This window comes from Actinoplanes rectilineatus (genome assembly GCF_000962825.1).
Lineage (GTDB): Bacteria > Actinomycetota > Actinomycetes > Mycobacteriales > Micromonosporaceae > Actinoplanes > Actinoplanes rectilineatus.
This window is the reverse complement of sequence record NZ_JZKF01000012.1, coordinates 56,833-113,227: the sequence shown is the minus strand read 5'-3', so window position 1 is coordinate 113,227 and position 56,395 is coordinate 56,833. Positions and strand designations below refer to the sequence as shown.

Here is a 56,395-nt window from a genome sequence, read left to right as displayed (position 1 = left end):
TCGATCATGACCTCCGCATTCGACCCGTACGTGCTGGGCGGCAAGCGCCTGGCCAACCGCATCGCGATGGCACCCATGACCCGCAGCCGCGCGGCCGTCCCCGGAGCGATCCCGACGGAGATGACGGCCACGTACTACGCGCAGCGGGCCGGCGCGGGCCTGATCATCACCGAGGGCATCCAGCCCTCGGTGGTGGGGCAGGGCTACACCAACACCCCGGGCCTGCACTCTGCCGAGCAGGTCGCGGCCTGGCGCACGGTGACCGATGCCGTTCACGCCGAGGGGGGAGTGATCTTCGCGCAGCTCATGCACGTCGGGCGTATCGGGCACGCCGGCGTGCTGCCGGAGGGTCTCGTTCCCGTCGCTCCGTCGGCCGTCGCCGCCGCCGGGCAGATCTTCACGTACGAGGGCATGCAGGACTTCACCCCGCCGAAGGAACTCACCGAGGACGAGATCACCGCGACGATCGGCGATTTCGCCGACGCGGCGCGCAACGCGATCGCCGCCGGGTTCGACGGTGTCGAGATCCATGGTGCCAACGGCTACCTGATCCAGCAGTTCCTCTCCACGAGCGCCAACCGGCGTACCGATGGCTGGGGCGGCTCGATCGAGGGCCGCATCCGCTTCGGTGTCGAGGTCGCGACCGCCGTCGCCGGCGCGATCGGGGGCGAGCGGGTCGGTTTCCGGATCTCCCCGCACAACACCCACAACGACATCGCCGAGGACGACGTCGAGCAGATGTACGGCGCGCTGATCGCCCGCCTGGCGCCGCTGGGCCTCGTGTACCTGCACGTGATGGAGAGCGATCACCGCGACCTGACCGGCCGGCTTCGCAAGGAGTGGCCCACCACGCTCATCCTCAACCCGTTCACCGGTGGCACGCCGACCGGGCCGCAGGAACTCGCGCTGATCGAGGACGGCACCGCCGACATCATCGCCTTCGGTGCGATGTTCCTGGCCAACCCTGATCTGCCCGCCCGCCTCGCGGCCGGTGGGCCGTTCAACGCTCCGGACTTCAGCGCGGCGTTCGGCGGCGACCACCGCGGCTACATCGACTATCCGGCCCTGTCCTGACGGTCGCGCCGAACACGGTCCTCGGGGCGGCCGGACGCGGTCCGGCGTCGGTGCGCCGACGCCGTGGGCCCGCCTCCTGCCGGTGGTCCCGGCCCGCCCTCGGTGGTCGCGGAGGAGTCCGTCTTGCATAGCTTCGCGTCGCGAAGTAAATTGCTTCGCGACGCGAAGCTTCTAGGTAGGGAAACCATGAACAACAAAGTCATCGCCCTGGTCGGCGGCAGTGGACAACTCGGTCGACTCGTCGCCGACGAGATCCTCGCCCTGCCGGACACCCGGCTACGCCTGCTCGTGCGCCCCGGCAGCCGCGACAAGGTCGCCGACCTCGAGGCCCGGGGTGTCCAGATCGTCGAAGGCGCACTCAGCGCCGGCGCCGAACAGTCACTCGCCGCGTTCTGCGCCGGCGCCACCACCGTGATCTCCGCCGTGCAGGGCGGGCCGGACGTCATCATCGACGCGCAGGTCGCGCTGCTGCGCGCCGCGCGCGATGCCGGTGTACGCCGTTTCATCCCCTCCGACTTCTCCCTCGACCTGTTCCGGGTCGCGAAGGGGCAGATCGTCAGCTCGGACGCGCGCCGCGCCTTCGCCGGCATCGCCGAGGCCGCGGCCGGTGACGTCGAGGTGGTCCACGTGCTCAACGGCCAGTTCCTCGACCGCAGGGTCCTGTTCGGCTTCATCCGTGTCATCGACCCCGCGACGCGGACCGCCTACGTCTGGGGCGACGGCGAGGTCCCGATGGACTTCACCACATACGCCGACACCGCCCGCTACACCGCGGCCGCCGCCGTCGACGACAACCCGATCGGCGGGGTCCTCGGTGTCGCCGGCGACACCCTCACCTTCCACGAACTCGTACGCGCCTACGAGAAGGCCTCCGGCAAGACCCTGCGCATCGAACGCCTCGGCTCGATGGAGGATCTGGACGCCCGCATCGCCGGCCTGTACGGCGCCGATCCCGCGAACCTCCACGCGTACCTGCCGCTGATGTACTACCGGGCCCAGCTCAACGGCACCGGCAGGATCGATCCGATCAGGAACGACCGTTACCCCGCCATCACACCGACGACCGTCGAGCAGTACGTGACCGGTGAAGGGCTCTGAGCGCATGACCACCACCACCCACGCCGTCCCTGACGCGGCACCGGGCCCGATCCGGATCGGCGCGGCTATCGGCGCGGCCGTCATCGTCGATCTTCTCGTGCTGTGGGCGGCGTCCGCAGCCGGGGCGACCCTGGAGATCGACGCACCCTACGACCTCGACGCCGGTGCGGTCATCGTCTCCACAGCGGTGCCGATGCTCGCCGGAACCGCACTCGTGCTGCTCCTGGCGCGCCGGTTCCCCGCCGCGCGTCGCCGGCTGACCTGGGGAGGGGCCGCCTTCGCGCTGGTCACCGCGGCGATGCCGTTCACCGCCGCGGACGACACCGCCACCGCGGTCGCCCTCGCCCTCATGCACGTCACCGTGGGGATCGCGTGGATCGCCGCGACCGCCCCGCGTCCCACCGGTGCCTGACCGCTCCGGAACCACAACGAAAGAAGCAAGACATGTCCTCACACACGACCGGCCGCCTGTCCGGTAAGCGCGTCCTGATCACCGGCACCGGCGGCGGCCAGGGCGAGGCCGCCCAGCGGCTGTTCGCCGCGGCGGGAGCCACCGTGGTCGGCTGCGACCTTCGGCACGGTGCCGCTGAGGCCACCGCGGAGAAGCTTCGCGCCGAGGGCCTCGACGTCACCGGCTTCACCGTCGACCTCGGCGACCCCGAGGCCGCCGGTGGGTGGGTGCGCGAGGGTGCTGCGCGGATGGGCGGACTCGACGTGCTCTACAACAACGCGTCCGGTTTCGGCTTCGCCCCGTTCGAGAACATGAGCTTCGCGCTCTGGCGGCACGTGATGAACGTCGAACTCGATCTCGTCTTCCACACCACGAGTGCGGCCTGGCCGTTGCTGCTCGACGGCGGCGGATCACTGATCAACGTCGGCTCGTACTCCGCCCTGCGCGGCATCGAGCCCCTCGCGCAGGTCGCCCACGCCACGGCCAAGGGCGGCGTCATCTCCATGACCCGTGCGCTGGCCGCTGAGGGTGCCTCCCGGGGTGTCCGTGCCAACTCCATCTCGCCCGGTTTCATCAGCACCCCGGCCACCGACAAGGCCGTCGACGCCGAAGGCAAGGCCTGGCAGATCGGCAACGCCCTCATCCAGCGGGCGGGCCGGCCCGAGGACATCGCCTACATGGCCCTCTATCTCGCCTCCGACGAGTCGAGCTGGGTCACCGGCCAGAACTTCACCATCGACGGCGGCGCCACCGCCGGCTGGCGTGACGACGCCGAGACGGCGCGCCTCGCCGCCACGATCACGGCGGCGTGAGCGTCGAACGTCGCGAAGTGCGTTGTCGCGCCGGCCGGGCCCGGTTTCCGGGTCCGGCCGGCGCGGTCAGGACGCCGGGGCGATGACCTCGCGGATCGCCGGGCCGGCCAGCCGTAACACGTCATCGAGGCCGGCGTCCGCGATGTACGGCATGCGCAGCAGGTAACGCTGCGCCGCGATGCCCATCAACATGGCCCCGGCCAGCGAAGCCCGCAGACGGGCCTCGGGGTCGTCGACCGTTGCCGCGATCACGTCGACTATCTCGGTGGTGATGTGGTGCCGCAGCAGACCGGCCGCTTCCTCACTGGTCATGCTCGTCCGCAGTAGCACCGCCATCGGGCTGTCCGGATCGGCGGCCCAGCTGCTCAACATGCCGTGCATGAGGTTCTGCACCGTCTGTGCGGGATCGTCGGTGGTCATCTCCGCGATCGGGGCATGCCAGTGCACGGCGGCCTGGAAGAGCTGCTGCTTGCTGCCGAAATATTGCAGGATCGAGGACTTGTCCACCTCCGCGGCCGCGGCGATCCCCCGGATGGTGGCGCGTTCGTATCCGAGTTCGGCGAACAGGCGCCGGGCGGTCTCCAGGATCCGCCGCCGGGTGCGTTCGCCCTTGCGCTCACTCTGCGGTGGTGAGTCGGCGGTGGTCGGCGCCGGAGTGGCTGCCTGGGTCATGTCCGCACCTCCGTACGTCGGCGTCCGATCGTACAAGCAGCGAGCGGTGGCGAGGCGCGACCCGGACGGCTCACCCACCTCCGAAAACTAGACACCCGTTGAGATACTGTCGCACGGCTCGAACTCAACGCTTGTCTAGTTTTGGAGATCCCCATGCCGACGCCCTCTCGGCCGGCGCACCTGCAACCCGCAGGTGACGCCGACGGCCCGAGCCACCCGGCGGGCCGTCCCGCGCTCGCGCTGATCGTCATCGCCGCCGCCCAGCTGATGGTGGTGCTGGACGGCACCATCACCAACATCGCCCTGCCGAGCATCCAGAAGGACCTCGAGGTGTCGGCCTCGGCTCTGTCCTGGGTCGTCAACTCCTACGTCCTGGCCTTCGGCGGTCTGCTGCTGCTCGGCGGCCGGGCCGGTGACCTGTTCGGTCGGCGGCGGATGTTCCGCCTCGGCCTCGCGGTGTTCTCTCTGGCCTCGCTGCTCGGCGGCCTGGCCCCCGACGCCGGCCTCCTCGTCGCCGCCCGGGTACTGCAAGGATTCGGCGCGGCGGTCGTCGCCCCGACCGCGCTGTCGCTCATCGCCACGACCTTCGCCGAGGGCGCGGCCCGTAACCGGGCCATGGGTGTCTACGCCGCGATGGCCGGTCTCGGCTCGACGGTCGGACTGCTTCTCGGCGGTGTGCTCACCGACTATCTGAGCTGGCGCTGGGTCATGTTCGTCAACGTTCCGATCGGCCTCGCCGTCCTGGCCGGCACCCGGCTGCTGGCCAGTGGTGAGAAGCTGCACGGCGAGCTGGACGTGCGCGGCGCGATCACGGGCACCGGCGGCCTGACCGCCCTGGTCTACGCCATCACCCAGGGCGGCGACCGGGGCTGGGGCGACGACGTCACCCTCGGCATGTTCGCCATCGCCGCGGTTCTGCTGATCACGTTCCTGCGCACCCAGGTCCGTACCCGGCATCCGCTGTTGCCGCTGCGGCTGTTGCGCAACCGCAGCCGGGCCGGCTCCTACGCCACGATGCTGTTCATCGGCGCGGCCATGTTCGCCACCTTCTACTTCCTGTCGCTCTACATGCAGCAGGTCAAGGGCTACAGTCCGGTCCGCGCCGGCTTCGCCTACCTGCCGTTCAGCCTCGGCATGGGCATCGCGGCCGGGCTCGGATCCCGTCTGGCCGGGCGCTTTCCCCCGCGTCTGATCGCCGGGCCCGGCCTCACGATCGCCGCCGTCGGCATGCTCTGGTTCAGCCGGCTCGAACCGTCCTCGTCCTACACCGGTCACCTGATGCCGGCCATGTTCGTCACCGCCCTCGGCCTCGGCGCCGGGTTCCTGCCGATGACGCTCGGTGTGATGGCGGGAGTCGATCATGAGGTCACGGGTATCGCCTCCGCCCTGCTCAACACCGCCCAGCAGATCGGCGGGGCCATCGGCCTGGCCGTTCTGGCCACCGTGTCCACCGCCGCCGCCGACACCCGGCTTCCGCACGCCGACGCCGCGCTGTTCCGGGGTATCGCCACCGGCGACGCCGCCCTGCTGCACCGTGCCGCGGATGCCCTCACGCACGGATACACCGTCGCCTTCGCCGCGGCGGCCGGCTTCCTGCTCGCCGGCCTGGCCGTCACCCTCGCGGCGATCAACGCCGGCCGCCAGGGGCCCGCCGCCGGCGCGGGCGCCGCACACCTCGGCTAGGTGTCCGTGGGCGCCCGGAACGTCTCCGCCGGGCGCCCACGGCACTCGACCGCGTGTCAGTAGGTCAGCGTGGGGGTGCGCCTGCTCCAGGACGAACCGTCCAGTTGGTCGAGCAGGAAACCGGCCAGGTCGGCGCGGCTCAGTCGCGAACCGCCGGACGGGTTCCTGCCGTCCTCGGCCCGGAACGTCCCGGTGGCCGGGCCGTCGGTGAGATAGCCCGCCCGGACCAGCGTCCAGTCGAGCCCGCTGGATCGCACGATGTCCTCCATCACGCCCATGTCCCGGTACAGCTCGCGCAGGAAGACCGGGATGGCGAGACGGAACCACCAGGGAAGCCCGGGATCGCGGGGCCGTACGCCACCGGAGGACACGACGATCAGCCGGGGCACCCCGGCGTCCTCCAGCGCGGTGACGACGGCCTGGCCGCCTCGCGAGTAGATGCCGCCGGGGTTGCGGGCGGTGCTGCCGATCGCGGAGATCGCCGCGTCATGTCCGAGGGCGGCCGCCTGCAGTGGCCGGCCTTCCCCGAGTACGTCGGCGGAGTGCAGGGTCAGTCCGGGGTGGGCGGGCAGGCCGTCGAGCCGGCGGGCCACCGCTGTCACCCGGTGTCCTCGATCGAGCGCGCCGGAGACGACGAGACGCCCGGTGCCGCCGCTGGCCCCGAAGACGATCAGCTTCATACACACTCCTCTCTACCTCAGCCGGGTCGTTCGATGAACCGACTGCCCCTAAAATGTAGACAGGCGTTGAGAATTGGTTCCGGGTGGGCCGGGCGTTCCGGCCATGAGACGAGCAGGGGCGTCCACCGGATACCCCTGCTCGTGGTGACGGTCACCGCCGATGGTGCAGCACGGCCGGGACGAGGGTCATGCGGACGCTGAACCCGTCGACGGCGACGCCGGGGACGTCGTTGTCGACCGCGGTCGTGCCGGTGACATATGCCGGCCGCCACGCCGCCGAGTGGATGACGACGATCGAACGCTGAGCGCGGGCCGCCGGTCCGCCTCGGTTACTATGCGCACCTCCCGACCACTAACTTGATCTTGGGGGTGACGCCGATGACCGGCCTGAAACCGACGGAACGACGCGCCGCGCGCCCGGTGACGCCGCTGATCATCGGGGTGCTCGCCGTGCTCGGCACGGCGGCGACCTACCGGGTGTTCGTCGGCACGATCACCGGGCAGTGGGTGGACACCGCCGCGATGCTCGGCGGCGACGTGCAGGATCCCCGGGTGGTGCGGGTGCTCAGCCAGGTGCTGTACGGCACCAGCCTGGGCGGTCTCGTGCTGGTCTGCGTGGTCGCGGCCGCGGTCGGCGTGCTGCGCCGGCAGTTCGGTCTGGCCGCGGCGGCCGCGGTGCTGGTGGTGGGCGCGAACGGGACCACCCAGGTGCTCAAGGGCTGGCTGCCCCGCCCCGAGCTGGACGGTCTGGCGTTCGCCAACTCGTTCCCCAGCGGGCACACCACGGCCGCCGCGTCGGTGGTGTTCGCGCTGGTCCTGGTGTTGCCCGAGGCGGTCCGCGGGGTGGTCGCGCTGATCGGCGCCGGTTACACCGGGGTGATCGCGACCGCCACCGTGTGGGCGCGATGGCACCGGCCCAGCGACACGATCGCGGCCGTGCTGGTCGTGCTGGGCTGGGGAGCGCTGGTGGTCCTGGTGGTCCGGGTGCTGCGGCGTGCGGAGCGGACCCCGGTGAACCGGCTCGGCCGGTTCACCGTGCTGCCACTGGTGGCGGCCGGCACGATCGCGGCGCCGGCCGGGCTGCTGGGCATGACCGTGCTGGCCATGTCCGAGCCGCAGGGCACCCCGACACCGGGGCGGTTCGCCTTCCTCGCCGGGGTGGCGGTCATCGTCGCGGCGGTGGCGGGGGTGTTCCTGCTGTGGCCGTGGCTGGCGTCCGACGTACTCCCGCCGTCACGGCCCGGACCCCGGCGGGGCGAAAGCGTTCCGCAGACCGCCGGGGTGTGACGGGCCGTCGTCAGGCGCGGGCGGCCCTCATCGCGTCGAGTAGGCGCCCGGTGTCGGCCCGCTGTTCGTCCCAGACCGCGCGGACGATGTCGATCCGGTCGTCGGCCTCCTGGAGTTCACCCAGGTAGGCGGCGATGCCGGCGAACCGCTCGGGTTCGGCCTCGTGCAGGGCGATCATCCGCAGCACCAGTTTGGTCTGGACGCCGTACACCGGGATCTGCGGTCCCCGGGGTCCGGTCAGGCCGATGTAGTACAGCTTCTCCAGGCCGTGCGGGACGATGCCGGCGCCGTAGCGCAGCGGGGTGCCGTTGCGGCGGGCGACCAGCGACTCGTCGAGGAAGGGCAGGCTGGACCGGAATCCGGTGGCCCACAGGATCGTCGGGTAGTCGCGCTCGATGCCGTCGGTGAACCGCACGGTCGTGCCCTCGATGCTCGCGATGCCCGGGACGACCCGGACCCGGCCGTGCTGGATCCAGTACAGCAGCAGGTCGTTGACGACGGTGCGGCCCTCGGCCAGGGTGCGGTGCGCGGGGGTGGGCAGGCCGGGGTAGTCGCCGTTGGTGCCGATGGAGACCCGGGCCAGCAGCCGGGCGATCAGGTCCTGCTCCTCCGGGGAGAACTGGCCCATCCAGGGGATCTGCTGCCGGGGTACGCCGAAATAGGTCTTCGGCTGGAAGTAGGTGCCCTCGCGGATGACGATGTCGGCCGCGATCCGGTGGGCGGCGGCATCGGCGGCCAGGTCGCATCCGGAGTTGCCGGCGCCGACCACCAGGACCCGGTCGCCGTCGATGTCGCCGGTGTTGCGGTAACTGCCGGAGTGCAGCTGCCTGCCGGTGTAGTGCTCGGCGATCCCGGGGGTCTTCTGGTCCCAGAGGTGGCCGTTGGCGATGAGCACCCCGTCGTAGTCGATCCGCTCCCCGGTGCCCAGGTGCACGGTCCAGCCGGCCGAGCCGACCGGGCCGTCGGTGGCGATCGGGACGACGGAGACGACCTCCGCGCCGAAGCGGATGAGGTCCTCCTGACCGTGGTGGGCGGCGTAGGAGTGCAGGTAGTCACGGACCTGGTCGCGGCTCGGGAAGTGCGGGTACGACGACGGCATCGGGAAGCCCTCGTAGCCGGTCGTGTCCCGGGAGGTGATCAGGTGCAGGGCGTCGTAGTCGGTGTTCCAGTGACCACCGACCCGGTCCGACTTCTCGTAGCAGTCGACCTGGTGGCCGGCCTCGCGCAACTGCTGGAGGGCGGAGATGCCGGCGGCTCCGGCACCGATGACGCAGTAGCGGGTCATGGGGGGTGTTCCCTTCTCAGGAGAGGTAGCCGCGGGACAGGCGGCGTTCGGCGTGGACGGAGAGCCAGGTCGCGGGGATCGCGATGACGGCGTAGAGCAGGCCGGTGATCGCGTACACCTCCAGGTAGCGGAAGGTGACCGCACCGGCCTGGTAGGCCTGGCCCATCAGCTCGTTCACTGAGATCGAGTAGGCCAGGGAGGTGGTCTGGAAGGACTGGACGGCCAGGCCCATCAGGGCGGGGATCGCCGAGCGCAGGCCCTGCGGCAGGATCACCCGGCCGAAGGCGGTGGCCCGGCCCAGGCCGAGCGCCTGGGCGGCCTCGCGCTGGCCGGCGGGCACCGAGCGGATCCCGGCCCGGATCGTCTCCGAGGAGTACGCCGCCGCGGTGACGGTGAGCCCGATCGCGGCCGCCGGGAAACTGTCGAAGAGCAGGCCGACCGCGGGTAGCCCGTAGTAGACGATGTAGAGCACGACCAGGGCCGGGATGCCGCGGCCGATCTCCACCAGGGTCACCGTCGGCCAGCGCACCCAGGGGTTCGCCGATGAGACGCCGAGGGCGAGGAGCAGTCCGAGCGCGTACCCGCAGACCACCGAGATGACGGTGAGTTGCAGACTGACCAGCAGGCCGTCACCGAGCCGGGGGAGATAGTCGCCCAGTTCCATCAGAGACTCCGGGACAGTCGGGCGTCGAGGACGCGGGCGGCGATCGCGAGCGGGACGCTGATGGCGATGTAGACGCCGGCGGCCACGAAGAACGGGGTGAGCCCGGCGGTGCCGACGTTCTGCCGGGAGAAGGCGGTGGCCTGGGCGGTCATCTCCAGCACGCCGACGGTCGACGCGAGGGACGAGTCCTTCAGCAGCATCAGCAGGTACGTGGTGACCGACGGCAGTGCGGTGCGCAGCGCCTGCGGGGCGAGCACGCGCAGGAAGGTGGTGGTGCGGCCCAGGCCGAGCGCCTGGGCGGCCTCGCGCTGGCCCTTCGGCACGACGGCGAAGCCGCCGCGGTACATCTCCGCGAGGTACGCGCTGGCCACCACGCCGAGGCCGAGGATCGCCGCGCCCAGCGAGTCGAGCCGGTAGTCCCCGACGGCCAGGCCGAAGTACAGCAGGAACAGCCACACGATGGTGGGGACGCCGCGGAGCAGGTCGACGGCGAACCGGAACACCAGGCGCACCGGGGTGTGCCGGGAACGCAGGCCGAGCACGAGCGGGATGCCGCCGACGGCGCCGATCGCGAAGGCGGCGGCGGTGACCAGCAGGGTCAGCGGCAGGCCGATCAGGACGGCGGACAGTGCCTCCGCCATGTCAGCGCTCCAGCACGGCGCTGAGGAAACGCCGGGTGCGTTCCTGGGCGGGCTCGGCCATGATCGCGGCGGGGTCGCCCTCCTCGATGATCTTCCCGTCGGCCATCACCACGAGGTGGTCGGAGACGTCCCGGGCGAACTGCATCTCGTGCGTCACCACGATCATCGTCATGCCGTCGTGGGCCAGTTCACGCATGACGGCGAGGACCTCGACGCCGACCTCCGGGTCCAGGGCGCTGGTCGGCTCGTCGAAGAGCATCGCCCGGGGCTCCAGCGCGAGGGCCCGGACGATCGCGATCCGCTGCTGCTGGCCGCCGGAGCAACGCTGCGGGTGCTGGTGCGCCTTGTCCTTGAGCCCGACCCGGTCGAGCAGGGCCAGGGCCCGCGCCTCGGCCTCCTCCCGGCCGCGGCCGAGGACCTTGCGCTGCGGCAGCACGACGTTCTGCAGCACGGACAGGTTCGGGAACAGGTTGAACGACTGGAAGACCATGCCGACCTGGCGGCGCAGGGCCAGCAGATCCCTCTCGGAGATCTTCTTTCCCGCGTGTACGGTCCGCGAGCCCACCGTGATCGTGCCGGCGTCCGGGGTCTCCAGCAGGTTGACGCAGCGCAGCAGGGTGCTCTTGCCCGAGCCGGACGGCCCGATCAGGGCGGTCACGCCGCCCGGCCGGACGGTGACGGAGATGTCGTCGAGCACCAGGTGGGAGCCGTAGCTCTTGGCCAGGTTCGCGATGGTGACGCCGGCGGTGGCGGCCTCGCCCGCCGGCGTGAACAGGGATTCGGTCATGGCGTGGTCCCTCGGGTCGGTCCGGCCGCCGGGTACGGGCGTACCCGGCGGCCGGGCTGGCTTCAGCGGAGCGACGTGGCCGCCGCGTCGGCGGGCACCACCAGGTCGGCGGCGAGGCCGTACTCGCCGGCGACGGTGACGAGCGTGCCGTCGGTGCGGTAGCCGTCGATGAGCGTGCTCAGCGCGTCGGAGAGGGCCTTGTTGTTCTTGTCGATCGGGAACGCCGAGATGGGCTTGTCGGTGGTGATCGCGATCCGGGTGTCGGCCTGCGACTGCTTGACCTGGAAGTCGGTGCCCCGGTACGCCTCGACGGCGACGCCGTACCCGTCGAGCGCGGCCTGGATGCGGCCGGCCTGCAGGTCCTGCTTCATCTCGGCGGTGCTCGGATAGGTCTTGAGCTTGTCGCCGAGGACCTTGGTCATGTCGTCCTGCCAGGAGAAGCCGGTGCCGGAGCCGACGGCGCCGATCGTCTCCAGCCCGGCGACCGTGTCGACCCCGGTCTTCGAGATGATCGCCATCTGGTCGTAGTAGGTGGGCGTGGTGAAGCCGACCTGCTGGGCGCGGGCCTCGGTCACGTACCAGCCGCCGGTGATGAGGTCGGTGCGCTTCTGGTTGTTGATCATCGCGATGCCGTTGGCGTAGGTGATCGGCACCCAGGCGACCGCCAGGCACTCGGCCGCGGCCAGCTTCTTCACGATGTCGATCTCCATGCCGGAGGCCTCGGCGCCGGTGAGCTTGGTGTACGGCGGGTTCTCCGGGACCCCGACGGTCAGGGTGCCCGCGGTGAAGGTGGTCAGCCCGGCGGTCTGCGGGGTGCAGTCCGCGGCCGGCGCGGCGGTGGTCGACGACGTCTTGGTGCAGCCGGTCAGGGCGAGGGCCGCGACACCGGTGAGGGCGGCGACGCGAACGGCGGTGCGGGAGAAATCAACCATGGTGGGAGTCGCTTCCTGGTTAGGGCGTGCTGGTCGGGGAGGTTCCGGTCAGCGCATCGCGGCGCCGCCGGAGAGCATGAGGGTCTCGCCGGTGATGAAGGCCGCGTGCTCGCCGACCGAGAGCAGCCACACCCACTCGGCGATCTCCTCGGGCTGGGCGACCCGGCCGAGCGGGATCGAGGCGGCGGCGGCGTCCATCCGGCCGGTGGCGGCGTTGCCCGGGGTGGCGACCCAGCCGGGTGCGATCCCGTTGACCCGGATCCGTGCCGGGGCCAGCTCCAGCGCGAGGGACTTGGTGAGCATGACGACCGCGGCCTTCGACGCGCCGTAGAGCAGCTGCCCGGGTGAGACGGTGAAGGCGTCGGTGGAGGCGAAGTTGACGACGGAGGAGCCCTCGCGGAGGCGGCCGCGGACGGCGGCGGTGACGTTCAGGACGCCGAGGACGTTGATGTCGAAGATCCGGCGGTACGTCGCCTCGTCGTAGGTGTCGAGGGTGGTGGGCGGGTAGACGCCGGCGATGTTGGCGACCACCTCGACCGCGCGGTCCGGCCCGAGTGCGGCGTCCAGGGCGGTGGTGAGGGCATCGCGGTCCCGGACGTCGGCGACGACCGGGATCAGCGTGCCGGGGGAGCCCGCCGGGGCGGTGGACGCGACGAGGTCGACGGCGACGACCGTCCAGCCCCGGCGCAGGAACGCCTCCACGGTGCTGCGGCCCATGCCGCTGGCCGCACCCGTGACGACGGCGGTACCTGCGGGTGAACTCATCGGCTTCCCCTGACGTTGCGGTGATGTCCTGGCTGCGCACAGCTCACCAAACCGCGCAGACCAAGGGCAAGCCTCAAGATCTTGTGGTAGGTATAGGCTCAGCCTTGAGGAAAGGGGTGCGTCGATGGCCTTGCCCACCGTGCGCCAACTGCAGTACTTCGTCACCGCGGTCCGTCTCGGCACGTTCGCCGCGGCCGCCGCCGACCAGCACGTGGCCCAGCCCAGCCTCTCGGAACAGATCCGTGAGCTGGAGAAGACCCTCGGACTGCCGCTGTTCACGCGCACCTCGCGCAGGCTGCTGCTGACGGACGCCGGAAAACAATTGTTGCCACTCGCGGAAAAGGTGCTGGCCGGAATCGCGGAAATGGCGGAGACGAGCAACCGGATTCAATCCATCGAGCAGGGCACGGTCACTTTCGGCACCTTCAACAGCGCCCATCTCTACCTGTTGACCGACCTGATCCGCGACTTCCGGGCCCAGCATCCCGGCGTCCGGATCCGGGTCATCGGCCTCAACTCCGCCGAGGTCGCCGACCTGGTCCGCGACGGTGAGATCGAGGCCGGCATCGTTCAGCTCCCGATCGACGACCGCGAACTGAACGTGTCTCCGGCGGTCTTCACCGACCAGGTCGTCTACGTCACCAAGACCAGGGAGAACGCCGAGCAGCCGGTCGACATCGCCACCCTCGTCCAGCGGCGGCTCATCCTCTCCGAGGCCCGCTGGTCGCAGGACGATCCGCTGCGGGTCTCGCTGCTGGCCAGGGCGCAGAGCGCCGGCGTCGTCCTGGAGCCCATCGTGGAGGTCGAATTCCAGACCCACGCCCTCGAACTCGCCGCCCAGGGCATCGGCGACTCGCTGGTCTCCTTCCACGTCGGCCATTCGATGATCGCCCGGCGGGGCCTGTTCTGGGTGCCACTCGACCCGCCGGTGGTGGAGACGTTCGCCTTCATCACCCGCCGTTCCGGCGCGATCTCACCGGCCACGGCGGAATTCATCCGGCACGCCCAGGGCATTCTGACCCGCATTCAGGGATCGGCGCCCAACTGGCGACGTGCCGGTGCACACGAGGGGTGATCGCCGGCGTGCGGTGAACGTCCCGGCGCCCGCCTGCCGCCGGGCCGCGCGAGGGTGACGGTCTGAACCCGTGATCGGTTTGTGCCGATCTCCGGGGTCGCTGTGATCATCGGCATTGACGGATGTCCACGATGGATCAATACTTCCCCATGAATTGATCATGAACAACGGGGAGAACCATCGTGCGGCATCGCCATGTCCTCCGGGCCGGAGCAGCTCTGCTCATGGCCGGGATCGCCCTCATCACACCGACCGCGGCGTCCGCTGACGACACCGTGTCGGCGCTCGCCACCGCCGGCACCGCGGCGACGATCGGTGGTTACCCGGTCTGGGCACACTTCAACAACCCGGGCATCGAGAAGGATGGCGTCGCCGACGACACCATCCACCTCGAACTCGAGCGCCTGATCGACGCGGCACCGGCCGGATCGACGATCCAGGGCAGCATCTACTCGCTCACCCTCAACTCGGTCGCGCAGGCACTGGTGGACGCGCAGACCCGGGGCGTCACGGTGCGCGTCGTCCTCGACGGCAAGAACGCGACCACCGGGGCCACGGCTGTCACCACCATCAAGAAGCTGACCAACCACCGGTTCTGTTCGTACGGCACCGGCAACGCCTGCATCAGCACCAGCGCCACCGGTGACATGCACACCAAGATGTTCACCTTCAGCGCCACCACCGACCCGAACGGCGTCGCCCGCACCCAGGTGGCCTGGTTCGGTTCGGCGAACCTGACGACGGCGACCGGCCCGAAGTCGTTCAACAACGCCATCACGGTGTACGGCGACGCGGCGCTGACCGCGGGACTGAACGCGAACTTCACCGACATGTGGAACCAGGCGCACTTCGACGGCAACGACTACTACGACGCCTTCGCACCACGCGGCTACTTCGTGGCGAGCGCGGCGAGCGGATACTCCTCGCCGGAGGCGGAGGGCCAGACGGATTCGATCGTGACCCGCCTCAACGACGTCACGCCGGACGAGAACTGCCGGCTGCGGATCAGCGTGGCCTTCGTGACCGCGGGCCGTCCCGAGCTGCTCGCCCAGATCCTGAAGATGCGTGCCGCCGGCTGCCAGATCTGGATGGTGGCCAGCACCACGGACACCGGCGACATCTGGGTCAACTCGACCGTCTACAACGAGCTGCTCACCGCCGGCGTCAAGATCCGCCGGCAGTACAACGTGCACGACAAGTACTTCGCGCTCTACGGCAAGTTCACCGACACGTACCGGTACCGCATCTACACCGGATCGCAGAACTGGACCGCGGACGCGCTGAGCGGCAACGACGAGCTGTTCGTGAAGATGGCGTGGGAGACGGGCACGACGCACCCGCTCTACACGGCGTACTACAACCACTTCATGGACACCTACAACGAGGGCACCACCTGCACGATCGCGAACTACCCCTGCCGGGAAGTGGTGTAACCGGTCAGCCGAGGCCCTCTTCGCCTCGCGGGCGGCGGGATCGCTGATCCCGCCGCCCCTCCGCATCATCGAATCTCGATGGTGCGGGCCCGCTGCGACGGACGGCCGTGCTGTTAGGGTCCACGCCTGTGGCGAGAATTCTTCTGACCGGGTCGACCGCCGGGATCGGGCGAGCGGCGGCCGTCGCGCTCGTCCAGCAGGGACACGAGGTGATCGTCCACGCGCGCGACGAGCGCCGCGCGGCCGCCTCCGCGGTGCCCGGCGCCGCCGGGGTGGTGACCGGTGACCTGGCCTCGCTGGAACAGACCCGGGCGCTGGCGGCGCAGGCGGCCGCGATCGGCCCGTTCGACACGGTGGTGCTGAACGCGGGCCTGGCCCGCATGACGGCGACCGAGCGGGACCTCACCGAGGACGGCATCGAGTCGACGTTCCAGGTGAACACCCTGTCGGCGTACGCGCTGGCCGCCCTGCTGCCACGCCCCCGCCGGATCGTCCTCACCTCGTCCGCGCTCGCCGGCGACGGCAGGCTCGATCTCGACGACCCGAGCTACGCCCACCGCGCCTTCCACGGGCGTGAGGCCTACGCCACGACGAAACTGCACCTGGTCCTGATCGCCCTCGGCCTCGGCCGGCACTGGCCCGGGACCGACGTGCTCGCCTTCGACCCGGGCTGGGTCGCCACCGCCATGACGGCCCGCAACGGCGACCGTGCCCCGCTCACCCCGGAACACGCCGGTGAGCGCCTCGCCCGTCTCGCCACCGGCGGCACCGTCCCGCCGGACTCCTACGACACCGAGCGTGCCTGGACCCCCGGCCCGTCCGAGCACGACGTCGCGACCCAGGACGCGCTGCTGCGCCTCTGCGCCGCACAGACCGGGATCAGCCTCCCCGCGTGATCGATGCGGGGACCCTGCGGGCGACGCTGCCGGGCGGCTACCGGTTCCGGCGGGGTACGCGGTAAGCACGGTCACCGATGCTCGCGGACCTTGCCCACCGGCCAGCCCACGAAGTCGGCGATCTCCTGATCGGGGGTGGCGGGTGCGAACAGCCACTCCTCGATCGCCGCGCTCAGCGACGGCGGCACGCCCGGTGTCCACGGGTCGGGCGCCGGGACGTCGTCGAACAGGCCGTCGGCGTGGTAGGCCCCGGCGAGCGCCGCGAGCAGCCCGGCCCGTCCGTCGTCGCCGCTCGCGGCCGGCGTGCCGGTGAGCCAGTCGTGCAGCTGCCAGCCGGTGGCCGAGACCATGCCGCCGGTGACGACGCGCCGCCCGCTCCGGATGAGTTCCTCGGCGTACGCCCGGCGGGCCGCGTCGGCGCGGAACGGCGCCTCCAGCAGCAGCCGGACATGCCGCTGGACGACTTCGGTCACGGGCGGAACCTCAACATGTCTAGGGAAACTAGCTACCAGCTCACCTAGTTGCAAGGTGTGATGAAATACAGTCATGCAGGATGACGAGGCGTTCGCCGGACTCGACCCCGTGACCCTGGCCGTCCGCGACATGATCGGCGGCTCGCGGGAACTGGTGGGCCGCATGGCCGTACGGATGAGAATGAACGCCACCGACATGTCAGCCATCGGCGCGCTGGTGCAACACGGGCCGATGGGCGCCACCGACCTGGCCCGCAACCTCGGCATCCGCACCGCCTCGGTGACCCTGCTGATCGACCGCCTCGAACGCGACGGCCACGTCGAACGCACCCGCGACACCACCGACCGCCGCCGGGTCACCGTCACCGAGACGGCGGCCGCCCGGCGCGCCTCGGTCGAGGCCTGGGCCCCGGTCATCCACCGCATCGACGAGGTCTGCGCGGCCCTGTCCACCGCCGACCGCGAGGTCGTCCTGGCCTTCCTCGGCCGCCTCACCGAAGCCGTCGCCGAGGGCGAGGGCCAGGGCACGGGCGAGAAGGGATGAACCACCCCTGCGCCCGGGTGGTGGTGCACGCGATCCCCGGGCGGCGGGTGTCCTTTACGCGGTGCTGCGGGAGCGGTGCAGCAGCCAGACGAAGTACGGGGCTCCGAGCAACGCCATCATCAGCCCCGCAGGGACCTGCGACGGCGCGATCACGGTGCGCCCGAGCGTGTCCGCCACCCCCACGAGCAGGGCACCGAGCAGCATCGCGACCGGGATGATGCGGGCGTGGCGGACGCCGACCAGCGCTCGTGCCAGGTGCGGGGCGACCAGGCCGACGAAGCCGACCACCCCGACGGCGATGACGCTGACGGCCGCCGCGGTGGCCGCGATCGCCAGGAGGACCAGCCGGGTGTGCTCACGGCGTACCCCGAAGATCTGTGGGGTGTCCTCGTCGATCGACAGGAGATCCAGCTGGCGGCGGAGGCCGAGAACCAGCGGGGTCGCCAGCAGGAGCACGACGGCGACCGGGAGCACGTCGGTGAACGTACGGCCGTAGGTGGTGCCGGACAGCCAGGTGAAGATCCGGGGCGTGTCGTACGGATCGGCGCGCAGCAGCAGGAACGTGCTGACGCTGCTGAGGGCGTAGCCGCAGCCGATGCCGATGAGCAGGAAACGGTCGGGGAGGAAGCCGCCGCGCCAGGCGAGCACGGTGATCAGGGCGAAGGTGGCGAGGCCGGTGAGTACGGCGGCCGCGATCAGGGTGGTGCGGCCGCCGGGCAGGCCGGAGGTCACCACGATGACGGCGCCGAGCCCGGCTCCGGCGGTGATGCCGAGGATGCCGGGTTCGGCCAGCGGGTTGCGGACGGTGCCCTGCACGACGGTTCCGGCGAGGGCGAGGGCCGCACCGGCGGTGACCGCGGCGGCGACCCGCGGGGCGCGGTCGTCGAGAGCCCGGGCGATCAGGTCCGGGGCGGTGCCCTGCAGCCAGAGGGTGAGGTCGCCGGTGCGCAGCCACAGGCTGCCGGCCAGCAGGCCGGCGAGCACGGTGGCGGCCAGCAGGACGACGGCGACGATCATGACGATCACGAAGCGGGGGTACGAGCGGACCGGCACGTGAGCGCGTGGCGCCGAACCCCGGTCGCGCAGCCGGAGCGCGAGGATCACGATGACCACGGCGCCCAGCAGCGACGTCGGGATGCCGGTCGGGATCGACGCGGCGGCCTGGGCACCCATGATCGCGCGCAGGGTCACGTCGGCGAGCAGCACCAGGAACGCTCCGGCGAGACCGCAGGCCGGGATCAGGAAACCGTGGCGGCTCAGGACGCCGATGCGGACGGCGGCCAGGCGTACCGCGACGGGCGCGGCCAGGCCGACGAAGGCCAGCGGCCCGGCCAGGGTCACCGAGATGCTGGTCAGCAGGACGGCGCAGAGCACCGCCACGATCCGGGTGGCGCGGACCGGGACGCCGAGGGAGGCGGCCGCGTCGTCGCCCAGCCCGAGGACGTCGAGGCGCCGGGCCAGCAGGACGGCGACGGCGAGGACGGCGACGACGACCGGGGCGGCCCGGGTGGCGGCGTCCAGGTTGAGTTGGGCCAGGGAGCCGCTGCCCCACGCGTACAGGCCGGTGGTGCCCTCCCGGAACAGGATCAGCAGCATCGCGGCGGCCGCGTCGAGGGCCATCGCGACCGCCGAACCGGCCAGGATCAGCCGGGTCGTGGCGGCGCCCGCGCCGGCGCCGGCCAGGCCGAGCACGAGGCCGGCGGCGAGCAGGCCACCGGTGAAGGCCACCGCTCCCGAGGCCACCAGCGGGATCGTGATCCCGAACGCGGCGACCGCGCACAACGCGAAGTAGGAACCGGCGGTGACGGCCAGGGTGTCCGGGGCGGCGAGAGGGTTCCGGGTGACCGACTGGAGCAGGGCCCCGGCGGTGCCGAGCGCCACGCCGACCGCGACACCGGCCAGCAGGCGGGGCAGGCGGGAGCCGGTGAACACGTCACCGACCGGTACGCCGCCGACGGTCTCCCGCGCGCCGAGGGCGTAGCGCAGCAGATCCCCGAAGCCGGCCCCCGAGGTGCCCTGCGTCAGGTGCCACAGTCCGACCGTGAGGACCAGGACGAGCAGGGCGACGATGACGGCCGCCCCGCTCGCGCCGCGGCCGAACCCGACTGCGGGTAGCGGCCGCGGCGCGGGGGTGTCGCTCACTTCGAGGTCAGGATGTCGACGTAGGCGTCGATCGCCTGCTCGTTCGACTTCGGGCCGCCGGCGCCCCAGACACTGTTCGGGAAGGTGTGCGCGCGGCCTTCCTTCACCGCGGGCAGGGCGTTCCAGATCGGGCTCTTGGCCAGCTCGGTGACGTAGTTCTCGGCGGTGCCGTCGTTGGCGTAGAACAGGGTCGCGTCGCCGACGGCGGTGAGGCCCTCGATGTCGGTCTGGGCGAGACCGTAGGAGGCGTCGACGCCGCCGCTGCCGTACGTCGAGTTGATCTCGTCGGTCCAGGCCGAGGTCATGCCGAGCTGCTCGCCGATCTCGGTGAACAGGGCACCCTTGCCGTAGGGCCGGATGACCACGTTGCCGCCCTCGATCCACCCGTCGAAGAACAGGAACTTCGTGGCGGGTACGTTCGCCGCGGCGAGCTTCTGCTTGGCCGCCGCGAAGTGCGCGTCGAAGTCCTTCAGGACCAGGTCCGCGCGTTCGGTGCGGCCGGTGGCCGTACCGATCATGGAGAAGACCTTCTTCATGTTGTCGATCTGCCCGCTCGCGTCGGCGCCGATGGTGGCCAGCACGGGGACGCCGCGCTTCTCCAGCTTGGCCAGCAGTTCGTCGTCGGCCTTGTAGACCTCCATGACGATCAGGTCGGGGTTCGTCGCGTACAGGGCGTCGAGGTCGGGCTCACCACGCTCGCCGGCGCTGGCGACGCCCTCGGGCAGCTTCTCCGCGGTGACGTACTGGGTGTAGCCGTCGGGGCTGGCGACCGCGACCGGGCTGACGCAGAGGGTGAGCAGGTCCTCGGTCTGCTGCCACTCCAGGACGGCGACCCGCTCGGCGGGCTTGGCGAGTTCGACCTTGCGGCCGACACCGTCGGTCATCGACACCGGGCCGGTCGCGGTGGTCGTGGTGTCGTCGGCGCAGGTCTGCGACGCGGGCGCGGACGGGGCGCTGGTGGCCTCGTCGACGTTCGTGGTGCCGCAGGCGGTGAGTGCCATGGCGAACACGGCGAGCGTCGTGGCGCCGGCCGTGCGGCGGTTGACGGAGATCATGCGATCGTCTCTTTCGGTGTGACGTGCGGGGTGCGGGCGGGATGCCGCCCGACGGGGTCGATGCGCAGGCGCCCGGTACGCGGGTCGGTGCCGACCTCGACGCGCAGGCCGTACACCTCGCTGAGGTTCTCGGCGGTGAGCACCTCGAAGGGGTCGCCGGCCGCGTGGATGCGCCCGGCGTGCAGGAGCAGGAGGGTGTCGGCGACCCGGGCGGCGTGGTCGAGGTCGTGCAGCACGATGCCGACCGCGACGCCGTGGTCGTCGGCGAGGTCGCGAACCAGGTCGAGGGTCTCGATCTGGTAGCGCATGTCCAGGTGGTTCGTCGGCTCGTCGAGCAGGACGACGCCGGTCTCCTGGGCCAGGCAGGCGGCGAGCCAGACGCGCTGCATCTCGCCGCCGGAGAGTTCGCCGACCGGCCGTGCGGCCTTGTCCGTCACGCCGGTGACCCGCATGGCCCGCTCGATCGCGGCCCTGTCCGCGGGGGACGTCCCGGCGAAACGGCGCCGGTGCGGGTGGCGCCCGAACGCGACGACCTCACTCACCGTCAGGCCGTGCGGGGCCTGGCGGGACTGGGTGAACAGGGTGACTTCCTTCGCGAACTGGCGCACGGTGAGTGCCGACGCCGGCCTGCCGTCCAGGAGCACGTCACCGCCGGCGACGTGGTGCAGCCGGGCGAAGGCGCGCAGCAGGGTGGACTTGCCGCTGCCGTTCGGGCCGACCAGGGCCGTCACGTGCCCGGGGGTGAGCCCTGCCGAGACGCCGTGGACCACGGTGGTCCGGCCGTAGCGGAGCACCAGCTGGTCGCCGGTCAGGACCGCGGGTGAGGGCATGGATCGGCTCCGTCAGGTAAGGGTTGCCTTGCCTAACGGAGAGTAGTTCAAGATCAAATTGTCGACAATCCCGCGCTCAGGACACCTGATACGGGATTCCGGACAGCGACGCCTTGGTCAGCAGTCCCGGCGTCACCTTCATCACCCGTCGGAACGCGGCGATGAACGTGCTCGGCTGCGAGTAACCGAGCAGCTCGGACACCTCCTGGACCTCGGCGCCCGCGGACAGCAGCGCCAGCGCCTCGTGGATGCGCAACGCCTGCCGCCACTGCGCGAACGACAGCCCGGTCGCCTCCCGGAACGCCCGGGTGATGGTGCGGTCGCTCACTTTCAGGTGTGCGGCCCACTCCGCCAGGCTGCGGTCGTCGGACGGGTCCCGCAGCAGCGCCTCGGCGATCGCGTCGATCCGGCGGTCGCCGGGCAGGTCCAGCGCGAACTGCCGGTCCGCGGCCTCCAGCACGTCGAACACGACCGCCTCGGTCCGGGCGTGTGCCCCCGCGTCGAGATCCTGGTGGGCCAGCCGGACCAGCAGCGACTCCAGCAGCGGGGTGACCGTGATCAGCGTGGGCCCGGCGAACGCGATCGGGGTGCGCTCCGGCACGAAGAAGGCGTCGTGCAGCCGGGCGCCGGCCGTCACCCGGCCCCCGTGGAGGACACCGGCGGGCAGCCAGATGCCGAACCCGGGCGGCACCGTGAAGATCTGATTGCCGATCCGCGAGGTCAGCGTCCCCTCCCGGACCCACACCAGCTCGTGCATCGGATGCCGGTGCGGCGAGAACTCCAGCGCCATCGCGGGCGGATGCGCCTCGGCCATGATCGTCAGTGCGGCCGGGTCGCGGTCCGGTGCCGCCTCGCCCGGCAGGACCACCGTGCCGGGGTCGCGCCGCCAGGTGCCCAGGCTGAGGCCGTCCGCCGCGTTCATCCCGCGAGGGTACGCCCCGCCGTCGCCGACCGCGCCGAGTGCGGTTCGGTCGACGACGACCGCGGATGACGGCCTCTACCGTCCGGTGCTGCCGTCGCGGGCGATGTCGGCGAACAGCCACAATCCGAGGGTGAGGACCGTCATGGCCGGTGGCGGAGCGGTGCCGCGTAGCCTAATTTCGTTATTAAGCGAAATGACGAAAGGCGGTGGGCCGGGGTGCTGGAGGAGTGCAAGGCGCTGTCGAACGAGACGCGCCTGGCGATTCTGGAGTGGCTGAAGGACCCGGCCGCGCACTTCCCCGGGATCGAGGCCGGGGAGGAAGCGGGCGTCTGCGTGGGGCTGATCCAGCAGCGGGTCGGCTGTTCCGCCTCGACCGTCTCGGCGCACCTGGCGATCCTGCAGCGGGCCGGTTTCCTGCAGGCCACCCGGCGCGGGCAGTGGAACTACTACCGCCGCGACGAGGACCGCATCCGCGCTTTCGTCGAACACCTGCAGCACGCTCTGTGAACCCGGAAGGCGGCACCCCGATGTCCCCCGTTCTCTCCCTGCTCGACCTGGCGCCGATCGCCGCCGGGCAGACCGCCCGTGAGAGCCTCGACGCCAGCGTCTCCCTCGCGCAGGCCGCCGAGCGCGCCGGTTACCAGCGGGTCTGGTACGCCGAGCACCACAACATGACCTCCATCGCGTCGTCGGCGACCAGCGTCGTGATCGGGTACGTGGCGGCGCACACCTCGTCGATCACGCTCGGCGCCGGCGGCATCATGCTGCCGAACCACTCGCCGCTGGTGATCGCCGAGCAGTTCGGCACGCTGGAGACGCTGTTCCCGGGCCGGATCGATCTCGGGCTGGGCCGGGCGCCGGGCAGCGACCAGGTGACGATGCGGGCGCTGCGCCGGGACCACTCGTCGGCGGAGTCGTTCCCGCAGGACGTCGTCGAGCTGCAGGGCTACCTGGCCGGCGAGTCGGTGATCCCGGGCGTGCAGGCGGTTCCGCGGGCGGGCCGTCCGGTGCCGCTCTACATCCTCGGGTCGTCGATGTTCGGCGCGCAGCTCGCCGCGAAGCTGGGCCTGCCGTACGCGTTCGCCTCGCACTTCGCGCCGGACCTGCTGCACCAGGCGGTCCAGGTGTACCGCCGCACGTTCCAGCCGTCGGCGCAGCTCGCCGAGCCGTACGTGATCGCCGGCGTGAACGTGGTCGCGGCCGACACCCACGAGGAGGCGGAGGCGCAGAAGACGGCGTCGTACCGGGCGCGGACCCGGGCGTTCATCTCCCGCGGCGCGAACGGGCCGGCCTACACCGACGCCGAGATCGACGCGTTCCTGGCCTCGCCGAACGGGCAGAGCCTGGCCGCGATGACCCGGTACACGGCGGTCGGCACGCCGGAGCAGGTCCGCGACTACCTGACCGATTTCGCCGAGTCGTGCGGTGCCGACGAACTGATCACGGCGCATCACGCGCAGTCGGTGCAGGACCGGATCCGGTCGATCGCGCTGACCGGCGCGGCGATGGAGGTGCCGGTCACCGCCTGACGTCCCGACTGGTCGATCTGTACACCGCCATGCGCGGATGAGCGGACGAGCTGCACAATCTGCCCGGTGAAAACTGGGCTTGTTGTGCAGCTCACTCCCGGTGCCGAATGCTGCGAGGTATCAGCGTCCACCGTTGAAGGGAGTGGCAGCGCCATGTCCGTGCACGACACCCTCACCGACACCGAGCGGCTCGCCGAGCTGGATCTCGCCACCCTCAAGCAACTCGTCGGCCTGGTCGAGTACGACTCGGACCGCGACCCGTTCCCGGTCACCGGCTGGGACGCGATCGTGTGGACGGTCGGCAACGCCACCCAGACGGCGCACTACTTCCAGTCCGCGTACGGCATGGAACTGATCGCCTACGCGGGCCCGGAGACCGGCAACCGGGACCACCTCTCGTACGTGCTGAAGAGCGGCGCGATCCGCTTCGTGATCAACGGCGGGGTGGCCCCGGACAGCCCGCTGATCGCGCACCACGCCCGGCACGGGGACGGCATCGCCGACATCGCCCTGGAGGTGCCGGACGTCGACCGGTGCGTCGCGCACGCCCGCGCGCAGGGTGCCACCGTGCTGGTGGAGCCGCACGACGAGACCGACGAGCACGGCACGGTCCGGATCGCGGCGCTGGCGGCGTACGGCGAGACCCGGCACACGCTGGTCAACCGGGACCGCTACACCGGGCCGTACCTGCCCGGATACGTCGTACGGACCTCGACGCTGCGCCGCCGCCCGGGCGCCCCGAAGCGGATCTTCCAGGCGCTGGACCACGTGGTCGGCAACGTGGAGCTGGGCCGGATGGACGAGTGGGTCGACTTCTACAACCGGGTGCTCGGGTTCACGAACATGGCCGAGTTCATCGGCGACGACATCGCCACCGACTACTCGGCGCTGATGTCCAAGGTCGTCGCGTCCGGCAACCACCGGGTGAAGTTCCCGCTCAACGAGCCGGCCCCGGGGCGTAAGAAGTCGCAGATCGACGAATACCTGGAGTTCTACGGCGGGCCGGGCGCCCAGCATCTGGCCCTGGCCACCAACGACATCCTGCGGTCGGTCGACGCGCTGCGCGACGAGGGCGTCGAGTTCCTGGCCACCCCGGACTCCTACTACGAGGACCCGGAGCTGCGGGCGCGGATCGGCAACGTGCGGGTGCCGATCGCCGAACTCCAGAAGCGCGGCATCCTGGTCGACCGGGACGAGGACGGCTACCTGCTGCAGATCTTCACCAAGCCGACCGGCGACCGGCCGACCGTCTTCTTCGAACTGATCGAACGGCACGGTTCGCTCGGCTTCGGCAAGGGAAACTTCAAGGCGCTGTTCGAGGCGATCGAGCGCGAGCAGGAGAAGCGGGGCAACTTCTAGCGGGGGAGGGAACCGGTGAACCCGCTGTTCCACCAGCTGTTCGACGACGCTGCGATCTTCCCGCCGGGTGACGTGCCGCTGCCGGCGGCGGTCGCGGCGCACCGCGAGCGGGCGGCGTCACCGCTCGCACCGTTGCTCGGCCCGTTCGTCTGCCCGGCCGCCCGCTGGGACGAGCTGGTCGCCGCGGCCGGTGCCGGACCGCCGCTGCGGGTCAGCCTCATCCTGCGGGAACCGGGGGAGCGGATCCCGTCGGCGGCCGGGATCGAGGTGGCCGCGGTAGAGGCCCCGGCCGGCGCCCTCATGCTGGGCCACCACGGGACGCCCTGTCACGCGTACCACGAAATGCCGGTGGGGGAGATCAGCGTGCCGCGCCTCGCGGCCCTGCGTGACGCGGGCGTGCGTCTGAAGATCAGAACCGGTGGGGTACGCGCGGAGGCGTTCCCGCCGGTGTCCTCGCTCGCGGCGGCGATCGTCGCGGCGGTCCGGGCGGACATCGGTTTCAAGTTGACCGCAGGCCTGCACGACCCGATCCGGCACCGCGACCCGATGACCGGTTTTGAACATCACGGCTTCCTCAATGTCATCCTGGCTGTGGCCCGCGCGCTGCAGGGCCACGACGCCGCACAGGCCCTCGCCGACGCCGACGGCGCCCGGGTGGCGACCGCGGTCTCCCGGATCGGCGCCGGCACCGCCGCGGCCGTGCGCCGGCACTTCACCGGCTTCGGCACGTGCAGCATCACCGAGCCGGTCGACGGCCTGATCCGATACGGACTTCTGGAGGACCCACGGTGACCTGGACCGACGTCCGCGCCGACCACCCGTTCGGCATCGCCACCCTGCCCTACGGGGTGTTCGGCACCCCGGACGACCCCCGTCCCCGGACCGGCGTCGCGATCGGCGACCGGATCCTGGACCTGACCGCGGCCACCCGGCAGCTGGCCCCCGATCTCGTCGCCGTGGTCGCCGGACCGTCCCTGGATGCGCTGCTGGCGGCCGGTCCGGCGCAGTGGGCGTCGCTGCGCGCCACGGTGACCGGCTGGCTCACCGACCCGGCCTGGCGCGGCGTCCTCGGCCCGCACCTGGTGCCGGCCGCGCAGGCCCGGATGCACCTGCCGTTCACGGTCGCCGACTACGTCGACTTCTACGCCTCCGAGCACCACGCGACCAACCTGGGCCGGATGTTGCGTCCCGGACAGGAGCCGCTCACCCCGAACTGGCGGCACCTGCCGATCGGGTACCACGGCCGGGCCGGCACGGTGGTGGTCTCCGGCACCGAGGTGACCCGGCCGCACGGTCAGCGGCGCTCCCCGGACGGCGTGATCAGCTTCGGGCCGGCGCAGCGCCTCGACATCGAGGCCGAGCTCGGGTTCGTCGTCGGCCCCGGCTCGCCCCTCGGCCAACCGGTGTCCATGGCCGAATTTGATCAGCACGTGCTGGGTGTGTGCCTGGTCAACGACTGGTCCGCCCGCGACATCCAGGCCTGGGAGTACGTGCCGCTCGGCCCGTTCCTCGGCAAGTCGTTCGCCACCTCGATCTCCCCGTGGGTCGTCCCGCTCGCCGCCCTCGGCGCCGCCCGGGTCCGCCCGCCGGAGCGTGCCGTGCCGCTGCTGCCGTACCTCGACGACACCGCGAGCCCGCCCTGGGGCTTCGACATCCACCTGGAGATCAGCCTCAACGGGCACCCGGTGTCGCACCCGGAGTTCGCCGGCATGTACTGGACCGGCGCGCAGATGCTCGCCCACCTGACCGCCAACGGCGCGTCGCTGCGCACCGGTGACCTCTTCGCCTCCGGCACCGTCAGCGGTGAGCGGCCCGAGCAGCGGGGTTCGCTGATCGAACTGTCCTGGGGCGGGCAGGAGCCGCTCAAGCTGCCGGACGGCTCCACCCGCACGTTCCTCGAGGACGGTGACGAGGTGGTGATCACCGCGACCGCTCCCGGTCCGGGCGGTGCCACCATCGGGTTCGGCGAGGTCCGCGGCCGGATCCGGGCGGCCGTGGACTGAGGCGTCCCGGCGGCTGATCTTGCAACATGGATACCGGGTATGCATACTCCGTATCCATGTCGATTCGCCATGGCCTGCTCGCGTTGCTGGAACGCGGGCCGATGCACGGCTACCAGTTGCGCGCCGCGTTCGAGACGAGCGTCGGCGGCACCTGGTCGCTCAACATCGGACAGGTCTACACCACGCTGTCCCGGCTGGAACGCGACGAACTCGTGGCGGCGCTGCCGGAGAACGAGGGCCAGCGGCCGTACGCGATCACCGACGGCGGCCGGGCCGAACTGAACCGGTGGTTCGCCACCCCGCTGGAGCGCAGCGACCGGCCCCGCGACGAGCTGGCGATCAAGCTGGCACTGGCGATGACCACGCCGGGGGTGGACGTGGCCGCGGTGGTGCAGGGGCAGCGGACCGCCGGGATGCGGGCGCTGCAGGAGTACACCCGGCTGAAGACCCGGACCGGTCCGGACGACCTGTCCTGGGCCCTGGTCCTGGAGTCGATGATCTTCCAGTGCGAGGCGGAGATCCGCTGGCTGGACCACTGCGAGACCGCCCTGCTGCGCCGCCGCCCGGCACCGGCACCGGCATCTGCCACCGCTCCCGCTCCGGACCGGGAGGAGGCGCACCGATGAGCGACGCCGTCCTCGAGTTCCGCGACGTGCACCGCACCCACGGCACCGGCCCGGCCGCCGTGCACGCCCTGCGCGGCGTGACCCTGCGGGTCCGCCCCGGCGAACTGGTCGCGGTGATGGGGCCCTCCGGGTCCGGCAAGTCCACCCTGCTCAACCTGGCCGGTGGCCTGGACCTGCCGGACGGTGGCGAGGCGCTGGTCGACGGCGTCGCCCTCGACAGCCTGTCGCACCGCCGTCTCGCCGCGGTGCGCCGCCGCACCGCCGGCTACGTCTTCCAGGACTTCAACCTGCTGCCCAGCCTCACCGCCGCGGAGAACGTGGCCCTGCCGCTGGAACTCGACGGCACCGGCGTCCGGGCCGCCCGCCGGGCCGCGTTCGCCGCCCTCGGCGACCTCGGCCTCGGCGAACTGGCCGGGCGCTTCCCCGACCAGATGTCCGGCGGCCAGCAGCAGCGCGTCGCCATCGCCCGCGCCCTGGTCGGCGACCGCCGGCTGGTGCTGGCCGACGAACCGACCGGCGCGCTGGACTCGGAGACCGGCGAGACCGTCCTGCGGGTGCTGCGCGACCGGGTGGACGCGGGCGCGGCCGGCCTGCTCGTCACCCACGAGGCCCGGCACGCCGGCTGGGCCGACCGGGTGATCTTCCTGCGGGACGGCCGGGTGGTGGACACCTCGGGACCGCTCGCCGCGGCCGAGGACCTGCTGGAGCACCACTCGTGAGGACGCCGTTCGCGGGTTCCTGGCGTACCGCCCTGCGGGTCGCCCGGCGCGAGATCGTCCGGGCCCGGGGACGGTCCGCCCTGGTCGTCGCGATGATCGCGGTGCCGGTCTGCGGACTCGGGTACGCGGCCGCCACCTACGACATGTTCACCCCGACTCCCGCCGAACGCGCCACCCGGATCCTCGGCGCGGCGGACGCCCGGATCCAGGCGCACCCGCCCGGCCCGATCCTGCAGGACGTCACCGGCGACCGGTGGCGGCCCGCGCAGGACGGCGTCCACGAGGGCGGGACCGCGCCGGGCGAGGACGAGATCCTGGCCCAGCTGCCGCCCGGCAGCCGCGTCGTGCCGTCCTCGGCGGCCACCCCGGACCTGCGGACCGCGACCGGGGGCCTCGCCGCGGCCGACGCCACCGCGATGGACCTGACCGACCCGATCCACGTCGGCCTGGTGACGCTGCTCGACGGCCGCGCCCCGGCGGCCCCCGACGAGGTGGCCATGTCACCGGCCGCGCGGGAACGGTTCGGCGACACGATCCAGGACGTCGACGGCGACCGGACGTGGACGGTCGTCGGCACCGTCGAGTTCCCCGGCGACCTGGGGGAGAAGCTGGTCTTCGCCCCCGGCGGGCTGCCCGGCGCCGCGGCACCGCAGGACTGGCTGGTGGACACCCCCGAGCCGGTCGTCTGGGCCGACGTCCGCGCCCTGAACCAGGCCGGCCTGGCGGTGACCTCGCGGGCCGTGCTCCTCGACCCGCCGGACGCCGCCGAGGTCCCCCTGGCGGCGGACGAGGAGGAGACGTTCTCCCTGGTCCCGGTGGTCGTCGGCCTGGCCATCCTGGAGATCGTGCTGCTCGCCGGGCCGGCGTTCGCCGTCGGCGCGCGACGGCGGCAACGGTCGCTGGCCCTGGTCGCCGCGAACGGCGGCACCCGGGCCCACCTGCGCCGGATGGTCCTCGCCGACGGTGTGCTGCTCGGCCTGGCCGGGGCCGCGACCGGTCTGATCCTGGCGGTGCTGCTGGCCGTGGTCACCCGCCCGTTCGCCGAACAGTTCGCCGGGGCCCGGGCCGGCGGCTACCGGTTCAACCCGCCGCTGCTCGCCGGCATCGTGGTGTTCGCCGTGGTCACCGGTCTGCTGGCGGCGGCCGTGCCGGCGGTCGCCGCGGCCCGCGCCGACGTGGTCCCGGCGCTGGCCGGGCGCCGGGGTGTGCTGCGGACCCGCCGCCGCTGGCCGGCCGCCGGCCTGCTGCTGGTCGCGGTGGGCGCCGCCGTCGCCACCGGGGGCGCGAACGTCGCGCAGCCGCCGGTGATCGCCGGTGGGCTGGCGGTCGCCCAGATCGGCCTGGTGCTGTGCACCCCCACCCTGCTCGGGGTGATCGCCCGGTTCGGCGCGGTCCTGCCGCCGGCGCCCCGGATCGCCCTGCGCGACACCGCCCGCAACCGGGCCGCGTCCGCCCCGGCGATCTCCGCGGTGATGGCCGCCGTCGCCGGAACCGTCGCGATCGGCGTCTACCTGGCCGGCACCGACGCCCGGGAGCGGGAGAACTACACGGCCTCGCTGCCCGCCGGGCACATCGGGGTGGCCTTCGGGCTCGGCTTCGACGTCTACCGCGACGACACCCCGGCGAAGGTACGCGCCGCCCTCACCGAGGCGGCGCCCGGCGCGACGGTGACCGAGATCCGAGAGCCGGTCTGCCCGCACGACCGCACCTCGACCAGTTGCCACCTCTACGCGGGCCGGCCGGACGCCAACGTCTGCCCCGGCGAGGAGCACCCGCCGGGCACCCGGGCCGAGGTCGACGCGCTCGCCGCCGACCCGCGCTGCGCCGACAGCCACCTGAGCCGGACGCACATCAACCCGCTGTTCATCCGGGCGGTCGGCGACCGGGACAGCGTGGTCGCCCTGACCGGGGCGTCCGGCGCCGAGCTGGAGGCGGCGATGGCCGTCCTGGACCGGGGCGGGGCGATCGTCGCCGACCCGTTCGCGATCGTCGACGGCCGGGTCACCCTGGGGGTGTTCGCCCCGCCGGACACGAACCGGGAGATCGTGGTGCCCGGTTACCTGATGCCGGGGGCGGGCACGGACATCATCTCCGAGGGTGCCGTCCGCCGGGCCGGGTTCGCGACCGCGGTGACCGGGATGGTGGCCGCCGGCGACGAGGCCCCGGACGTCGCGGTGATCGACCGGCTGGACGCCGCCCTGACCGACGCGGGCAGCCGCACCTCCTATGTGGAACGCGGCCCGGCCGACGACAGCGAACCGTTGCTGTACCTGCTGGCAGCGGCCTCCGCACTGATCACCCTGGGTGCCGCCGCGGTCGCCACCGGACTGGCCGCCGCCGACGGCCGCGCGGACCTGACCACCCTCGCGGCGGTGGGGGCCGCGCCGGGCGTACGCCGGATGCTGTCGTTGAGCCAGTCCGGGGTGATCGCCGGTCTCGGGTCGGCGCTCGGGGTGGTCGCCGGGATCGGCTCGGGGTTCGCGGTGCTGGCGGCCACGAACCTGAGCCGGGCGGCGCAGTGGCCGCAGCCGACGCCGTACCCGCTGACCGTGCCCTGGCTCAACCTGCTGATCGTGGCGGTCGTCCCGCTGGTGGCGATGGCCGGCGCGGGCCTGCTGACCCGGTCGCGGCTGCCGATCGAACGGTGGCGCCCGTCCTGAGCCGCCGATCCTATTCGCCGGTCCGGGCCCGCGTGATCCGCTGCTGCTCGTCGGCGGTCCCGGGCCGGGCCTCCGGGCGGAGTTCACCGGCCAGGGCTCGGCAGATGGGCTCGTCGAGCCGGAACTCCGCCCGGATGCTGCGCAGGGTGGGATGCGCGTCCGGCAGCCGCCCGGCGTTGGCCAGGTCCTCCAGGTCGGCGAGGAGCTCACTCAGCGCGGTGAACCCGACGTTGGACGCGGAGCCCTTGAGCGCGTGCGCGCGTTCCCGGACGGCGTCGGTGTCACCGGCGGTGAGCGAGTCGGCGAGGCGGTCCAGGGCGGGCGGTGTCTTGGCGGCGAACGAGTTCAGCAGCCGGGCGAGCAGTTCGCGTTCCTCGGGTTCCGGATCCGGGCCGCCGATGTCGTCGAGCCGGGCGCGGACGCCGTCCTCCCGCGAACTCGTGGCCGGGAGGACGGCGTCCGGGGCCGCGGCGTCCGGGGCGGGCGCCGGCGCGTCGGCGGACTGCAGCAGCGGGGCCAGGGCCGCGGTCAGGTCCGGCATGCGCACCGGCTTGGCGATGTAGTCGTTCATCCCGGCGTTCCGGCAGGCCGTCCGGTCCTCGATGAGCACGCTGGCGGTCATCGCGATGATGTGCGGCTGCTGCTCGGCGGGCAGGTCGGTGCGGATCCGCCGGGTGGCGGCCAGCCCGTCGAGGACCGGCATCTGGACGTCCATCAGCACCACGTCGTAACGGGCCTGCCGCAGGGCCTGCACGGCTTCGCGGCCGTTGGCGACGGTGTCGACACGGTGCCCGAGCTTGCCGAGCATCAGCTGGGCGACCTTCTGGTTGACGTGGTTGTCCTCGGCGAGCAGGACCCGCAGCGACCCGGGCCGCGCCTGGTCGACGGGGACGGCACGCAGCACGGCCGGCGGTGGCGCGACGGACGGCCCGCTGCCCGGCTCGGTGTCGGCCAGCACCCAGCCGATGGTGTCGTGCAGGGTGCTGGCCCGGGTCGGCTTGGTCAGGGTGGCGTCGAACAGCTCCCGTTCGCCGGGCTGCGGCCGCCAGGTGATGCTGCTGGCCAGCAGCAGCCGCATGGCCTGCCCGGCGGGCGTACGCCGCAGGCTCTGGGCCAGTTCGGCGCCGGTGACCTCCGGCATGTTCATGTCGATCACGGCCACGTCGAAGTTGGCCCCGGTGTCGACCATGTCCAGGGCCTCGGCCGCGGAACCCACGTCGACGCAGCGCAGACCCCACCCGGTGAGCTGCTGGCGCAGGACCGCCCGGTTGGTGGCGTTGTCGTCCACCACGAGCACCGACCGGCCGGTCATCGCCGGCTGTTCCGGGAGGTCCCCGCCGGCCGTGCGGCAGTGCCGCAGCAGCACGGTCGCGGTGAAGGTCGACCCGGCGCCCGGCTCGCTGGTGACGGTGATGTCGCCGCCCATCGCCTGGGCGAGCCGGCGGCTGATGGCCAGGCCCAGTCCGGTGCCGCCGTACACCCGGGTGGTCGACGAGTCGACCTGGCTGAACGACCGGAACAGCCGGCCGATCTTGTCCGCGGGGATGCCGATGCCGGTGTCGCGGACGGCGACGGTGACGGTGAGCAGGTCCCCGTCGCCGGGCTCCGCGTGCACGGTGGTGACGACCTCGCCGTGATCGGTGAACTTGACCGCGTTGGAGAGCAGATTCACCAGGACCTGCCGCAGCCGGGTCGCGTCGCCGCGCAGCATCGGCGGGCAGCCGGTGTCGATGCGTCCCACCACCTCGATGTTCTTGAGCCCGGCGGGCACCGCCATCAGGGCCAGGGCGCTGTCCAGGAACTCGCGGGCACTGAACGCGGTGTCCTCCAGCTCCAGCTCACCCGCCTCGATCTTCGACCAGTCCAGGATGTCGTTGATGATGACCAGCAGCGCCTCGCCGCTGTCCCGGACCGTCGTCAGGTACTCGCGCTGCTCCGTGGTCAGTTCGGTGTCCAGCACCAGGCCGGTCATCCCGATCACCGCGTTCATCGGGGTCCGGATCTCGTGGCTCATCGTGGCGAGGAAGGCGCTCTTGGCCGCGGTCGCCGCGACCGCCTCGTTCCGGGCGCTGACCAGCGCCTCGGTGGAGGCGTTGACCGCGACGGCCATCCGGGCCACCTCGGCCGGCCCGTCCACCGGGGCCCGTGCCCGCAGATCCCCGCCGGCGACCCGTCCCGCGGCGGCGGTCACGGCGAGGACCGGCCGGCTCACCCGCCGTTCCAGCCACCAGCCGCCCGCGACGACCAGCAGCAGCGCGCTCAGCGTCCCGGTCAGGACCAGGAACTGGGTGTGCTGCGCGCTGATCGACCCCTGGCGCCGGTACTCCTGCAGCAGAGCACGCTCCTCGGCGATCATCCGGCCCAGCAGCCCCTGGATCTGGTCCATGAAGATGGCGCCGCTGTCGTTGTTGACCACGTCCTGGGCCGCGGGGAAACCCCCGTCGCGTTGCAGCCGGATGGTCCGGGCGAGCTCGCGGATCTTCGCGTTGACCGGCGGCGCCAGATCGTCGATCAGCTTCTCCTGCGAGGGGTTGCCGACGGTCAGCGCCCGCAGGCGGTGCAGCGTGGCGGGCAGCTCACCGACCGCCTCGGTGTAGGGCGCCAGGTACCGTTCCTTGCCGGTGATCAGGAATCCGCGCTGGCCGCGTTCGGCGTCCTGCAACTGCTGGCGGACCTCGGCGATCGTCGCCAGCGCCTGGTGGGAGCGTTCCACCGGGGCGCGATCGGCGAGCAGGGTCTCGATCCGCGCGTACGAGCTGGCGCCGAGCACCACCAGGAGCACGGCGACCGCGGAGCATCCCAGCCACAGCAGCACCCGCAGGGACAGGCTCGACACCCGGGACGCGGCTACGGCGGCGGAGGTCACGACCCCCTATCGGCCGTCCGGACGCCTGCTTTACCGGTCGGCGCCGTGATTTCCGGCTCTGCCCGCCCGGCTGCCGACTAGGTATACCTAGGCCGCTCTGAGCTGCACGGATACGCAACGCCGTCCGATGTGCCGACGGCCGGCACGGACCACGATGGACACATCAGCGAACGAGGGAGACGCGAGATGATGTATCCGGAGATGGCCCTGGCACTGGCGAACGACCGCCACCGGGAACTCACCGCCGAGGCCGACCGTGGGCGCCTGCTCACCCTGGCCCGCCGGGCACGCCGGCGCCGGGCGGAACGGGATCGACCCACCACTATCCTGGCGTCGTGCGAACCCATCGTGGCGGTACCACACCGGTGATGGTCGGACGAGACGGTGAGCTGCGGCGGCTCACCGACCTCGCCGCGACCGGCGAGGCGGCGGTCGCGATCGTCGCGGGGGAACCGGGCATCGGCAAGACCCGCCTGGTCCGCGAGTTCCTGGCCACCGTGCCGGACTCGACCGTGGTCCTGGTCGGTCAGGCCGAGCCCGGCTCTCTCGCCCGGCCCTACGAGGTGCTGCTCGACGCCGTCGACGGCCACGCGGGGGTCGGCGAGGACCAGCTGGCGGCGCTCGCCGACCCCCGGCGGAGCGCGGTCGAACGGTTGCACACCGGTCTCGCCGTGCTGACCGCCCTGATCGGCGACGCGCCCGCCGTCGTGGTCTTCGACGATCTGCACTGGGCCGACTCGGAGAGCGCCGCCCTGTTCGAACGGATCGCCGACCAGCACGGCCCGCGCCTGCTCATCGGGACGTACCGGCCGGACGAGGTGACCCGCCGCCAGCCGGTCGCCGGCCTGCTGGCCCGGATGCAACGCCGGCATGCGGTCACCCACGTACACCTGAACCGCCTGACCCCCTCGCAGACCGCGGCCTTCCTCGCGGCCGCCACCGGGACGCCGGCGTCGCCGCGCGCCGCGGCGGCGCTCCACCAGCGCACCGGCGGCAATCCCTTCTTCCTGGAGGAGATGGTCCGGGCACTTCCCGGGTACGCGCCCGAGGAACTCGTCGAGCAGCCGCTGCCGTGGAGCCTCGCCGAGGTGCTGCGGCGCCAGGCCGACGACCTGGAACCGGCCGCTCTGCGGATCGTCGAGGCGGCCGGCGTACTCGGGCACCGGATCCCGTTCGACCTGCTCGCCGCGGTGACCGGCACCGGCGAGGACGAACTGATCGGGGTGTTGCGCGACCTCGTCGGCCGGGGTGTGCTGGTGGAGTCCGGGGAGGACGAGTTCACCTTCCGGCACGCGCTGGTACGGGAGGCGATCGGTGGGCCGATGCTCGGCCGGCAGCGCCGTCGCCTGCACGAGGCGGCCCTGGAGGTGCTGCTGCGCGCGGGCTCTCCGGACCCCGCCATGGTGGCGCACCACGCCCGCGGCGCCGGCCGGTACGACGACATGATCAGCGCCGCCCGCGGTGGCGCCGAGCTCTACCTCTCCATCGGCTCGGCCTACCAGGCGCTGCAACTGGCCGAGATGGGCCTGGAGGAGGCACCCGGCGACACCGGCCTGCTGGCGTCGGCGGCCCGCGCCGCGTGGCTGGCCGGCCTGCTCGACGACGCGGTCCGTCACGGCCGGCACTGGCGGGACCTGGCCGCCACCGCCACCGATCGCGCCGCATCGCTCTACCTTCTGGTACGCCTGGCGTGGGAGACCCGCGAGACCGACGACATGCGTGCCCTCACCCAGGAGATCGAGACCCTGATCGCGAAGCTGCCACCCGGCGCCGACCAGGCTCGGGCGATGACCGCGATCGCCCAGTCGGCCTACCTGCGCGACGACCACGAGTCCGCCCTGAGCTGGGCGGACCGCGCTCTGGACCGGGCCGCCGAGTTCGGCCTGCCGGCGGTGCGCCGGGCCGCCCTGATGGAGAAGGGCGGGACGTTGCTCGAACATGTGGCGACCGCCGCGCGGGGGCGTGCGATCCTGACCGCCCTGGTCGACGAGGCGGAGCAGGCGGGCGAGTGGGTGCTGGCCGCCCGCGCCCTCAACACGCTGGTGCAGGGCGGCCCGCCCGGAAAGCCGGACGAGCACGCCGCGATCCTGGAACGGATGCGGGTCGACGCCGAACGGGCCGGGTTCGAGTCGCTGGCGGTGGCCGCGTACTTCCAGGGCCGGGCCCGGCTCGCCGTGCACACCGGCGACCTGACCGCCGCGATCACGGCGCTGGAGGAGGGCCGCGATCAGGACCGCGGCTACCAGCGCCGGGGCCGGTGGGCCGACTATCACGGGTTCTTCCTCACCGGTCTCTACCTGGAGGCCGGTGAACTGGACCGGGCCGAGCGGATGGTGGCCGCCCTGGCGGCGCTGCCCGCCAATCCGCCGGGGGCGATTCCCGGCCTGACTCTGCACCTGGCCTGCCGGCGCGGCGATCCGTCCCGTGCCGAGGCGGCCCTGGACGCGTTGTTCGACGCCCTCACCGAGCAGACCTGGCGCAGCGGTGAACAGGCCCACGACCTGGTGTCGGCCGCGCTGGAGATCGGCCTGCCGGGTCACCGGACCGACCTGATGGCCGAGGCTCTGCTCGGGCCCGGCGACGGGGACGGCTACCGCGGTCTCGTCGAGGCACAGGTAGCCGAGTCCCACGGCAGGACCGCCGAGGCGCTGGCGGGCTACCGGTCCGCGGCGGGCGCCCCGGGCCTGACCCCGGCGGCCCGGGGCACGGCCCGTGTCGGCGCCGCCCGCTGCCTGCTCGCCGGCGCCCGGCCCGACCAGGCGGCCACGGAGCTGGAGGCGGCCACCGCGTTGCTGGCCGGGTGGGGCGGCTGGCGGGTCGCGCAGCTCACCCGGATGCGTGCCCGCCTGGGCATGGCCCCGGCCGGCGCCGGGGCCGCGGTCACCGGACCGGGCGCGCTGACACCGCGCGAGCGGGAGGTGGCGGTGCTGGTCAGCGAGGGACTGACCAATGTGGAGCTGGCCCGGCACCTGGTCATCTCCCCGAAGACGGCCGCCGTGCACGTGTCGAACATCCTGCGCAAGCTGGACGTCGCCTCGCGGACCCGGGTGGGCGAGGCGCTCGCCGCCGGCGGGCCGCAGCCCTGAGCCGGGTTCGCCGGTGCCGGGGCGGGCGCACCGGTCGCCGATGCCGCCCTGGTTCCCGTGCGGGCGTTGCCGACCAGCACGCCGGCGTCCCGGGACGCGGGCGCAGCGCTTGCGCAGGCGCCCGGACCCGTGTCCTGAGATCATCGGGGGATGACCGCAGCCGAGCGCATGGTGACCGCCGCGACGGCCTGGATCGCCGCTCTGGATCCCGCCCAGCGGGCCGACGCCGTCCTGCCGTGGCCCGCTGATCAGGAGCGGCGCCGCTGGTTCTACACGCCGACCGACCACGGCGGTCTGCCCCTGCAGCGGATGGGCCCGGAACAGCAGCAGGCCGCCCACCGGTTGGTCGCCACCGGGCTGTCCGGTCCCGGCTACGTGACCGCGGCGACGATCATGGGCTTGGAGAACGTCCTCGACGAGGCCGACGGCTGGAGCGCCTCCTGGGGGCGGCCCCGCGGCCGGGATCCGCAGCTCTACTACCTGACGGTCTTCGGCACGCCCTCGCTGTCCGGCCCGTGGTCGTGGCGTTTCGGCGGGCACCACGTCTCGGTGCACCACCTGGTGCTCGACGGCCGGGTGCAGGCCAGCTCGCCGTGTTTCCTCGGCGCTGACCCGGCGACGTCACCGTTGCTCGGCGGTCACCTGCTGCGGCCGCTCGGCGCGGCCGAGGACCTCGCCCGGGACCTGCTGGCCGTGCTGGACGACGGGCAGCTGGCCGGCGCCGTGATCTGCCCGGTGGCCCCGGTCGACATCGTCGGCGGCAACCGGTCGCAGCTCAGCGACGGAGACCGGGTGCTGCCGCTGCCGGAGGTGTGGCGTGGCCGGTTCACCGACCCCCGGCTGCGGGAGCTCACCGCCGCCATCCACGAGAAGGCCGAGGCCCGGGCCGGCGTCACCGAGCAGCACCGCGACGCCGTGGCACTGACCGGTGTCCCGAAGGGGCTGCCCGCCGCGGCCATGTCACCGGAGCAGCGCGAGGTGCTGCGGGCGCTGCTCGACGTCTACGTGGGCCGGATCCCGGAGGAGCTCGCCGAGCGGGAGGCCGCGAAGTTCGCCGGTGACCGCCTGGACGGCGTGCACTTCGCCTGGGCCGGCGACACCCGCCGGGGCCGTCCGCACTACTACCGCCTGCAGGGCCCGGGTCTGCTCGCCGAGTACGACAACACCCAGCGTGACGCCGATCACGTGCACACGGTGTGGCGCGACCCGGAGAACGACTTCGGCGACGACGTCCTCGGCCGGCACCGGGCCGCCTTCCACCGCTCTTAGCTACGAACAGGGCCGAACGGGGACATCTCGCCGGGGGTGGTGGCGGGCCGGGCCGTGAGGTCGGATACCAGGCCTACCGCGCCAGATCAACTTCTGCCAGGATGTCAGTCCTCAGAGTGCGATCTCCATCATTCGATCGACTCGGCAGTCAACGTTTCGGGGGCCGGCCGCGTCTATCTCTGTGCGGCCACCCTTCGATTGCGAGAGCCATGTTCAAACGACGCAAGGTCATCATCGGCGCACTGGGAGTGGCGGCGACCGCCACCGTCGCCGGATGTTCCACCAGCGGTAACGGTTCCGGCGGCGGCACCGCCGGTTCCGGGTCGACCAACTGGGTCGAGCCGGTCGCCGACAACATCGCGGCCCCGGTCACCCCGGTCACCGTCACCACCACGCCGGCGGACGCCGACAAGGACGTCTCGGTGCTCGACCCGATCACGGTCAAGGTCACCGACGGCACCCTGACCGCGGTCACCGTCACGGCCGGCAAGGAGAAGGTCAAGGGCACCCTCGCCGACGGCGTCTGGACCTCGACCGAGAACCTCGACTACGGCAAGACGTACAAGGTGGTCACCGAGGCCGCCGACAGCACGGGCACGCCGACCGAGCACACCGCGAGCTTCAGCACGGTGAAACCGGCGAAGACCGCGAAGGTGACCTTCCAGGCGAACGGTCTGGCGATCCTCAAGGAGGGCAAGGCGTACGGCGCCGGCCAGCCGGTGATCGTCGCGTTCAGCCGGGCCGTCAACAAGAAGGCCGCCGAGAAGGCCATCGAGATCACCACGTCGCCGTCCGTCGAGGGCAAGTTCTACTGGAAGGACGACCAGACCGTGCACTGGCGTCCGGCGAAGTACTGGGCGGCCGGCACCACGGTCAAGGTCAAGGTCAACGCCTTCGGCGTCAAGCTCGGCAAGACGGTGTACGGCGCGAAGAACGCCTCGACCAGCTTCAAGGTCAACCGTCAGCTGATCGCGGTCAGTGACAACCGGACCCACATGACGAAGGTCTACATCGACGGCAAGCTCGTGCGCACCATGAAGAGCAGCCTCGGCAAGGGCGGCGGCACCACCGGCTCCAACGGCGAGAAGATCAGCTACTGGACGGCCGGCGGCCCGCACGTCGTCCTCGAGAAGCTGCGCACCCACGTGATGAGCTCGGCGAGCTACGGCGTCACCGACCCCAACGACCCGAACTACTACGGTGGCGACGAGATCGAGTACTGCACCCGCATCTCGTACTCCGGGGAGTTCCTGCACGCCGCCCCGTGGAACGGCCAGCTGGGCCAGGCGAACCGCTCGCACGGCTGCATCAACCTGAGCACCGCCGACGCCAAGTGGGTCTACGAGAACTTCATCCACGGCGACATCGTCGACGTCAAGAACACCCCGCGTGAGCTGCCGATCTGGAACGGCCTGGGCGACTGGACCGTCTCCTACGACCGCTACGGCAACTGATCGCCGCCGGTTCCGGCGCGGACGGCCGTCGACCTGGTCCGGCCGTCCATCCCGGAATCGTGGACAGGTGATCGCGACGTCGGTCGTGGCCGCTCGTCGCGGGATGAGCCGGCGCTGCCGGCGGCGCCTCATTCTGGCCGTTCCGGCCGGGCCTCCTCTCGGGTACGCCCGGAGCACGCGCCCGTGATCACCCGTGGGGGAGTGCCGGACGCGGAGCCGTCCGTGCTCGCAAGGGTCACCGCGTGGCGTCGTCGGTCGCCGGTGTCCTCGTGGTGCCGGTCGTCGTGGTGCCGGTCCTCGTCGCCGTCCGCCGGAGGCCCGGGACGAGCACGGCCGCGAGTGCCACGTGGGTCAGTGCCAGGACGACCTTGCTGCCGGTCGTCGCCACCACGCTGGTGAACGGCAGGAACGACACCGCCAGGATCAGGGCCGCCGCGATGCTCCAGATGGTGAGGGCTCGGGCGGTGAGCCGCTCGAGGACAGCGAGCGCCGCCCATCCGAGCAGGCTCGCCAGCACCGCGACGAAGGTGATCTCGGCCGCTCCGAGATCCGTGGCCGGCTGACCCGGCGAGGTGACCACCAGGTCGTGGCCGAGCACCGGTTCCCCGATGGCCCAGACCAGGACGGTCGCGAGAACCGCTGCCACGACCACGAGCGCGCGTCTTCCAGCCTGCATCGTCACCACTCCTTGAGTGCGTCAATCATTGAGGTACTCAACTTTCTGGGAGCGTAGCAGATACTTGAGCAACTCAACTATTGATGGGACGTATCATCAGGGCATGAGTGACGCACCCGCCGACGGTCGGCTGGTCGCCGAGCTGTCCGACCTGGTCTTCCAGGCGGCGGGCCGGCTCCGCACGGGTTTCAACGCGATCGCGACCGAGTTGGGCCTCACCCCCGCCCAGGCCCTGGCCCTGGTCAACCTGCGCGGTCCGGCCCCGATGCGGGACCTCGCCGACGTGCTCGGCTGCGACGCCTCCAACGTGACCGGCATCGTCGACGGCCTGGAGCGGCGCGGCCTGGTCACCCGCCGGCCGGGCCCGTCCGACCGGCGCGTGAAACACCTGGTCCTGACCGAGGAGGGCACTCGTCGTCGTGACCAGTTGACCGCCGAGGCCGACGCCCGGGCCGCCGGCCTCTTCGGCGTGCTGGGCGCGGACCAGGCGCACCTGCGCGACCTGCTCGCGGCGATCATCGGCCCGGCTCGCCCCTGACCCGCCCGCCGGGAGGCGTGCCCCGGTGACGTGGGACGCGGGACGGGACCGGCCGGGCTCCTTCTCGGGTACGCCCGGAGCGCCCGCCCGCGGTCAGCCGGCGAGGAGGGTTCGCAGGGTGGCCAGGGCCTCGTCGGTGAACGTGGTGAGCGGCCGGTCGCCGTCCTGGTCGAGCCACTGCTGGATCGACACGTACAGCAGCGTCACGCTGGTCTCGGCGAGTAGGGCGGCGGTCATCGCCGGCATGCCCCGGTCCTGGAACCCGGTGCTGACCGCCTCGCTGATGGCGGCGCGTTTGCGCAGGTCGCGTTCGCCGAGGCCGGGGTCGGAGCGGACGATGTCGCGGCGGCGCAGCAGCTCGGCCCGGCGGCCCTCGAACCGGGTCTGCGCCACGGTGCGCAGCGCGCCGACGATCAGGGTGAGCGGGTCGGCGCCGGGTGGGGCGGCGGCGATCATCGCGCCGGCCATGGCGGGCATCTCGTTCTCGCCGGCGAACAGGACCTCGCGCTTGTCGGCGTAGTGCCGGAAGAAGGTGCGGGTGGTGAGCCCGGCCCGTTCGGTGATCTGCGGGACGGTCGTCGCGGCGAAGCCCTGTTCGGCGAAGAGTTCGAGGGCGGCCTGTCGGAGTCGGTCCGGTGCGTCCGGCTGCCATCTGCTCACCGGGACGATCCTACCGTGATGACATGCCATGTCATGACCGTGTACCGTGACGACATGGCGTGTCATCACGATGCGCCGCCGATGAGAGGTGACGGCGCGATGAGTGCAGAGGTCTGGATTCTCGGTGGCACCGGCCGCAGCGGCCGGGCGGTGGCGGCCGAACTGGCCCGGCGGGGCGTGCCCACGGTGCTGGTCGGCCGGGACGAGAGCCGCCTGGCCGCGGCGGCGGGACCGGGCGGTGCGCGTACCGTGGTCGCCGCTTCCCTCGACGACGCCGCCGCGCAGATCCGCAGGCAGCGGCCGGAGGTGGTCGTCAACACGATCGGGCCGTTCACCGCGACGGCCGGCGTCGTCGCGGACGCCTGCCCCGGCCACTACCTCGACCTGGCCAACGACGTCGCCGCGGTCGGCGCCACCCTCGCCCGGCACGACGCGGCCGTCGCCGCCGGGCGCACGCTGATCACCGGCGCCGGGTTCGGGGTGACCGCCACCGAGAGCGTCGTCGTCAAACTGTGCGAGGGCCGGCCCCGGCCTCTGCGGGTACGCGTGGACATGGTCCCGTCGATCGCGATGGAGGCCGGCGTGCTCGGTGACGCGCTGGCCGCGACCATCCTGGACGGTCTGCCCGGTGTCGAGGGCGGCGGCCGGTTCCAGGGCCGGCGGATCGTCGACGGGCGGCTGGCCCCGGCCCGGGTCGGCGGCGACCCGATGCGGCTCACCCTGCCGGACGGGACCGGGGTGACCACCGCGAGCATGCCCCTCGGTGAGCTCCTCGCCGCGCAGCGCGCCTCCGGGGCCCGCCACGTGGTCGCGGCCTCGAGCGAGGTGCCGTCCGGCGGGGTGGCCCGGGCGCTGATGCCGGTCGTGCTGCCGTTGCTGAACTGGCGGGCGCTGCGCGAGTTCGCCCGGCGCCGTCTCGCCGCGGTCCGGGTGGCGGCGGCCGGCCGTCCCCGTGAGCACTCCTGGGGACACGCCGTGGTGACCTGGGCGGACGGTGAGGTCCGGGAGGGCTGGCTGCGGCTGGGCGACGCGCAGGACGTGACCGGCGCGGTTCCGGCTGAGGCTGCCGGTCGGCTGCTGGCCGGTGCGGGGCGGCCGGGGGCGTACACCCCGGCGGCGCTCTTCGGCGCGGAGCTGGCCGAGGCGTGCGGCGGCTCCTACCTGCTGCCGGTGTCCTGAGACGGGCCGCGGCGGGGCCGTGGCGGCTCCTGGTCGCCGGTGTCGTCCCGGGCGGCGGCGCGCCGGCTCGCCAGGACGGCGAGGACGGTGGCGACCAGCCGCCCGGGGTCGCCGGGCATCGCCGGGTCGTCCGGGCGTGGCCGTCCGTTGAGGATCATCGCGGCGATGTAGAGCGGCGAGTGGATCATCTCGAAGACGTCGACCGGGGTCAGCTCGACGGCTCCGGCCGCGTCGAGCATCGCCTGGAACTGCTCCATCCGGGGTCGCCCCAGCGCGTCGGCGCCGGCGAGGCCGAGCACCGGATCGGCCATCGCCGCGATGTACGCCCGGATCAGCCCGAGCCCACCCGGCCGGACCACCGCCTCCGCCAGCCCGTGCGCGTAGGTCAGCAGGTCGGCGCGCAGGTCACCGGTCGCCGGCACCGGGGAGCGCTCGCTGACGTCGGTGAACGCCACGTCCAGCAGCAGCGCCTCGGCGGTCCGCCACCGCCGGTAGACGGTCGCCGGATGCACTCCGGCGCGGGCCGCGACCTCGGGGAGCCCGATCGTCGTGTCGGGGGAGGCGGCCAGCAGTTCGCGGACGGCGGCGTGCACGGCCTCCCGGGTGCGTGCGGTGCGCCCGCCGGGCCGGGTGTTGCCGGTCGCCTGTGTCATGTCCCCGATTCTAACGCGAAGGGAGTTGCGTTAACGAGCGCCGCGGTCCTACCGTTAATGCGAATTCATTCGCAATAGAGGGGGACTCATGAGGAGTGCGCTGATCGTCGGTGCGGGCATCGCCGGCGACACCCTGGCCGTCCTGCTCGGCCGGGCCGGCTGGCGGGTCACCGTCGTCGAGATCGCCCCGCGGCTGCGGACCGGCGGCCAGACCGTCGACCTGCGCGGCGACTCCCGCGAAGTGCTCGACCGTCTCGGCCTGCTCGACGAGTGCCTGACCCGGCTGGTCCCGCAGCGTGGCGCCGCCTGGATCGACGAGACCGGCCGCCTAATGGCCACCATGCCGGTCGAGGCGTTCGACGGCCAGGGCTACGTGTCGAAGGAGGAGCTGCTGCGCACCGACCTGGCCCGGGTGCTGCACCGGGCCGCCGCCGAGCACGTCACGCACTGGTTCGGCGACACCGTCGACACCCTGGAGCCGCTGCCCGGCGGCGCGGTGCGGGCCACGTTCCGCCACCACGAGCCGGCCGACTACGACCTGGTCGTCGGCGCCGACGGCACCCACTCCCGGGTCCGGTCGCTCACCTTCGGACCGGAGGAACGCTACCGCCGGCCGCTCGGCTTCGCGCACGCCTGGTTCACCCTCACCGAACAGCCGGGCACCCCGCCACTGGACGGCTGGTTCCTGATCTGCAACCGGCCCGGCCGGCTGCTCGTCGCCGCCCGCCCCGGCCACCCGGGCCGGCAGGAGATCGGCCTGTCCTTCCCGGCCACCGAGCTGCCGTCGCGCCGCGACCCGCAGGCCCGGTTCGCCCTGCTGGAGCAGGTCTTCGCCGGAGCCGGCTGGCGCACCGCCGAGTTCCTGGCCGCCGCCCGGACCGCCGAGGACTTCGCGCTCGACACCTACGACCAGATCGTCGTCGAGGGCGGATGGCACCGGGGCCGGACCGTCCTGCTCGGCGACAGCGCCTGGTGTGCCAGCCCGCTCAGCGGCCTCGGCACGGCCCTCGCCCTGCAGGGTGCCGAGGCACTGGCCACCGCGGTGCTGGCCGGCGGCCCCGGCGCGCTGCCCGACTACGAGCGGGCGATGCGGCCCCGGGTCGACGCCGCCCAGAAACTGTTCCCCGGCCGGCTGGCGATCTACGCCCCGAACACCGGACTCGGCATCCGCGCGATGACCGCCGCCATGCGCGCCGTCCAGACACCCCCGGTCAGCCTCCTGCTGAACCGGCTCGTCGCCACCCACGGCCGCGAGCCGTCCTGATCCCGCGGTGCGCCGACACGGGAACGGCCGCGGTGCGTCGCCACGGGAACGGCCGCGGTGCGCCGACACGGGAACGGCCGCGGTGCGTCGTGCGGGAACGGTGGCGATGTGTTGCGCGGGAACGAGGCCGGTGGGGCATCCTGGCGATAGATTGCCGTGGTTGGTTCGTCCGGAGGAGTGGAGTTCGCAGCGTGACAATCCTGGATATTCGGCGAGTGGGCGACCCCGTGCTGCGGAAGGTCGCCGACCCCGTCCTGCAGTTCGACGAGGAGCTCAAGACCCTGATCGGTGACCTGCGGGAGACCCTCGAACAGTCGCGGGGCGCGGGACTGGCCGCGCCGCAGCTCGGCGTCGGCCTGCGGGTCTTCGCGTTCGCGCCGCAGCTCAGCGACGGGCAGATCGACTACCTGGTCAACCCGGTCCTGGAGTTCCCGGACGAGGAGGTCCAGGACGGTCCGGAGGGGTGCCTGTCGATCCCGGGCGTCTACTTCGACACCCGGCGGCGCAAGAACGTGATCGCCAAGGGGTTCACCCGGCACGGCGACCCGGTGCAGCTGGTCGGTGAGGGGCTGCTGGCCCGCTGCTTCCAGCACGAGACCGACCACCTGGACGGGGTCCTGTTCATCGACCATCAGCCGGCGGCCAAACGGGAGCAGCTGCTCACGATGGTCCGGGACGCGGGCTGGTTCGACGGACTCGACGACCCGAAGATCAAGGTCAGTCCACACTGACCGGGCTTCGCGCGTACGCCATGAAGAGCGGGAGAAAGACCACCGCGGGGTGTGGCAGACGTCCACGCCCCGGACAGGTGGGGGGTATGAAGCATCAAGGATCAGCTCCGTGACGGGGCCCGACGCCGAACAGCGGTTCCGGGACCTGCACCGGGCCACCTTCGCCGACCTGCTGCGGTTCGTGGAACGCCGGATCCCGGTCGACGAGGCCGAGGACGTCGTGTCGACCGTGTTCCTGACCGCGTGGCGGCGCTTCGGTGAGGTGCCCGAGGACGCGCGGCCGTGGCTGTTCGCGGTGGCCCGCCGGACGATGGCCAACCGGACCCGGGGCTGGCTGCGGCGGCGTGCGCTGGACGTGCGCCTGGACGCCGCCGAACCGCGCCACGAACCGGACAGTGCGCCCGGCACCGCGGCCCGCATCGACCTGCAACGCGCCTGGCGGGAACTGAAGGCGGCCGACCGGGAGGTGCTCGCGCTCGTCGCGTTCGACGGCCTCACCTCCGATCAGGCGGCGTCGGTGCTCGGTGTCCGGCGGTCGACGTTCGCGATGCGGCTCGGACGGGCCCGGCAGCGCCTGCAGGCGGCCCTGAACCCGGAGGCCACCCCCACCACCCTGAAGGAGCAAGAGTCGTGGACGACCGCATGAGCGACCTGGACCGTCTCGCGGTCCTGGACCCGGCACCCGCCCGGGAACCCAGCGACCTGCAGTGGGCGCGGTCGTCGGCGATGGTGGAACGGGTGATCACGGGTGCACCGGCCGCCCGCCGGGCGCGCCGGCTGCTGATGGCGGGCGCCCTGGCGGCGGCCGCCGGGGTGGCCGGCGCGGTGGCCCTGCTGCCCAGTACCGGGGAGAAGGCGGTGGCCTCCTGGACGGCGATGCCCACCGGCCGCAGCGGCGCCGACGTGCTCCCGCAGGCGCGGATCTGCGCCGCCAACGACGTCGGCGGCGGGACCTCGACGGCCCGGGCCTCCGACGTGCTCGTCGCCGAGCAGCGCGGCGAGGCCACCCTGCTGGTGATGCGCAAGAACGCCACGATCGTCGAATGCCTGCAGGTGGGGGACACCGGGGTGGCCTCGATGTCGCTGATCGACGAGGCGGACGTGGTCGCCCCGCCGGCCGGCACGGTCACCCTGGAGACGTCCAGCTCGTTCGGCGACGACGACGAACAGATGTCCAACATGATCGGGCTGGCCGCGCCGGACGTGACGGCGGTCACGCTGCGTCTCGCCGGCGGTGGCGTGATCACGGCCAGCGTGACGAACGGCTGGTGGGCGGCCTGGTGGCCGGGCCCGGAGGGCGGCGATCTCTCGGCGGTGACGGTGAACGTTCAGGTGGGGGAGACCACGACCGCCCACCTGTCGTCCGACCTGCCCTGACCGGTCAGCGCCTGAACCCGTTGACCAGGGCGGTCAGCTCGCCGGACACCCGGCTGAGGTCGGTGGCGGCACGCTGCGTGGAGGCGGCGCCCCCGGCGGTGGCGGTCGCGATGGCCGCCACCCCGGACACCGTCCCGGCCACCTCGCTGCTCGTGGTGGCCGCCTCCGCGACCGACCGGCTCATCTCCGAGGTGGTCGCGGTCTGTTCCTCGACCGCCGACGCGATCGTGGTGGTGTAGTCGCTGATCTGCTGGATCACCTCGGTGATCTCCTCGATCGCGGCGGCGGCCGCGCCGCTCGACGTCTGGATCGCCGCGATCCGGGTGGTGATCTCCTCGGTCGCCTTGGCGGTCTGCTGCGCGAGTTCCTTGACCTCGCCGGCGACCACCGCGAAACCCTTGCCCAGCTCACCGGCGCGGGCCGCCTCGATGGTGGCGTTGAGCGCCAGCAGGTTCGTCTGCTCGGCGATCGTGGTGATCAGCTTGACCACGTCGCCGATCTCGGAACTGGCCGTGCCGAGTTCGGCGACCTGCGCGGTGGTGCGGCCCGCCACCGCCATGGCGGTCTGCGCCACCGAGGCGGCCTGCCCGGCACTCGAGGCGATCTCGGTGATCGAGGCGCTCATCTGCTCCGCGCCGGCGGCGATCGACTGCACGCCGGCGTTGACGTCCTCCGAGCCGAGCGACGCCGCGTTCGCCTTGGCCGCGGCGTCCGCGGCGCCGGACTGCAACTCGGCGCTGACCACGGTCAGTTCCTCCGAGGCGCTGGAGAGGGTCACCACCGAGTCGCCGATCGTGGAGACGGTCCGGCGCAGGGTGCCGATCGCGGCGTCGAGAGCCTGACCCATCAGGCCCGGCTCGTCGGTCCCGGTCAGCCCGGACGTGTGGGTCAGATCCCCGGCCGCGAGACTGTCACACACCGCCCGGACCTTCCCGAGCGACCGGACGATGCCGCGGGCGACGAACACCCCCAGACCCCCGGCGGCCAGCAGACCCACGACCAGCAACACCAACGACGAGATCAAACTCGAGGTGTACGCGGACTGCGCGGCAGCGTTGGTGGCGGCGGCATCGGCATCCTCGACCGCTGCCATGCCGGTCAGGTCCTCCGTCATCTCGGTCATCAGCGGGGTGACCTCGTCGTCGCGGATCTGCTCCCACAGGGCGGCAGCCTGCTTTTCGGCGGCCGGGATCAGCTTGTCGGTCGCGATCGTCACATACTGCTGGTAATCGTCGGCCAGTTCGTCGATGGCGGCCACCTCGGTGGCCGGGCCGCTCGCCCGGTACGCGGCGAACGCGGCGGCGGTGGTCTTCTGATCCTCGGCGAACGCCTTGAGATAGGTGGCCTGGTTCGCGGCCGTCTGGGAACTCGCGTGGCTGACGACGTCGAGCCGGCTCTGCGTCACCGCGGACCGCAGGTCCCCGATGGCGTCGACCCCGGCGACGTTGCCGGTGTAGATCCGCTCCGCCGCGGCGCTGGCCTGCCGCAGCCCGTAGACGCCGACCAGCCCGACCGCGAGCGCGACGACGGCGGCGACGGCGACCGCGCCCAGGATCTTGACGCTCACGCTGGTGTTCGCGAAGGGGCGCCCACGGTTCTCCGGTGTCATGGCAGAGGGGCCTTCCCGGAGTCATGTCGGTGTTCGGGCGGCCCCGATGCCGCCCACCTCCCTGCTGTTCGGCAGTCGGGCCCGGACACTGAGCCGCCGCCCCGCGCCGGGGTGTCACGGTGTTCGCGACGCCGCCCCGGTCACCATGGCGGGCGCGGGCGGCCGGTCACTGGTCGACGGTGAAGATCACGGCTCGGCCGGTGTCCGCGGCCTCGCGGTGGAGTCGCGGATCCGGCCCGCGGTCACCGCGTCCCCGGTGTGGACCGGCCGTCCGGATCCCGGGTGGTGTACAGCCGGCGCACGTGGTGCTGGACCGCGTTCTCCCAGTCCGGAGCGAGGCCGGGGAACGCCAGCTGGTGCATGATCACGCCGTCCAGGTAGTCGAGGACCGCCGTGCACTCGCCGTCGGGGTCCGCCGAGCCGAGGGCGCGGAGCCAGCCGGCCGCCCAGCCGCGGATCTCCCGTGCCGTCCCGGTGAGACGTCCCCGCAGTTCCGGTCGTAGCGCCGCCTCGACGAAGAGTCCGTAGCGGGCGACGGTCATGGTCCGTTGCGGGCCGAGCGCGCGGTGCACGTACGCGACGAGCGCCGCGGCGAGTTCCTCAGCGGTCGACGGCCGGACGAAGCCCGCGATCGTCTCCCAGTCGGCCCGGTCGCGTTCCGCGAAGCGGTCGACGACGGCGCTGATCAGGGCGTCGCGGCTCTTGAAGTGGTTGGCGGCGGAGCCGGCCGGCATCGACGCGGCGGCGTCGACGGCCCGGTGGGTCAGCGCCCGGGTTCCCTGATCGCCGAGCACGGCGATGGCGGCGTCCAGCAGGAGTTCGCGGCGAGTCGGCACCGCGCCACGATAGCTGTCACAACTGGCATAGTGAAAAAACAACAGGCGTTGTACTTTGAGGTCATGCATCGACAAGCAATGATCATTGGCGGGGGCGTCGCCGGGCTGGCGGCGGCTGCCGCCCTCGGACGCGACGGCTGGCAGGTGACCGTTCGCGAACGGGACGGGGCACCCGCGACAGCCGGCACCGCCCTCGGTATCTGGCCGGCCGCCCTGCACGCCCTGGACGCCCTCGGCGCCGGTGACGAGGTGCGCCGCGCCGGCGTGCCGCAACTCGCCGGCCGGTTCCTGCGCCCGGACGGATCCCGGATCGCCGAGATCGACGTGGGGCGGCTGCACCGGCGGACCGGCGACCACGTGCATCTGCTGTCCCGGCCCCCGCTGCTGGCCATCCTGCAGGAGGCGGCCATCGCCGCGGGCGCGCGGATCCAGCGGGGAGATCCGGTCGACGGGCCCGAGGCCGGCGGGGCCGATCTGCTCGTCGTGGCCGACGGCGTGTTCAGCCGCACCCGGGAGCGACTGTTCGGTCCGGCGTACCGTGCGCGCTACTCCGGCGGGACCGCCTGGCGCGGTGTCGTACCGGACATGCCGGTGGACGCGTTCGCCGAGGTGTGGGGCCGGGGCGTCAAGTTCGGCGTCACCCCGCAGGAGGGCGGCCGGACCAACTGGTTCGCCACCACGGCGGCCCCGGAGGGAAGCTTCCACCCGGGGGCGGAGGTCGCCGTGCTGCGCCGGACCTTCGGGACGTGGGCGGCCCCGGTGGCGCCGGTCCTCGACGCGATCGAGGAGAGCGGCGTACTGCGCCACGACGTCTACGTCACTCCGCCGCTCCCGTCCTACGTGTCGGGGGCCGCCGTGCTGATCGGCGACGCCGCCCACGCGATGAGTCCCGACCTCGGGCGCGGGGCCTGCGAGGCGATCATCGACGCGGTCACTCTCGCCCGGTGCCTGCAGGGAGCCTCGGCGCAGGCCGAGGGCCTTCAGGGGTACGACCGGAGCCGCCGTCGCGTCACCCGGCGGCTGTCCCGGGTGGCGGCCGCCGCCGCGGGGATGACCCGGGTCCGGCGTGGCCTGCCGTTCCGTGACGGCCTGTTGCGGGTGGGCATGCTGGCCGGTCCACCCGCCTGATCGCCGCCCCGGCCCGCATGATCGCCGCCCCGTCCGTCGGCTGCCCGCTCGGTTGTCGCTCGTCCGTCGGCTGCCGGCGCGGTTGGTGCACCGGGAGCAGCCGTGGCCGCCCGGATGCGTGTTTCCCGGTCGTGGGTCAGCGCCACACCGTGTACTTGACGGTCTGGATCGCCGGGTCGATGTAGTCGACCTGGTAGAGCACCCGGAAGACGGTGCCGTCGGGTACGCCGCTCGCCAGCACCGTGCGCCGCCCGGGTGTCGGGGAGCAGGCCTCGACCGGCTCGGTGTAGGTGGGATCGCCCCCGGTGGGGGACAGGAACGCCAGCAGGAACGTCTGGCAGGTGTCGTCCGGGTCGGCGGCGTCCCGGATGTGGGAGACCGCGATGGTGGTGCATCGTGAGGCCGGCACGGTGACCGGGGCGGAGGCGACCCGTCCGGCGGCGTAGAAGCCGGTGCCGGGCTGCGTCGGCGCGCAGGGGCCGGCGGAGTGCGCGGCGGTGCCGGCGGAGTGCGCGGCGGTGCCGGCGGAGTGCGCGGCGGTGCCGGCGGCGTGTGTGGTGGTGCCGGCGTGTGTGGTGGTGGCCTGTGCGGTGGTGGCGGCCTGTGCGGTGCCGGCGGGCACGAGCGCGGCGGTGCCCGCCACCGTCAGGGCGGTGAGGAAACCTGCTGTCGTGGTCATGCGACCGACGATCCTCCGGCAGGCCCGCGCCGTGTAGTGGCGTGAAGGAGTTGACACTTCTGCCGGGAATCGCGTTCCGGCGGGGATGCGGATGTTTTCACCGAGCGGGAAAACGGGGGATGCGTTCATCCGCGCGGAAACAGTGGGAAAAGCCGAACGGCGGCCCGCTGAACCAGTCGGGCCGCCGTTCGCAGATGTTGATCAGAGCGGGCGGATGTTCTCCGCCTGCGGGCCCTTCTGGCCCTGGGTCACGTCGAACTCGACCCGCTGGTTCTCCTCGAGGCTGCGGAAGCCGCTGGCCGAGATCGCGGAGAAGTGGGCGAAGACGTCGGCGCCGCCACCGTCCTGGGCGATGAAGCCGAAGCCCTTGTCAGCGTTGAACCACTTCACGACACCAGTAACCACGTTCATGCTCCTTCGCGAGCTGTCGGGGGCCGCACTGTGCTGCCCCCACGCCGCTGCGTTGATCACCCGCGTCGGAACGACACGAAAAACGAAAAAGCGCCTGGCGGGTCCTCTGAAACCCAACAGGCGCCGATAAACGTCTACGGAAATCAAAACTGCAACACGGCAACCGTAGCACAGAATTTGTCGATCACCGTCAACCGGCGGTCACCGTTCACCGTGCGGCGCGCATTTTCCGGGCGGCACATCGGCGGGATCCGTCCGCCGCGGGGCCCGGCGACCCGGTCCGATGACCGGCGGCGGCACGGCTCGGGCGCAGCGCGCGGGTAGGCTGGTAGTCGATCAGTTCAGCAGTGAAACCCCAAAGACGATCGTCAGTTCCGATGGCCGGAATCCGGCAGCGCTCTCGTCGGGGACAGACTCCACGGAAGCATCCGCTCAGGCGCCGACAAAGCGCGGCAGGCGGCGATGTGACCGCCGGACCGCCGTTACACCGAAATCCCGGAGAATCATGTGACCCTGATGTCGAATGCGTCGACGCTCCCCCCGGCGACGCCGATCCTGCCCGCCAAGACCCTCCGGGAGAAGGAGACCGCCAGTTTCCATGCCGCCCTGGCGGGTGTCCTGACCGCCGGACTGCGGGACGCGCTCGCAGCGGGCGACCACCCGAGGGCGATCGGTCTCATCAACCGGGGCTTCGCCGAGGGCAGCCCGCAACTGGGCTGCGACCTGCTCTGTCAGGCGATGGCGAGCGTGGGACCGGCCCGCACCTGGACGGTCCAGCTGGCACCACTTGCCCAGGCGCGGCAACGGTCCGTGGCGTGAGCAGGGGCGCCGTGTTCCGGCGTGAGGGCCCCACCACCACGGAAACCGGCGACGCCGCCGGCTGAACGCGGGGGCGGGAAGCTCGGGCGGTCAGGTGCCGTCCCGGCGGCGAGGAGACGTTCGCCGCCGGGTTCACGCGGGAGACCGCGGCCCGGGTTCACGCGGGAGACCGCGGCCCGGGTTCACGCGGGAGATCGCCGCCCGGGTTCCTCGGCGGCGATCGTTTCCGCCCGTCGGCCCTCGGCCACTGTTCCTGGGCGCAGAATGGCGCCGCCCGCGTCATCCCGCCGAGTGGATAACAGCGCCGAGAACAGGCGTGGCGCCGATTGTCAAGAATGAAATACAGGGCGCGAGATCAGCATCGGAGCGCTGAAGGCAAGCAGGTGAGACAACACCCTCTCCCGTTGGGAATCCGCCGTTTGATTTCCTAGCATTGCGCGGCGGAGGTGCTCTGAATAATGAGTCGTGATGCTGAGGAAAACGCGATCGCCGAGGAACAGGCGTTTCTCGACGCGGCGCTCGCCCGGCGGGACCGGGTCGCCGCGGATCTGACCGCCGCACTCGCGGCGCCCGCCACGGACGACGTGGCCCGGGCACGGCTGCGGACACTCGCACGGCAGCACGAGGAGATCACACGGGCCCGCGACGGCCTCGTCTTCGGGCGCATCGACGGCCTCGACGGCACGGTCCGTCACATCGGCCGGATCGGGCTGCGCGACGACGACGAGCAGGCGGACCCGCTGGTGCTGGACTGGCGGGCCGAGGCGGCCCGGCCGTTCTACACCGCGACGCCGGTCGACGCCCAGGGTCTGGTCCGGCGCCGGCACATCCGCACCACCGGCTCGGTGGTGACCGGTGTGGACGACGAACCCCTGGACGGCGCGTCCACCACCGAACTGGTCGGGGAAGCCGCCCTGCTCGCGGCACTGGACCAACGGCGTACCGGGAAGATGTCGACGTCGATCTCCACCCTGCAGCGCGAGCAGGACGACATCATCCGGGCCGGCGCGTCCGGACCGCTGATCGTGCAGGGCGGTCCGGGAACGGGCAAGACGGTGGTCGCCCTGCACCGGGTCGCATACCTGCTGTTCACCCATCGGCGGATGGCCGAGCAGGCGGTGCTGCTGCTCGGACCGTCGCCGCGGTTCCTCGACTACATCGCGCAGGTGCTGCCGGCCCTGGGGGAGACCGCCGCGGTCTCCGCGACCTGCGACACCCTGTTTCCCGGCGTCACGGTGGAACGCGACGAACCCCGCGAGGTGTCCGAGATCAAGGGCCGCGCGCTGTGGCAGCCGATGCTGCAGCGGTACGTCCGGGCGCTGCACCCACGGCCCCGGGACCTGACCCTGCGCTGGGAGGGCGAGGCGTACGTGATCGGGGAGCCGGCCGTGGCCGCCGCCCTCACCTCGGCGACGTCCGGTCGCCCGTACCATCGGGCCCGCGCCGCCTTCGCCGAGCAGGTGCATCAGCTCCTGGCCGACGCCGTCGCGCAACGGCGTGCCGACCTGCTCGACGAGATGGAGGAGGGCCTCGAGGAACTACTGGCACGGTTCGACCGCCGGGCGAAGACGCGCGTCGACCCGGACCGGCACGCCGGCAGCGACGTCGACGGGCAGATGTCCGACGACGAGATCGACGAGCTGCGCGAGCGGATCGCCGACAGCGCCGCCGTCGCCGCGTTCCTCGAAACCTGGTGGCCGTCCCGGGACCCCGCGACGGCCCTGCGGCGCCTGCTCGGCGACGCACCGCTGATGCTGCGCCTCACCCCGGACCTGTCCGAGGCCGAGGCCGCACTGGTGGCCGCCGAACCGGACCCCTGGGCGTCCAGCGACATCCCGCTGCTCGACGCGGTCGCGGACCTGCTCGGCGACGTCGCGGCACCCGAACAGCAGGGCGAGTTCACGGCCGACCGTGCCCGGCGGCAGCGCGCCTGGGTGTACGGCCACGTCGTCGTCGACGAGGCGCAGGAACTGTCGGACATGCAGTGGCACATGGTGCTGCGCCGCTGCCCCAGCCGGTCGATCACCGCGGTCGGTGACATCGACCAGACCGAGGCGTCGCACCGGCACACCAGCTGGGCGGAGGCGGTCGCGGCGACGATGGGGGAGCGGTGGACCGCCGCCGAACTCACCATCTGCTACCGCACGCCGCGTGAGGTGATGGAACTGACCGGCCCGGTGCTCGCGAAGGCCGGGAGCCGCAACGCCCCGCCGCGGGCGGTCCGGTCCTCCGGCATCGACCCGTGGGAGCTGGCCGTCGCCGAGACCGCCATGCCCGCCGCTGTCGAAGCCGCCGTCGCGGAGCTGCGGCAACGGTGGGAGGGCGGATCGGTCGGGGTTGTCGCGCCGGTCACGCGTACCGCGGCGCTGCGCGACCTGCTCCCCGGCCTGCCGGTGCTGACCGCCACGCAGGCCAAGGGCCTGGAGTGGGATGCGGCGCTGGTCGTCGACCCGGACGGCATCGCCGCCGAACCGCGAGGCTGGAACGGCCTCTACGTCGCGCTCACCCGCTGCACCCAGGAGCTGGGCCGGATCCTGCCCACCCCGGTCTGACCCCTTTTTCACGGTACGGCGGGCAGACGGCGGCACCGGTTCAGGCGGTGCCGCCGCCGCCGGCCGGAAGGCGACCGGCTCAGTCGATGCGGAACGAGCGGATCGAGTTGCCGAACGTGATGCGCTCGATGGCGGACGTGGCCGTCGTCGGGTCGTCGGCGGCACCGACCGCGAGCAGCAACGGCACGTAGTGGTCGGCGGTCGGATGGGCGACGTCCGCGCCCGGCGCCTTGGCCCGGTAGTCGGTGAGCGCGTCGACGTCGCCGCGGGTGACCGCGTCGGCGGCCCACTCGTCGAACGCGGCGGTGTGCCCGGCCAGCCGCGGGTTGCGCATGACGGCGAAGCTGTGCGTCATGAAACCCGAGCCGATCACCAGGACACCCTCCTCGCGCAGGGCCCGCAGGCGACGGCCGAGGGCGAGCAGCGCCTGCGGTTCCAGGCTGGGCATCGACACCTGCACGACGGGCACGTCCGCGGCGGGATACATCGCCATCAGCGGGATGAACGCGCCGTGGTCGAGCCCGCGGTTCACGAACTGGTGCACGGGACCGCCGGTGCCCAGGACGCCGGCGACGCGGTGGGCGAGGTCGGTGGCGTCCGGCGTCGCGTACGGCAAAGTGTAGTAACGGGGGTGGAAGCCCCCGAAGTCGTAGAAGAGCGGGGTGCCGGCGGCGGACGCGGACAGCGCGGCCGGGGCGTTCTCCCAGTGGGCCGAGACCACGACGATGGCCCGCGGCTTGGGCATCGACTGCCCCCAGGCGAACAGGTCGTCCAGCCACTGCGGGTCGTCGAGCGTCGGCGGCGCGCCGTGGCTGACGAACAGGGTGGGCATGGTCCCGTCGGCCTGCTCCCAGACGCGCTGCTCGCGGGCCGCGGGCAGCACCCGGGCCAGCAGGTCGTCGTAGGCGCCGGCCGGAGTGTCGGACATGAGCATGATCGGACCTCGGTTCTCAGCGGCGCTCGATGACCCCCAATGTAGGACCAGTTTACTTAAACATGCAAGCGTTAGTGACGTGCGGTTCAGTCAAGCGTTGAAGTCATGGAGCGCCGGCCGTCTTTCGCTGGTCCTGGTCGCCGGCACCGACGCCGACGGCAACCTCGACGTCTCCCCGCGCGGCGGCCCCAGCTGCGGATGCCGGAGCCTACGATCGCCGACATCGAGCAGACCGAGGCCGACGCGATCAAGTAGCGGTACGAGTAGCGGGTACGTGCCAACTCCGCTCCGGGGGTCCCGCCCCCGAAACTGATCATGGCATCATCGGCGCTCCCGTCCGCCGACCCCCCCCAGGGAGCGCCGTGATCGAAGTCCGGGAACTGACGAAGTCGTACGGCGGGGTGGACGCCGTCCGTGACCTGTCGTTCACCGCCGCGCCCGGCCGGGTCACCGGGCTGCTCGGGCTCAACGGTTCGGGCAAGAGCACCACCCTGCGGATCCTGCTCGGGCTGAGCCGCGCCACCGGCGGAGCCGCGCTGATCAACGGCCACCGGTACCGGGACCTGAGGAAACCGCT

The 56,395-nt window shown here is 72.3% G+C and carries 54 protein-coding genes (1 of these 54 cut by a window edge); 32 read left to right on the top strand and 22 right to left on the bottom strand.

The annotated features are described in order from the left end of the window. The first annotated feature begins 6 nt into the window (after positions 1-6). The 4 genes from WH85_RS12325 (at position 7) to WH85_RS12310 (ending at position 3,435) form a co-directional block, all read left to right on the top strand. Entirely contained in the window at positions 7-1,074 is a 1,068-nt protein-coding gene (locus tag WH85_RS12325; RefSeq protein ID WP_045741931.1) for an alkene reductase, read from the top strand. 186 nt (positions 1,075-1,260) lie between these two features. Beyond that, on the top strand, positions 1,261-2,172 hold the full coding sequence (locus tag WH85_RS12320; protein WP_045741930.1) for an NmrA family NAD(P)-binding protein: 912 nt from the start codon (positions 1,261-1,263) through the stop codon (positions 2,170-2,172). A 4-nt stretch (positions 2,173-2,176) separates the two neighbouring features. Next, complete coding sequence (locus tag WH85_RS12315) at positions 2,177-2,584, top strand: DUF6069 family protein (RefSeq protein ID WP_045741929.1); 408 nt, start codon at positions 2,177-2,179, stop codon at positions 2,582-2,584. Between the two features lie 32 nt (positions 2,585-2,616). Then, positions 2,617-3,435, top strand: a complete 819-nt coding sequence (locus WH85_RS12310; protein WP_045741928.1) for an SDR family NAD(P)-dependent oxidoreductase — start codon at positions 2,617-2,619, stop codon at positions 3,433-3,435. 66 nt (positions 3,436-3,501) lie between these two features. Here the strand turns inward: WH85_RS12310 and WH85_RS12305 are convergent, their stop codons facing one another. Continuing rightward, positions 3,502-4,107, bottom strand: a complete 606-nt coding sequence (locus WH85_RS12305; protein WP_045741927.1) for a TetR/AcrR family transcriptional regulator — start codon at positions 4,105-4,107, stop codon at positions 3,502-3,504. 153 nt (positions 4,108-4,260) lie between these two features. Between WH85_RS12305 and WH85_RS12300 the strand changes: the two genes are divergently transcribed. Further along, positions 4,261-5,790, top strand: coding sequence for an MFS transporter (locus tag WH85_RS12300; RefSeq protein ID WP_052720367.1), 1,530 nt, complete (start codon positions 4,261-4,263; stop codon positions 5,788-5,790). A gap of 56 nt (positions 5,791-5,846) precedes the next feature. Here the strand turns inward: WH85_RS12300 and WH85_RS12295 are convergent, their stop codons facing one another. Continuing rightward, entirely contained in the window at positions 5,847-6,470 is a 624-nt protein-coding gene (locus tag WH85_RS12295) for an NAD(P)-dependent oxidoreductase (RefSeq protein WP_045741926.1), read from the bottom strand. A gap of 378 nt (positions 6,471-6,848) precedes the next feature. On the opposite strand from WH85_RS12295, the gene WH85_RS12290 reads away from it, so the two are divergent. After that, positions 6,849-7,757, top strand: a complete 909-nt coding sequence (locus WH85_RS12290; RefSeq protein WP_045741925.1) for a phosphatase PAP2 family protein — start codon at positions 6,849-6,851, stop codon at positions 7,755-7,757. 10 nt (positions 7,758-7,767) lie between these two features. On the opposite strand, the gene WH85_RS12285 is transcribed toward WH85_RS12290, so the two are convergent. The 6 genes from WH85_RS12285 to WH85_RS12260 all read right to left on the bottom strand — a co-directional run bounded on the left by WH85_RS12285 (position 7,768) and on the right by WH85_RS12260 (position 12,831). Further along, a complete protein-coding gene (locus WH85_RS12285; protein WP_045741924.1) occupies positions 7,768-9,042 on the bottom strand; it encodes a flavin-containing monooxygenase in 1,275 nt (424 codons plus the stop codon). A gap of 16 nt (positions 9,043-9,058) precedes the next feature. Then, positions 9,059-9,706, bottom strand: coding sequence for an amino acid ABC transporter permease (locus tag WH85_RS12280; RefSeq protein WP_045741923.1), 648 nt, complete (start codon positions 9,704-9,706; stop codon positions 9,059-9,061). Beyond that, complete coding sequence (locus tag WH85_RS12275; RefSeq protein ID WP_045741922.1) at positions 9,706-10,347, bottom strand: amino acid ABC transporter permease; 642 nt, start codon at positions 10,345-10,347, stop codon at positions 9,706-9,708. Before WH85_RS12275 ends, WH85_RS12280 begins: the two co-directional genes overlap by 1 nt. 1 nt (position 10,348) lies before the next feature. Further along, the gene (locus tag WH85_RS12270) at positions 10,349-11,134 is read right to left on the bottom strand and encodes an amino acid ABC transporter ATP-binding protein (protein ID WP_045741921.1); all 786 of its coding nucleotides are present in this window, start codon (positions 11,132-11,134) and stop codon (positions 10,349-10,351) included. Between the two features lie 62 nt (positions 11,135-11,196). Further along, entirely contained in the window at positions 11,197-12,066 is an 870-nt protein-coding gene (locus tag WH85_RS46930; RefSeq protein ID WP_052720365.1) for a substrate-binding periplasmic protein, read from the bottom strand. Positions 12,067-12,114: 48 nt separating this feature from the next. After that, the gene (locus WH85_RS12260) at positions 12,115-12,831 is read right to left on the bottom strand and encodes an SDR family NAD(P)-dependent oxidoreductase (protein WP_045741920.1); all 717 of its coding nucleotides are present in this window, start codon (positions 12,829-12,831) and stop codon (positions 12,115-12,117) included. A 124-nt stretch (positions 12,832-12,955) separates the two neighbouring features. Between WH85_RS12260 and WH85_RS12255 the strand changes: the two genes are divergently transcribed. The 3 genes from WH85_RS12255 (at position 12,956) to WH85_RS12245 (ending at position 16,235) form a co-directional block, all read left to right on the top strand. Beyond that, complete coding sequence (locus WH85_RS12255; protein WP_045741919.1) at positions 12,956-13,906, top strand: LysR family transcriptional regulator; 951 nt, start codon at positions 12,956-12,958, stop codon at positions 13,904-13,906. A 182-nt stretch (positions 13,907-14,088) separates the two neighbouring features. Further along, positions 14,089-15,339 carry a phospholipase D-like domain-containing protein gene (locus tag WH85_RS12250; RefSeq protein ID WP_211275344.1) on the top strand — a complete coding sequence of 417 codons (1,251 nt, stop codon included), beginning with the start codon at positions 14,089-14,091 and terminating at the stop codon, positions 15,337-15,339. Positions 15,340-15,467: 128 nt separating this feature from the next. Beyond that, positions 15,468-16,235 (top strand): SDR family NAD(P)-dependent oxidoreductase, encoded by a 768-nt coding sequence (locus tag WH85_RS12245; RefSeq protein WP_045741918.1) that lies wholly within the window; start codon positions 15,468-15,470, stop codon positions 16,233-16,235. Between the two features lie 71 nt (positions 16,236-16,306). On the opposite strand, the gene WH85_RS12240 is transcribed toward WH85_RS12245, so the two are convergent. After that, on the bottom strand, positions 16,307-16,708 hold the full coding sequence (locus WH85_RS12240) for a hypothetical protein (RefSeq protein ID WP_045741917.1): 402 nt from the start codon (positions 16,706-16,708) through the stop codon (positions 16,307-16,309). A 73-nt stretch (positions 16,709-16,781) separates the two neighbouring features. Here WH85_RS12240 and WH85_RS12235 point away from each other — a divergent pair, with 73 nt between their 5' ends. Next, positions 16,782-17,252, top strand: a complete 471-nt coding sequence (locus tag WH85_RS12235; RefSeq protein ID WP_045741916.1) for a MarR family winged helix-turn-helix transcriptional regulator — start codon at positions 16,782-16,784, stop codon at positions 17,250-17,252. Positions 17,253-17,306: 54 nt separating this feature from the next. On the opposite strand, the gene WH85_RS12230 is transcribed toward WH85_RS12235, so the two are convergent. The 4 genes from WH85_RS12230 to WH85_RS12215 all read right to left on the bottom strand — a co-directional run bounded on the left by WH85_RS12230 (position 17,307) and on the right by WH85_RS12215 (position 22,201). Further along, entirely contained in the window at positions 17,307-19,394 is a 2,088-nt protein-coding gene (locus tag WH85_RS12230; RefSeq protein ID WP_045741915.1) for an iron ABC transporter permease, read from the bottom strand. Further along, positions 19,391-20,449: an ABC transporter substrate-binding protein gene (locus WH85_RS12225; protein WP_045741914.1), complete on the bottom strand. Its 1,059-nt coding sequence runs from the start codon at positions 20,447-20,449 to the stop codon at positions 19,391-19,393. The genes WH85_RS12230 and WH85_RS12225 overlap by 4 nt, the downstream gene beginning before the upstream one ends. Beyond that, positions 20,446-21,279 carry an ABC transporter ATP-binding protein gene (locus WH85_RS12220; RefSeq protein WP_045741913.1) on the bottom strand — a complete coding sequence of 278 codons (834 nt, stop codon included), beginning with the start codon at positions 21,277-21,279 and terminating at the stop codon, positions 20,446-20,448. The genes WH85_RS12225 and WH85_RS12220 overlap by 4 nt, the downstream gene beginning before the upstream one ends. Positions 21,280-21,355: 76 nt before the next feature. Continuing rightward, the gene (locus tag WH85_RS12215) at positions 21,356-22,201 is read right to left on the bottom strand and encodes a helix-turn-helix domain-containing protein (RefSeq protein ID WP_045741912.1); all 846 of its coding nucleotides are present in this window, start codon (positions 22,199-22,201) and stop codon (positions 21,356-21,358) included. 216 nt (positions 22,202-22,417) lie between these two features. Between WH85_RS12215 and WH85_RS12210 the strand changes: the two genes are divergently transcribed. From WH85_RS12210 to WH85_RS12175, 8 genes are all read left to right on the top strand, one after another. Then, the gene (locus tag WH85_RS12210; protein WP_045741911.1) at positions 22,418-22,708 is read left to right on the top strand and encodes an ArsR/SmtB family transcription factor; all 291 of its coding nucleotides are present in this window, start codon (positions 22,418-22,420) and stop codon (positions 22,706-22,708) included. Between the two features lie 20 nt (positions 22,709-22,728). Further along, positions 22,729-23,730, top strand: coding sequence for an LLM class flavin-dependent oxidoreductase (locus WH85_RS12205; protein WP_045741977.1), 1,002 nt, complete (start codon positions 22,729-22,731; stop codon positions 23,728-23,730). Positions 23,731-23,883: 153 nt separating this feature from the next. Further along, complete coding sequence (gene hppD, locus WH85_RS12200) at positions 23,884-25,089, top strand: 4-hydroxyphenylpyruvate dioxygenase (RefSeq protein ID WP_045741910.1); 1,206 nt, start codon at positions 23,884-23,886, stop codon at positions 25,087-25,089. 15 nt (positions 25,090-25,104) lie between these two features. Beyond that, positions 25,105-25,881, top strand: coding sequence for a hypothetical protein (locus WH85_RS12195; RefSeq protein ID WP_045741909.1), 777 nt, complete (start codon positions 25,105-25,107; stop codon positions 25,879-25,881). Further along, a complete protein-coding gene (fahA, locus tag WH85_RS12190; RefSeq protein ID WP_045741908.1) occupies positions 25,878-27,092 on the top strand; it encodes a fumarylacetoacetase in 1,215 nt (404 codons plus the stop codon). Before WH85_RS12195 ends, fahA begins: the two co-directional genes overlap by 4 nt. A gap of 56 nt (positions 27,093-27,148) precedes the next feature. After that, entirely contained in the window at positions 27,149-27,718 is a 570-nt protein-coding gene (locus WH85_RS12185; RefSeq protein WP_045741907.1) for a PadR family transcriptional regulator, read from the top strand. Further along, complete coding sequence (locus tag WH85_RS12180; protein WP_045741906.1) at positions 27,715-28,437, top strand: ABC transporter ATP-binding protein; 723 nt, start codon at positions 27,715-27,717, stop codon at positions 28,435-28,437. Before WH85_RS12185 ends, WH85_RS12180 begins: the two co-directional genes overlap by 4 nt. Further along, positions 28,434-31,097, top strand: coding sequence for an FtsX-like permease family protein (locus tag WH85_RS12175; RefSeq protein WP_045741905.1), 2,664 nt, complete (start codon positions 28,434-28,436; stop codon positions 31,095-31,097). Before WH85_RS12180 ends, WH85_RS12175 begins: the two co-directional genes overlap by 4 nt. Positions 31,098-31,107: 10 nt before the next feature. On the opposite strand, the gene WH85_RS12170 is transcribed toward WH85_RS12175, so the two are convergent. Further along, on the bottom strand, positions 31,108-33,963 hold the full coding sequence (locus WH85_RS12170) for a hybrid sensor histidine kinase/response regulator (RefSeq protein WP_083448947.1): 2,856 nt from the start codon (positions 33,961-33,963) through the stop codon (positions 31,108-31,110). A 186-nt stretch (positions 33,964-34,149) separates the two neighbouring features. Between WH85_RS12170 and WH85_RS12165 the strand changes: the two genes are divergently transcribed. From WH85_RS12165 to WH85_RS12150, 4 genes are all read left to right on the top strand, one after another. Continuing rightward, complete coding sequence (locus WH85_RS12165; protein WP_045741904.1) at positions 34,150-34,332, top strand: hypothetical protein; 183 nt, start codon at positions 34,150-34,152, stop codon at positions 34,330-34,332. After that, the gene (locus tag WH85_RS12160) at positions 34,332-37,049 is read left to right on the top strand and encodes an ATP-binding protein (RefSeq protein ID WP_045741903.1); all 2,718 of its coding nucleotides are present in this window, start codon (positions 34,332-34,334) and stop codon (positions 37,047-37,049) included. Before WH85_RS12165 ends, WH85_RS12160 begins: the two co-directional genes overlap by 1 nt. 150 nt (positions 37,050-37,199) lie before the next feature. Next, positions 37,200-38,318 (top strand): DUF3500 domain-containing protein, encoded by a 1,119-nt coding sequence (locus WH85_RS12155; RefSeq protein WP_045741902.1) that lies wholly within the window; start codon positions 37,200-37,202, stop codon positions 38,316-38,318. A 209-nt stretch (positions 38,319-38,527) separates the two neighbouring features. After that, a complete protein-coding gene (locus WH85_RS12150) occupies positions 38,528-39,772 on the top strand; it encodes a L,D-transpeptidase (protein WP_045741901.1) in 1,245 nt (414 codons plus the stop codon). Between the two features lie 235 nt (positions 39,773-40,007). Here the strand turns inward: WH85_RS12150 and WH85_RS12145 are convergent, their stop codons facing one another. Further along, positions 40,008-40,448 (bottom strand): DUF6069 family protein, encoded by a 441-nt coding sequence (locus WH85_RS12145; RefSeq protein WP_045741976.1) that lies wholly within the window; start codon positions 40,446-40,448, stop codon positions 40,008-40,010. Between the two features lie 103 nt (positions 40,449-40,551). Here WH85_RS12145 and WH85_RS12140 point away from each other — a divergent pair, with 103 nt between their 5' ends. After that, positions 40,552-40,986, top strand: coding sequence for a MarR family winged helix-turn-helix transcriptional regulator (locus WH85_RS12140; protein ID WP_052720360.1), 435 nt, complete (start codon positions 40,552-40,554; stop codon positions 40,984-40,986). Positions 40,987-41,079: 93 nt separating this feature from the next. Here WH85_RS12140 and WH85_RS12135 read toward each other — a convergent pair whose 3' ends face one another. After that, a complete protein-coding gene (locus WH85_RS12135) occupies positions 41,080-41,646 on the bottom strand; it encodes a TetR/AcrR family transcriptional regulator (RefSeq protein WP_045741900.1) in 567 nt (188 codons plus the stop codon). Positions 41,647-41,745: 99 nt separating this feature from the next. Here WH85_RS12135 and WH85_RS12130 point away from each other — a divergent pair, with 99 nt between their 5' ends. Further along, complete coding sequence (locus WH85_RS12130) at positions 41,746-42,825, top strand: saccharopine dehydrogenase NADP-binding domain-containing protein (RefSeq protein ID WP_045741974.1); 1,080 nt, start codon at positions 41,746-41,748, stop codon at positions 42,823-42,825. Here WH85_RS12130 and WH85_RS12125 read toward each other — a convergent pair. Next, entirely contained in the window at positions 42,804-43,478 is a 675-nt protein-coding gene (locus WH85_RS12125) for a TetR/AcrR family transcriptional regulator (RefSeq protein WP_052720358.1), read from the bottom strand. The genes WH85_RS12130 and WH85_RS12125 overlap by 22 nt on opposite strands. Before the next feature lie 88 nt (positions 43,479-43,566). On the opposite strand from WH85_RS12125, the gene WH85_RS12120 reads away from it, so the two are divergent. From WH85_RS12120 to WH85_RS12105, 4 genes are all read left to right on the top strand, one after another. Continuing rightward, positions 43,567-44,742: an FAD-dependent monooxygenase gene (locus WH85_RS12120; RefSeq protein WP_045741899.1), complete on the top strand. Its 1,176-nt coding sequence runs from the start codon at positions 43,567-43,569 to the stop codon at positions 44,740-44,742. Positions 44,743-44,933: 191 nt separating this feature from the next. After that, positions 44,934-45,473: a peptide deformylase gene (gene def, locus WH85_RS12115; RefSeq protein ID WP_045741898.1), complete on the top strand. Its 540-nt coding sequence runs from the start codon at positions 44,934-44,936 to the stop codon at positions 45,471-45,473. A 109-nt stretch (positions 45,474-45,582) separates the two neighbouring features. Further along, entirely contained in the window at positions 45,583-46,119 is a 537-nt protein-coding gene (locus WH85_RS12110) for an RNA polymerase sigma factor (protein ID WP_157410955.1), read from the top strand. Next, positions 46,104-46,850: a hypothetical protein gene (locus WH85_RS12105; RefSeq protein ID WP_045741897.1), complete on the top strand. Its 747-nt coding sequence runs from the start codon at positions 46,104-46,106 to the stop codon at positions 46,848-46,850. The genes WH85_RS12110 and WH85_RS12105 overlap by 16 nt, the downstream gene beginning before the upstream one ends. Positions 46,851-46,854: 4 nt before the next feature. Here WH85_RS12105 and WH85_RS12100 read toward each other — a convergent pair whose 3' ends face one another. Together WH85_RS12100 and WH85_RS12095 are read right to left on the bottom strand one after the other, a co-directional pair. Beyond that, entirely contained in the window at positions 46,855-48,459 is a 1,605-nt protein-coding gene (locus WH85_RS12100) for a methyl-accepting chemotaxis protein (protein ID WP_045741896.1), read from the bottom strand. Between the two features lie 242 nt (positions 48,460-48,701). Then, on the bottom strand, positions 48,702-49,295 hold the full coding sequence (locus tag WH85_RS12095) for a TetR/AcrR family transcriptional regulator (protein ID WP_045741895.1): 594 nt from the start codon (positions 49,293-49,295) through the stop codon (positions 48,702-48,704). 63 nt (positions 49,296-49,358) lie between these two features. Between WH85_RS12095 and WH85_RS12090 the strand changes: the two genes are divergently transcribed. Continuing rightward, entirely contained in the window at positions 49,359-50,423 is a 1,065-nt protein-coding gene (locus WH85_RS12090; RefSeq protein ID WP_045741894.1) for an FAD-dependent monooxygenase, read from the top strand. A gap of 136 nt (positions 50,424-50,559) precedes the next feature. Here the strand turns inward: WH85_RS12090 and WH85_RS12085 are convergent, their stop codons facing one another. Continuing rightward, positions 50,560-51,102 carry a hypothetical protein gene (locus WH85_RS12085; protein ID WP_045741893.1) on the bottom strand — a complete coding sequence of 181 codons (543 nt, stop codon included), beginning with the start codon at positions 51,100-51,102 and terminating at the stop codon, positions 50,560-50,562. 201 nt (positions 51,103-51,303) lie between these two features. Further along, positions 51,304-51,507, bottom strand: a complete 204-nt coding sequence (locus tag WH85_RS12080) for a cold-shock protein (protein WP_045741892.1) — start codon at positions 51,505-51,507, stop codon at positions 51,304-51,306. Between the two features lie 513 nt (positions 51,508-52,020). Between WH85_RS12080 and WH85_RS12075 the strand changes: the two genes are divergently transcribed. Then, positions 52,021-52,332, top strand: coding sequence for a hypothetical protein (locus tag WH85_RS12075; protein ID WP_045741891.1), 312 nt, complete (start codon positions 52,021-52,023; stop codon positions 52,330-52,332). Between the two features lie 458 nt (positions 52,333-52,790). After that, entirely contained in the window at positions 52,791-54,884 is a 2,094-nt protein-coding gene (locus tag WH85_RS12070; protein ID WP_045741890.1) for a HelD family protein, read from the top strand. A 79-nt stretch (positions 54,885-54,963) separates the two neighbouring features. On the opposite strand, the gene WH85_RS12065 is transcribed toward WH85_RS12070, so the two are convergent. Further along, the gene (locus WH85_RS12065; protein ID WP_245673910.1) at positions 54,964-55,812 is read right to left on the bottom strand and encodes a DODA-type extradiol aromatic ring-opening family dioxygenase; all 849 of its coding nucleotides are present in this window, start codon (positions 55,810-55,812) and stop codon (positions 54,964-54,966) included. A gap of 368 nt (positions 55,813-56,180) precedes the next feature. Here WH85_RS12065 and WH85_RS12060 point away from each other — a divergent pair, with 368 nt between their 5' ends. Next, positions 56,181-56,395 carry the start of an ATP-binding cassette domain-containing protein gene (locus tag WH85_RS12060; protein ID WP_045741888.1) on the top strand. 658 nt of this gene lie beyond the right edge of the window, so the window shows 215 of its 873 coding nt (coding positions 1-215); its start codon is at positions 56,181-56,183; its stop codon lies beyond the right edge, outside the window.

Bases quoted from the DNA above. Each gene is read 5' to 3' on its own strand.
- WH85_RS12325 (WP_045741931.1), top strand. From the start codon at position 7: ATGACCTCCGCATTCGACCCGTACGTGCTGGGCGGCAAGCGCCTGGCC.
- WH85_RS12320 (WP_045741930.1), top strand. From the start codon at position 1,261: ATGAACAACAAAGTCATCGCCCTGGTCGGCGGCAGTGGACAACTCGGT.
- WH85_RS12315 (WP_045741929.1), top strand. From the start codon at position 2,177: ATGACCACCACCACCCACGCCGTCCCTGACGCGGCACCGGGCCCGATC.
- WH85_RS12310 (WP_045741928.1), top strand. From the start codon at position 2,617: ATGTCCTCACACACGACCGGCCGCCTGTCCGGTAAGCGCGTCCTGATC.
- WH85_RS12305 (WP_045741927.1), bottom strand. From the start codon at position 4,107: ATGACCCAGGCAGCCACTCCGGCGCCGACCACCGCCGACTCACCACCG.
- WH85_RS12300 (WP_052720367.1), top strand. From the start codon at position 4,261: ATGCCGACGCCCTCTCGGCCGGCGCACCTGCAACCCGCAGGTGACGCC.
- WH85_RS12295 (WP_045741926.1), bottom strand. From the start codon at position 6,470: ATGAAGCTGATCGTCTTCGGGGCCAGCGGCGGCACCGGGCGTCTCGTC.
- WH85_RS12290 (WP_045741925.1), top strand. From the start codon at position 6,849: ATGACCGGCCTGAAACCGACGGAACGACGCGCCGCGCGCCCGGTGACG.
- WH85_RS12285 (WP_045741924.1), bottom strand. From the start codon at position 9,042: ATGACCCGCTACTGCGTCATCGGTGCCGGAGCCGCCGGCATCTCCGCC.
- WH85_RS12280 (WP_045741923.1), bottom strand. From the start codon at position 9,706: ATGGAACTGGGCGACTATCTCCCCCGGCTCGGTGACGGCCTGCTGGTC.
- WH85_RS12275 (WP_045741922.1), bottom strand. From the start codon at position 10,347: ATGGCGGAGGCACTGTCCGCCGTCCTGATCGGCCTGCCGCTGACCCTG.
- WH85_RS12270 (WP_045741921.1), bottom strand. From the start codon at position 11,134: ATGACCGAATCCCTGTTCACGCCGGCGGGCGAGGCCGCCACCGCCGGC.
- WH85_RS46930 (WP_052720365.1), bottom strand. From the start codon at position 12,066: ATGGTTGATTTCTCCCGCACCGCCGTTCGCGTCGCCGCCCTCACCGGT.
- WH85_RS12260 (WP_045741920.1), bottom strand. From the start codon at position 12,831: ATGAGTTCACCCGCAGGTACCGCCGTCGTCACGGGTGCGGCCAGCGGC.
- WH85_RS12255 (WP_045741919.1), top strand. From the start codon at position 12,956: ATGGCCTTGCCCACCGTGCGCCAACTGCAGTACTTCGTCACCGCGGTC.
- WH85_RS12235 (WP_045741916.1), top strand. From the start codon at position 16,782: ATGCAGGATGACGAGGCGTTCGCCGGACTCGACCCCGTGACCCTGGCC.
- WH85_RS12225 (WP_045741914.1), bottom strand. From the start codon at position 20,449: ATGATCTCCGTCAACCGCCGCACGGCCGGCGCCACGACGCTCGCCGTG.
- WH85_RS12220 (WP_045741913.1), bottom strand. From the start codon at position 21,279: ATGCCCTCACCCGCGGTCCTGACCGGCGACCAGCTGGTGCTCCGCTAC.
- WH85_RS12215 (WP_045741912.1), bottom strand. From the start codon at position 22,201: ATGAACGCGGCGGACGGCCTCAGCCTGGGCACCTGGCGGCGCGACCCC.
- WH85_RS12205 (WP_045741977.1), top strand. From the start codon at position 22,729: ATGTCCCCCGTTCTCTCCCTGCTCGACCTGGCGCCGATCGCCGCCGGG.
- hppD (WP_045741910.1), top strand. From the start codon at position 23,884: ATGTCCGTGCACGACACCCTCACCGACACCGAGCGGCTCGCCGAGCTG.
- WH85_RS12185 (WP_045741907.1), top strand. From the start codon at position 27,149: ATGTCGATTCGCCATGGCCTGCTCGCGTTGCTGGAACGCGGGCCGATG.
- WH85_RS12180 (WP_045741906.1), top strand. From the start codon at position 27,715: ATGAGCGACGCCGTCCTCGAGTTCCGCGACGTGCACCGCACCCACGGC.
- WH85_RS12165 (WP_045741904.1), top strand. From the start codon at position 34,150: ATGATGTATCCGGAGATGGCCCTGGCACTGGCGAACGACCGCCACCGG.
- WH85_RS12160 (WP_045741903.1), top strand. From the start codon at position 34,332: ATGGTCGGACGAGACGGTGAGCTGCGGCGGCTCACCGACCTCGCCGCG.
- WH85_RS12155 (WP_045741902.1), top strand. From the start codon at position 37,200: ATGACCGCAGCCGAGCGCATGGTGACCGCCGCGACGGCCTGGATCGCC.
- WH85_RS12150 (WP_045741901.1), top strand. From the start codon at position 38,528: ATGTTCAAACGACGCAAGGTCATCATCGGCGCACTGGGAGTGGCGGCG.
- WH85_RS12145 (WP_045741976.1), bottom strand. From the start codon at position 40,448: ATGCAGGCTGGAAGACGCGCGCTCGTGGTCGTGGCAGCGGTTCTCGCG.
- WH85_RS12140 (WP_052720360.1), top strand. From the start codon at position 40,552: ATGAGTGACGCACCCGCCGACGGTCGGCTGGTCGCCGAGCTGTCCGAC.
- WH85_RS12130 (WP_045741974.1), top strand. From the start codon at position 41,746: ATGAGTGCAGAGGTCTGGATTCTCGGTGGCACCGGCCGCAGCGGCCGG.
- WH85_RS12125 (WP_052720358.1), bottom strand. From the start codon at position 43,478: ATGACACAGGCGACCGGCAACACCCGGCCCGGCGGGCGCACCGCACGC.
- WH85_RS12120 (WP_045741899.1), top strand. From the start codon at position 43,567: ATGAGGAGTGCGCTGATCGTCGGTGCGGGCATCGCCGGCGACACCCTG.
- WH85_RS12100 (WP_045741896.1), bottom strand. From the start codon at position 48,459: ATGACACCGGAGAACCGTGGGCGCCCCTTCGCGAACACCAGCGTGAGC.
- WH85_RS12090 (WP_045741894.1), top strand. From the start codon at position 49,359: ATGCATCGACAAGCAATGATCATTGGCGGGGGCGTCGCCGGGCTGGCG.
- WH85_RS12085 (WP_045741893.1), bottom strand. From the start codon at position 51,102: ATGACCACGACAGCAGGTTTCCTCACCGCCCTGACGGTGGCGGGCACC.
- WH85_RS12070 (WP_045741890.1), top strand. From the start codon at position 52,791: ATGAGTCGTGATGCTGAGGAAAACGCGATCGCCGAGGAACAGGCGTTT.
- WH85_RS12065 (WP_245673910.1), bottom strand. From the start codon at position 55,812: ATGTCCGACACTCCGGCCGGCGCCTACGACGACCTGCTGGCCCGGGTG.